The sequence below is a fragment of the Streptomyces sp. RPT161 genome, from assembly GCF_027533845.1.
Taxonomy (GTDB): Bacteria; Actinomycetota; Actinomycetes; order Streptomycetales; family Streptomycetaceae; genus Streptantibioticus_A; species Streptantibioticus_A silvisoli_A.
On record NZ_JAPZVN010000014.1, the window covers coordinates 1 to 57,671 of the forward strand.

38 protein-coding genes, 1 other RNA gene and 2 pseudogenes are annotated in these 57,671 nt (G+C 71.0%); 27 read left to right on the forward strand and 14 right to left on the reverse strand.

What is annotated here, in order from left to right:
• Positions 1–84: 84 nt before the first annotated feature.
• Positions 85–431 (reverse strand): annotated as a pseudogene (locus O5O46_RS35645) (hypothetical protein); the annotation flags it as partial.
• A 72-nt stretch (positions 432–503) separates the two neighbouring features.
• Positions 504–1,808, reverse strand: a complete 1,305-nt coding sequence (locus O5O46_RS24150) for a hypothetical protein (protein ID WP_269857658.1) — start codon at positions 1,806–1,808, stop codon at positions 504–506.
• A 157-nt stretch (positions 1,809–1,965) separates the two neighbouring features.
• On the opposite strand from O5O46_RS24150, the gene mtnA reads away from it, so the two are divergent.
• The 7 genes from mtnA (at position 1,966) to O5O46_RS24185 (ending at position 10,899) form a co-directional block, all read left to right on the forward strand.
• Entirely contained in the window at positions 1,966–3,102 is a 1,137-nt protein-coding gene (mtnA, locus tag O5O46_RS24155) for an S-methyl-5-thioribose-1-phosphate isomerase (RefSeq protein WP_269857659.1), read from the forward strand.
• Between the two features lie 98 nt (positions 3,103–3,200).
• The gene (gene mtrA, locus O5O46_RS24160; RefSeq protein WP_255932903.1) at positions 3,201–3,878 is read left to right on the forward strand and encodes a two-component system response regulator MtrA; all 678 of its coding nucleotides are present in this window, start codon (positions 3,201–3,203) and stop codon (positions 3,876–3,878) included.
• Positions 3,879–3,885: 7 nt separating this feature from the next.
• The gene (gene mtrB, locus O5O46_RS24165; RefSeq protein WP_269857660.1) at positions 3,886–5,970 is read left to right on the forward strand and encodes an MtrAB system histidine kinase MtrB; all 2,085 of its coding nucleotides are present in this window, start codon (positions 3,886–3,888) and stop codon (positions 5,968–5,970) included.
• Positions 5,971–6,005: 35 nt separating this feature from the next.
• Positions 6,006–7,847, forward strand: a complete 1,842-nt coding sequence (locus O5O46_RS24170; protein WP_269857661.1) for an LpqB family beta-propeller domain-containing protein — start codon at positions 6,006–6,008, stop codon at positions 7,845–7,847.
• A 201-nt stretch (positions 7,848–8,048) separates the two neighbouring features.
• Entirely contained in the window at positions 8,049–8,876 is an 828-nt protein-coding gene (locus tag O5O46_RS24175; RefSeq protein ID WP_269857662.1) for a ComF family protein, read from the forward strand.
• 435 nt (positions 8,877–9,311) lie between these two features.
• Positions 9,312–9,989 (forward strand): ribosome hibernation-promoting factor, HPF/YfiA family, encoded by a 678-nt coding sequence (gene hpf, locus O5O46_RS24180; RefSeq protein WP_269857663.1) that lies wholly within the window; start codon positions 9,312–9,314, stop codon positions 9,987–9,989.
• Positions 9,990–10,170: 181 nt separating this feature from the next.
• Positions 10,171–10,899 (forward strand): response regulator, encoded by a 729-nt coding sequence (locus tag O5O46_RS24185; protein ID WP_269857664.1) that lies wholly within the window; start codon positions 10,171–10,173, stop codon positions 10,897–10,899.
• A gap of 19 nt (positions 10,900–10,918) precedes the next feature.
• Here the strand turns inward: O5O46_RS24185 and O5O46_RS24190 are convergent, their stop codons facing one another.
• The gene (locus tag O5O46_RS24190; RefSeq protein ID WP_269857665.1) at positions 10,919–12,181 is read right to left on the reverse strand and encodes a winged helix-turn-helix domain-containing protein; all 1,263 of its coding nucleotides are present in this window, start codon (positions 12,179–12,181) and stop codon (positions 10,919–10,921) included.
• Positions 12,182–12,227: 46 nt separating this feature from the next.
• A complete protein-coding gene (locus O5O46_RS24195; RefSeq protein ID WP_269857666.1) occupies positions 12,228–12,818 on the reverse strand; it encodes a GNAT family N-acetyltransferase in 591 nt (196 codons plus the stop codon).
• Between the two features lie 226 nt (positions 12,819–13,044).
• On the opposite strand from O5O46_RS24195, the gene secA reads away from it, so the two are divergent.
• Positions 13,045–15,828, forward strand: a complete 2,784-nt coding sequence (gene secA / locus O5O46_RS24200; protein ID WP_269857667.1) for a preprotein translocase subunit SecA — start codon at positions 13,045–13,047, stop codon at positions 15,826–15,828.
• 50 nt (positions 15,829–15,878) lie between these two features.
• Here secA and O5O46_RS24205 read toward each other — a convergent pair whose 3' ends face one another.
• Entirely contained in the window at positions 15,879–16,400 is a 522-nt protein-coding gene (locus O5O46_RS24205) for an Rv3235 family protein (protein ID WP_269857668.1), read from the reverse strand.
• A gap of 318 nt (positions 16,401–16,718) precedes the next feature.
• Here O5O46_RS24205 and O5O46_RS24210 point away from each other — a divergent pair, with 318 nt between their 5' ends.
• The 3 genes from O5O46_RS24210 to O5O46_RS24220 all read left to right on the forward strand — a co-directional run bounded on the left by O5O46_RS24210 (position 16,719) and on the right by O5O46_RS24220 (position 23,274).
• A complete protein-coding gene (locus O5O46_RS24210; RefSeq protein WP_269857669.1) occupies positions 16,719–17,225 on the forward strand; it encodes a DUF6912 family protein in 507 nt (168 codons plus the stop codon).
• Positions 17,226–17,267: 42 nt separating this feature from the next.
• Positions 17,268–17,921 (forward strand): HAD family hydrolase, encoded by a 654-nt coding sequence (locus O5O46_RS24215; protein WP_269857670.1) that lies wholly within the window; start codon positions 17,268–17,270, stop codon positions 17,919–17,921.
• A 397-nt stretch (positions 17,922–18,318) separates the two neighbouring features.
• Positions 18,319–23,274: an NAD-glutamate dehydrogenase gene (locus tag O5O46_RS24220; protein WP_269857671.1), complete on the forward strand. Its 4,956-nt coding sequence runs from the start codon at positions 18,319–18,321 to the stop codon at positions 23,272–23,274.
• Between the two features lie 134 nt (positions 23,275–23,408).
• Here O5O46_RS24220 and O5O46_RS24225 read toward each other — a convergent pair whose 3' ends face one another.
• Positions 23,409–24,950, reverse strand: coding sequence for a hypothetical protein (locus tag O5O46_RS24225; RefSeq protein WP_269857672.1), 1,542 nt, complete (start codon positions 24,948–24,950; stop codon positions 23,409–23,411).
• Between the two features lie 297 nt (positions 24,951–25,247).
• Here O5O46_RS24225 and O5O46_RS24230 point away from each other — a divergent pair.
• Positions 25,248–26,273: pseudogene (locus O5O46_RS24230) on the forward strand (acyltransferase family protein); the annotation flags it as partial.
• A 16-nt stretch (positions 26,274–26,289) separates the two neighbouring features.
• Here the strand turns inward: O5O46_RS24230 and O5O46_RS24235 are convergent.
• The 5 genes from O5O46_RS24235 to O5O46_RS24255 all read right to left on the reverse strand — a co-directional run bounded on the left by O5O46_RS24235 (position 26,290) and on the right by O5O46_RS24255 (position 35,781).
• On the reverse strand, positions 26,290–28,689 hold the full coding sequence (locus O5O46_RS24235; RefSeq protein WP_269857673.1) for a bifunctional glycosyltransferase/CDP-glycerol:glycerophosphate glycerophosphotransferase: 2,400 nt from the start codon (positions 28,687–28,689) through the stop codon (positions 26,290–26,292).
• 115 nt (positions 28,690–28,804) lie between these two features.
• On the reverse strand, positions 28,805–29,680 hold the full coding sequence (locus O5O46_RS24240; RefSeq protein ID WP_269857674.1) for a carbohydrate ABC transporter permease: 876 nt from the start codon (positions 29,678–29,680) through the stop codon (positions 28,805–28,807).
• Positions 29,677–31,032 carry a carbohydrate ABC transporter permease gene (locus O5O46_RS24245; protein ID WP_269857675.1) on the reverse strand — a complete coding sequence of 452 codons (1,356 nt, stop codon included), beginning with the start codon at positions 31,030–31,032 and terminating at the stop codon, positions 29,677–29,679. Before O5O46_RS24245 ends, O5O46_RS24240 begins: the two co-directional genes overlap by 4 nt.
• A gap of 6 nt (positions 31,033–31,038) precedes the next feature.
• Positions 31,039–32,409, reverse strand: coding sequence for an ABC transporter substrate-binding protein (locus O5O46_RS24250; RefSeq protein WP_269857676.1), 1,371 nt, complete (start codon positions 32,407–32,409; stop codon positions 31,039–31,041).
• A gap of 132 nt (positions 32,410–32,541) precedes the next feature.
• Positions 32,542–35,781 carry an FtsK/SpoIIIE domain-containing protein gene (locus tag O5O46_RS24255; RefSeq protein ID WP_269857677.1) on the reverse strand — a complete coding sequence of 1,080 codons (3,240 nt, stop codon included), beginning with the start codon at positions 35,779–35,781 and terminating at the stop codon, positions 32,542–32,544.
• Positions 35,782–36,238: 457 nt separating this feature from the next.
• On the opposite strand from O5O46_RS24255, the gene O5O46_RS24260 reads away from it, so the two are divergent.
• The 4 genes from O5O46_RS24260 (at position 36,239) to O5O46_RS24275 (ending at position 42,951) form a co-directional block, all read left to right on the forward strand.
• On the forward strand, positions 36,239–37,903 hold the full coding sequence (locus O5O46_RS24260; protein ID WP_269857678.1) for a serine/threonine-protein kinase: 1,665 nt from the start codon (positions 36,239–36,241) through the stop codon (positions 37,901–37,903).
• Between the two features lie 239 nt (positions 37,904–38,142).
• Positions 38,143–40,302, forward strand: a complete 2,160-nt coding sequence (locus O5O46_RS35650; protein WP_443072611.1) for a protein kinase domain-containing protein — start codon at positions 38,143–38,145, stop codon at positions 40,300–40,302.
• 244 nt (positions 40,303–40,546) lie between these two features.
• Positions 40,547–41,653 carry a peptide chain release factor 2 gene (gene prfB, locus O5O46_RS24270; protein ID WP_269857679.1) on the forward strand — a complete coding sequence of 369 codons (1,107 nt, stop codon included), beginning with the start codon at positions 40,547–40,549 and terminating at the stop codon, positions 41,651–41,653.
• Between the two features lie 287 nt (positions 41,654–41,940).
• Positions 41,941–42,951, forward strand: coding sequence for a hypothetical protein (locus tag O5O46_RS24275; protein WP_269857680.1), 1,011 nt, complete (start codon positions 41,941–41,943; stop codon positions 42,949–42,951).
• Positions 42,952–43,061: 110 nt separating this feature from the next.
• On the opposite strand, the gene O5O46_RS24280 is transcribed toward O5O46_RS24275, so the two are convergent.
• A complete protein-coding gene (locus tag O5O46_RS24280) occupies positions 43,062–43,250 on the reverse strand; it encodes a hypothetical protein (protein WP_255926751.1) in 189 nt (62 codons plus the stop codon).
• A gap of 313 nt (positions 43,251–43,563) precedes the next feature.
• Between O5O46_RS24280 and ftsE the strand changes: the two genes are divergently transcribed.
• The 8 genes from ftsE (at position 43,564) to O5O46_RS24320 (ending at position 52,519) form a co-directional block, all read left to right on the forward strand.
• Positions 43,564–44,253, forward strand: coding sequence for a cell division ATP-binding protein FtsE (ftsE, locus tag O5O46_RS24285; RefSeq protein ID WP_269857681.1), 690 nt, complete (start codon positions 43,564–43,566; stop codon positions 44,251–44,253).
• Between the two features lie 36 nt (positions 44,254–44,289).
• Positions 44,290–45,207 carry a permease-like cell division protein FtsX gene (ftsX, locus tag O5O46_RS24290; protein WP_269857682.1) on the forward strand — a complete coding sequence of 306 codons (918 nt, stop codon included), beginning with the start codon at positions 44,290–44,292 and terminating at the stop codon, positions 45,205–45,207.
• 91 nt (positions 45,208–45,298) lie between these two features.
• The gene (locus O5O46_RS24295) at positions 45,299–46,492 is read left to right on the forward strand and encodes a S41 family peptidase (RefSeq protein WP_269857683.1); all 1,194 of its coding nucleotides are present in this window, start codon (positions 45,299–45,301) and stop codon (positions 46,490–46,492) included.
• 18 nt (positions 46,493–46,510) lie between these two features.
• Positions 46,511–46,990 (forward strand): SsrA-binding protein SmpB, encoded by a 480-nt coding sequence (gene smpB, locus O5O46_RS24300; protein ID WP_269857684.1) that lies wholly within the window; start codon positions 46,511–46,513, stop codon positions 46,988–46,990.
• An 80-nt stretch (positions 46,991–47,070) separates the two neighbouring features.
• Positions 47,071–47,451: a transfer-messenger RNA gene (ssrA, locus tag O5O46_RS24305) on the forward strand.
• Positions 47,452–47,792: 341 nt separating this feature from the next.
• On the forward strand, positions 47,793–50,117 hold the full coding sequence (locus tag O5O46_RS24310; protein ID WP_269857786.1) for a HelD family protein: 2,325 nt from the start codon (positions 47,793–47,795) through the stop codon (positions 50,115–50,117).
• Positions 50,118–50,493: 376 nt separating this feature from the next.
• A complete protein-coding gene (locus O5O46_RS24315) occupies positions 50,494–51,936 on the forward strand; it encodes an NAD-dependent malic enzyme (protein ID WP_269857685.1) in 1,443 nt (480 codons plus the stop codon).
• Between the two features lie 301 nt (positions 51,937–52,237).
• Positions 52,238–52,519: an HU family DNA-binding protein gene (locus O5O46_RS24320; protein WP_255926739.1), complete on the forward strand. Its 282-nt coding sequence runs from the start codon at positions 52,238–52,240 to the stop codon at positions 52,517–52,519.
• A gap of 222 nt (positions 52,520–52,741) precedes the next feature.
• On the opposite strand, the gene murA is transcribed toward O5O46_RS24320, so the two are convergent.
• Positions 52,742–54,076 carry a UDP-N-acetylglucosamine 1-carboxyvinyltransferase gene (gene murA / locus O5O46_RS24325; RefSeq protein ID WP_269857686.1) on the reverse strand — a complete coding sequence of 445 codons (1,335 nt, stop codon included), beginning with the start codon at positions 54,074–54,076 and terminating at the stop codon, positions 52,742–52,744.
• Positions 54,077–54,448: 372 nt separating this feature from the next.
• Between murA and O5O46_RS24330 the strand changes: the two genes are divergently transcribed.
• Both O5O46_RS24330 and O5O46_RS24335 read left to right on the forward strand, forming a co-directional pair.
• Positions 54,449–55,027, forward strand: a complete 579-nt coding sequence (locus tag O5O46_RS24330) for a YqgE/AlgH family protein (protein WP_391858366.1) — start codon at positions 54,449–54,451, stop codon at positions 55,025–55,027.
• 36 nt (positions 55,028–55,063) lie between these two features.
• Positions 55,064–55,345, forward strand: a complete 282-nt coding sequence (locus O5O46_RS24335; RefSeq protein ID WP_269857688.1) for a DUF3039 domain-containing protein — start codon at positions 55,064–55,066, stop codon at positions 55,343–55,345.
• Between the two features lie 83 nt (positions 55,346–55,428).
• Here the strand turns inward: O5O46_RS24335 and O5O46_RS24340 are convergent, their stop codons facing one another.
• Positions 55,429–55,626: a hypothetical protein gene (locus O5O46_RS24340; protein ID WP_269857689.1), complete on the reverse strand. Its 198-nt coding sequence runs from the start codon at positions 55,624–55,626 to the stop codon at positions 55,429–55,431.
• 133 nt (positions 55,627–55,759) lie between these two features.
• On the opposite strand from O5O46_RS24340, the gene O5O46_RS24345 reads away from it, so the two are divergent.
• A complete protein-coding gene (locus tag O5O46_RS24345) occupies positions 55,760–57,460 on the forward strand; it encodes a beta-N-acetylhexosaminidase (protein ID WP_269857690.1) in 1,701 nt (566 codons plus the stop codon).
• The last annotated feature ends 211 nt before the right edge of the window (positions 57,461–57,671 follow it).

A 57,671-nucleotide genomic window follows, 5' to 3' on the forward strand; every position in this document is an offset into this window, starting at 1 on the left:
TATTGAATGGCTGTGGCCCCTGGATCCAGATCCAGGGGCCACAGCCATTTTTTGTATGCCCGCACGAAAAGAGCTGCCAGTCCAGCGGAGTTCTCCGCGGCCTGGACATAGAGGGCCTGGTAGACCGTCTCGTGGGTCACGTGCATCTCTGGCCGGTCGGGTAGGGCTGGCCGCAGGCCTGGCAGATCTACCGGGACGTACGCCTTCTCACGCAGCCGGTCGGCCATGTGGATGCGCTCGCCTCGCGCAGGTACCTGGAGGCCGGTGGGTCGGACGAGGACGGCCCGGTATCGGTGGTTGATACCGACGAGCCGGGCCGCCTCGTCCTAGCTGAGTCCTTGATCCACGAGCCGGAAGCATTGCTTCCGCTCGCGGACCAGTCTCCTTGGCCCCTGGGCCTGTCCCCGGTTCTCCCTGATCTCGAAGTCCATCGCACCCCTTGAACTGGGGTGCTGCGTCGACCACTAGAACCTAAGAGTCAGGACGTGGGCCCTCTTTCTGTCTCACTCCCGCGAGGCGGAAGCCGCGTACCCCTCGACACCGGCGGCACGAGCCAGTTCGACGTCGAGGCCTTCACGGCGAATGCGCTGGTCCATGTAGAGCAGCGCGGTCATCCCGGCGCTGAGCGGAAAGGTGAGCGTGGTGCCCACGACGCCGCCGACGGCGATGATGATGAGGAAAGACCAGCTGATGTGTGAACCGGCTGCGAAGAAGCCGGCCATGTTGTCGCTGCCGACGATCTGGGCGATCACCGTGAACGGGATCGACACGATCGAGGTGACCACGAAAGCCAGGACCACGGCGAGGAGTTGCACGCCGAAGACCCGCCACCATGAGCCCCGTACCAGCTTGTAGGAGCGGGAGAGCGAGGCGAACACTCCCTGCTTCTCCAGCATCAGGGCCGGAGACGACAGGCTCAGGCTGATGGTCAGCCAGACAGCGATGCCGCCGCCCACCACGGCGCCGAGTAGCGCCAGGCCCACACCCGCGCTCTCCGGTCCGAAGACCGCCAGGAGAATGCCGGGCGTGATGGCCACGCCGACTATCGCGAGGCCGATGGCCGGAATCAGCAATGTCAGCCCCAGCATGCGGACCAGCCGTGGCCGGGAGTCACGCCAGGCGTCGCCTGCAGTGACCGGTCGGCCCAGTACGGAACGGCTGACGATCATGGTGAGCATGGCTGTGGCGATGATCTGCCCGAGCATGCTGATGAGCGACGTCAGACCGGTTCCGGCCACCGAGTCTCCGAACGCCTTCAGCACGTCGCTGACGCTCGCGCTGGTGCCGTCGCGAAGTTTGTCCAGGCTCGGGTTGCTGGTGAAGAAGGAGCCGTTGACCGCGGTCGAGACCGCCTGCGTCACCACGGCGACGCCGAGCGAGATGCCGAGCACGGTGCGCCAGTGGGCGCGCATTGTGCCGATGGCGCCTTCGAGGATCTCCCCGACGGCCAGCGGACGTAGCGGAATCACACCTGGCCTGGGTGCCGGTGGCATCTGCTGCCAGTACGGCCCCGGCGCACCGCCCCAACCCGGTGTGCCCCACTGCGGCCCGGGGCCTGGCGGAGGCGGTGGGACGGAGCCGCCCGGTCCCGCCGGTGGCCGCGGCGGCGTACCGGACGCGTCCCAACTGGCGGGCGGCGGCTGGTTTTTGGACCACTGCGGGGGCACGGCGTCCTGAGGCGCGGGCTGCTCCGCTCCGGCGTCCGGCGCGCTGTGTTCGTCCCGGTCCGCCGGGTCGCCTTGCCCGGACGGTCCGGAAGAGCCGGCGGGGCCGGATCCGGGCGAAGCCCAGCCCGGAGAGTTGTTCATCGGTGCTCCTTTTGTTACTGCGCGTCAGGACCTGTCGGGTCGACCCCCATCGGGCCCGCGGCCATCGTGCCATGGGCGGCGCGCACACGGTCCCGTCGTGAGGGGTGCCCTGTACGGGGCATTCAAAAGCGCCCCCCGGTCAGGGCAGACTGGACAGATGGGTGATCAGTCCGTGGTATCTCTGGCCAACGACTCACAGTCCGGTTCTCCGGTCCCCATCCCAACGCTGCGTTGGGAGGAGCCGCCCGAAGGGCCCGTGCTCATACTTCTCGACCAGACCCGACTCCCCGTGGAGGAAATCGAGCTGGTCTGCACCGACGTACAGGCGCTGGTGGACGCCATCCGCACCCTTGCGGTGCGCGGTGCGCCGGTGCTCGGGCTGGCGGGGGCGTACGGGATCGCCCTCGCCGCCGCTCGCGGCTTCGACGTCGCCGAGGCCGAGCGGCAACTGGCGTCCGCCCGGCCGACCGCCGTCAACCTCGGCTACGGGGTGCGCCGCGCGGCGGCCGCGTACCGCAGTGCACTCGACACCACGGCGGACCCGCAGCGGGCCGCCCGGGCGACGCTCGCCGAGGCCCGCGCGCTGCACGCGGAGGACGCGGCGGCCAGCGAGCGCATGGCGAGCCATGGTCTGGCACTGCTGAAGAAGCTGGTGCCCGGCGGGGGTCTGCGGATCCTGACCCACTGCAACACCGGTGCCCTGGTCTCCGGGGGCGCTGGTACCGCGTTCGCCGTGGCGCACGCCGCACACCGAGAGGGCCTGCTGCGCCGCCTGTGGGTGGACGAGACCAGGCCGCTGCTCCAGGGCGCCCGGCTGACCGCCTACGAGGCGGCGCGCGCCGACATGACGTACACGCTGCTCGCCGACAACGCGGCGGGCTCGCTGTTCGCGGACGGCGCCGTCGACGCGGTACTGATCGGCGCGGACCGGATCGCCGCCGACGGCTCGGTGGCGAACAAGGTCGGCAGCTATCCGCTCGCCGTGCTCGCCCACCACCACAACGTGCCGTTCGTGGTGGTGGCCCCGACCACCACGGTGGACCTGGCCACCGCGGACGGCGCGTCGATCGAGGTCGAGCAGCGCCCAGGCCACGAGGTCACGGAGATCGCCCACCCGATCGCCGAGGCCGGGTCCGGGATCGTCCTGGCACCGCTGGGCACCCAGGCGTACAACCCCGCGTTCGACATCACTCCCGCACCGTTGGTGACCGCACTGGTCACGGAGAACGGCGTCGCCTCTCCCGTAACAGCGGCCACGCTGGCCGCTCTAGCACCGTCTGATACGCGTCAATGAGGGGATCGGAGGGGCATCTTCAGCGCCGAGGCAGGTTCGAAACGTGAGGTGAGTCACCTGACTCCATAGGTCAGATGCGAAAATGGGATGATGTCGATATGAAGGGACGCGTCCTTGTCGTCGACGACGACACCGCACTGGCAGAGATGCTCGGCATCGTGCTGCGTGGAGAAGGTTTCGAGCCGTCGTTCGTATCGGACGGCGACAAGGCCCTCGCCGCCTTCCGCGACACCAAGCCGGACCTGGTGCTCCTCGACCTGATGCTGCCAGGCCGGGACGGCATCGACGTATGCCGCCAGATCCGGGCCGAGTCCGGCGTACCCATTGTGATGCTCACTGCCAAGAGCGACACCGTGGACGTCGTGGTCGGCCTGGAATCCGGCGCCGACGACTATGTGATCAAGCCGTTCAAGCCCAAGGAACTGGTCGCACGGGTACGGGCCCGGCTGCGCCGGGCCGAGGAGCCGACTCCGGAGCAGCTCGCCATCGGCGACCTGGTGATCGACGTGGCCGGGCACTCCGTCAAGCGCGACGGGCAGGCCATCGCGCTCACCCCGCTGGAGTTCGACCTGCTCGTCGCGCTCGCGCGCAAGCCCTGGCAGGTCTTCACCCGCGAGGTGCTGCTCGAACAGGTCTGGGGGTACCGGCACGCCGCCGACACCCGGCTGGTGAACGTACACGTTCAGCGGCTGCGGTCGAAGGTGGAGAAGGACCCGGAGCGCCCGGAGATCGTGGTGACCGTGCGCGGCGTCGGCTACAAGGCCGGGCCGGGCTGACATCGGGATGCCCGCGGGCAACGGCATCGAGGCGACGGGATCCGGGCAGGGCGCGGAGGCCGGGCCCTCGCATGCCGTGAACCAGGACCAGCAGCCGCCTGGCCATGAACGCGAGCGGCTGGAAAGCCGCCACGCCGACCCGCTGCGCGGGCTGCTGCCCGTACTGCGGTCGGCGCTGCGCTGGGCGCGGCGCCCGCTGCTTCCCGCGGCACGCCTGTACCGGCGCAACATCCAGGTAAGGGTGGTCGCCACCACCCTGCTGATGTCCCTCGCCGTCGTGCTGGTGCTGGGCATCGTCGTCATCGGGCAGGTCCGCAACGGGCTGCTGGAAGCCAAGACCGCCACCGCCCAGGGCCAGGCACTGGGCGGCTTCAACGTCGCCCAGTCGCTCGCCGCCAACTCCGGAGCCCCCGGCGACCCCACCGGCACCACCAGCAACGGCACGCCGGCCGCGGGCCGCGGCCAGGTCGACCCCGGCACCTGGCTCACCAACCTCGTCCAGCAGCTCGCCAGCGGTGGCCAGGGCGTCTACTACGTGGTCGCGCTCAGCTCCGACGCCGACCAGCAGCCCTACCTCGTGGACAGCCCCAGCACCCGCGGACCGCGCGCCTCCGGCGACGTACTGCCCGAGGACAGCGTCCCCGCAGACCTGCGCAACGCCGTCGCCCAGGAGTCCGGGGCGCACCAGAAGGAAACCCTCATCAAACGCGAGGGTGACGCGGACGGCCAGCCGGGTCTGGTCATCGGCAAGCGACTCAACGACGCCAACGGCAAGGCGTACGAGCTGTACTACCTCTTCCCGTTCACCCAGGAGGAGAAGACCCTCAGCCTCGTCGAGACCACCCTGGCGACCGCCGGTGTCTTCGTCGTCGGCCTGCTCGGCGCCATCGCCTGGCTGGTGGTGCGCCAGGTCGTCACCCCGGTCCGGATGGCCGCGGGCATCTCCGAGCGGCTCGCGGCCGGATTCCTCCAGGAACGGATGAAGGTCAGCGGCGAGGACGACATCGCACGGCTCGGCGAATCGTTCAACAAGATGGCGCACACCCTCCAGACCAAGATCCAGCAGCTGGAGGAACTGTCCCGGATGCAGCGCCGGTTCGTCTCCGACGTCTCCCATGAACTGCGCACCCCGCTGACCACGGTCCGGATGGCCGCCGACGTCATCCACGACGGCCGAGAGGACTTCGACCCGGTCACCGCACGCTCCGCCGAACTCCTCCAGAGCCAGCTGGAACGTTTCGAGTCGCTGCTGTCCGACCTGCTGGAGATCAGCCGCTTCGACGCGGGCGCCGCCGCCCTCGACGCCGAGCCCATCGACCTGCGCGAGGTCGTACGGCGCGTGGTCGACGCGGCGGAACCCCTCGCCGAACGCAAGGGCAGCCGCGTCGTGGTGCGAGGTGCCGAACAGCCGATCGTCGCCGAGGCCGACGCCCGCCGCATCGAACGCGTGCTGCGCAACCTCGTGGTCAACGCCGTCGAGCACGGCGAAGGCCGCGACGTGATCGTCCGGCTCGCCTCCGCGGGCGGCGCCGTCGCCATCGCCGTACGGGACTACGGCGTCGGCCTCAAACCCGGCGAGGCCACCCGCGTCTTCAACCGCTTCTGGCGCGCCGACCCGGCCCGGGCCAGGACCACCGGCGGCACCGGCCTCGGCCTGTCCATCGCCGTCGAGGACGCCCGACTGCACGGCGGCTGGCTCCAGGCCTGGGGCGAACCCGGCGGCGGATCCCAGTTCCGGCTCACCCTGCCGCGCACCGCGGGCGAGTCCCTGCGCGGCTCACCGATCCCGCTGGAACCCGAGGACTCACGCCGCCAGCGCGCCGCCGCCAACCCCTCGAAGGCGCTTCGCGACGCGCACACCAGCGCAGCCGTGCCCGCCGCGAGGTCACCACTGCCCGCCGTACCCGCGCACCCAGCCCGCCCGCCCGCCGCCGACCCGGCCGCACTACCCGGCAGCGGGGCGAGGGTCGTCGGCCCCCGGACCACCGAGAGCGCACCGGCCGCACCGCCCACGGAACGCCCCGAACCGGCCAACACCACGGGCACCACAGCTGCGCCGGACGCCGTACGGAAGCAGGACGCGGACCGCTGACCGGCCCACAGGGCCCAAGGGGAGGACACACCGGCATGTCGCAGCCCGACCGCCGCCGCACGCCCGACGAGCGGGGCACGCCCATCAAATGGGGCGTCACGTCCGGCGCACTGATGTGCTGCGCCCTCCTGCTCACCGGCTGCGCCACCATGCCGGACACCAGCGACGTGACCAAGGTCGGCAACGAGCAGCGGGCCGACTCCGACCCGCAGGTGCGGGTGTTCGGCGTACAGCCGCAGAAGAACGAGCAGCCGATGCAGATCGTGCGCGGCTTCCTGGAGGCGACCACCAGCGACGAGGCCGACTACCAGACCGCGAAGAAGTACCTGACCGGTCAGGCCGTCCAGTGGGATCCGTTCGCGCAGATCACCGTGCTGTCCGGCGGCCCCCAACTCGACCAGGAGCGCGCCAGCGAGGCACGCGAGGACATCGGCACCACGATCACGCTCACCGGCGGGCAGGTCGCCACGGTCGACCGCAAGCACTCGTACTCGCCCGCCACGTCCGCCTACCGGACCAGCTACCACCTGGTCAAGGTCGCCGGAGAGTGGCGGATCGACAGCCTGCCGGACGGGCTGGTGCTCAGCGAGTCGGACTTCCAGCGCATCTACCGTTCAGTCAACTTGTACTACTTCGCGCAGTTGGGGCCGGAGGAGTCGCAAATCCCGCTGGCGAAGGACGTGTTGGTGGCCGACCCGGTGTATGTGCGGCGGCGGATAGACCCGGTCACCTCGACCGTGCAGGCCCTGCTGGCCGGTCCCAGCAACTGGCTGCAGCCGGTGGTCACTTCGGCGTTCCCGGCCGGGGCGTGGCTCAAGAGCCAGAAGGTCAGCCTCGACGACTCCGGCAAACTGCGGGTCCAACTCGGCGGCCCGGTGGCGCGTGCCGGACAGGGCCGGTGCCAGCGGATGGCGGCACAACTGCTGCACACCGTCCAGGAGCAGTCGTCCACACAGGTCACCTCCATCGACGTGGTGGGACCTGACGGCGCCACCCTCTGCTCGTTGGGGCATGACCAGGCGCAGGCGTACGCGCCCGCGCGCGTGGTGGGCAACGGCGCGCAGCAGTACTACGTGGACACCGACCACCGCATGGTCGCCGTCGCCGGAAACGCCGAGACCGCCCACCCGGTACCCGGCCCGTTCGGGGAGGCGTCGGCGCACCTGCAGTCCGTCGCCGTGACCCGCGACGGGCAGACCGCCGCAGGCGTCAGGGCCGACGGACGATCGCTGTACGTGGCCCCGCTGTCCTCCGGCGGCACCGCGCGTGAGGCGCTGACCAGTGAGGCCCGCGACCCGTCGCAGGGACTGTCCGCGCCCAGCTGGGACGGCCTGGGCAACCTGTGGGTCGCCGACCGCGACCCGCAGCACCAGCGGCTGCTGATGTGGCGCGACGGCAAGACCACCGAGGTGTCGGTGCCCAATCTCGCGGACGGCCAGATCAAGTCGCTGCGCGTCGCGGCCGACGGGGTACGGATCGCCCTGCTGATCCAGCAGGGCGGGCGCACCACGCTCCAACTGGGCCGCATCGAGCGCTCCGGAACCGCGCAGCAACCGCAGATCTCGGTGACCGAACTGCGCGCCGTGGCGCCGCAGTTGGACGATGTCGAGGCGGCCTCCTGGGCGGGCGAGAGCCGCCTGGTGGTGGTCGGCAAGCAGTCCCGCGGTGTGCAGCAGTTGCAGTACGTGGACACCGACGGCTCCGCCGCGTACACCCCGACCCTGCCGGGCATCAGCAAGGTCTCCGCGGTCGCCGCCTTCGAGGACCAGCAGCGGCCGCTGCTGGTCGCCTCCGACGAAGGCATGTACCAACTGCCGATCGACGGTGACTGGCAGCAGGTGTCCCCGGACGGGACCGCACCGGTCTACCCGGGCTGACGCCCCGGGAGCATCGGCGCAGGGCCGTCCGTGCGGGGGCTCGTCGGGCGACTGGCGGACTTCGGGACCGCCTTGCGAGGGAATACGCCCGCCCTGGGCCTCCCCGAGCCCCCTGGGGCCTCCAGCCCCGTCTACGAGCTGTCCACAGCCCGGTTATCCACAGGGGTGGCCCCACCCCCGCCCCACCGGCACAGTAATCCCATGCGGTCGTGGTGTCGGGAACTCGCCGATCTTGTACTACCCGTCGACTGCGCGGGCTGCGGCCGGGTTCGCAGCGCCCTGTGCGACGGCTGCCGGGAGAAGCTGTGCGACGCGGGCACGGTCCGGCGGGTCTGGCCGGACCCCGTGCCGCCGGGACTGCCCGCGGTCTACGCCGCGGGCGCGTACGAGGACCAGGTGCGCGCGGTGCTCCTCGCGCACAAGGAGCGCGGCGCACTGCGCCTCGCCGAGCCACTCGGCGAGGCCCTGGCGGAGTCGGTGCGCGCGGCGATGCGGGGGGTGGGGGGAGGGGAGGGGGAGGGGGAGGCCCCCCACACCCCCCTGCTCCTGGTCCCCGTCCCCTCCGCTCGGCGGGCCACCGCGGCGCGGGGGCATGATCCGGCGCGGCGGGTGGCGTTGCGGGCGGCGCGAGAGTTGCGTCGCGGCGGGGTGTCGGCGCGGGTGCTGGCGGTGCTGCGGCAGCGGCGGCTGGTCGCCGATCAGGCGGGTCTTTCGGCGGCGGAGCGTCTGGAGAACCTGGCGGGTGCGCTGGAGGCGGTTTCCGGCAGTGGACGACTGCTGCGGGTCGGTCCTGTCGTGGTGGTGGACGACGTGATGACCACGGGCGCGTCGCTGGTGGAGGCGGCGCGTGCGGTGCGGGAGGCGGGCGGTCGGGTGTGTGCCGCCGCGGTGGTGGCCGCGACGCCGCGTGCGTTCGGGCTGGTGGGAGCGGTGCCGTCGGTGCGGCGGGTGAGCCCGCCGGAGGACTCGGCCGGCGGGCGCCGCTCGCGGGGGCGCGCCGGTGACCGGGGGCGCCGTCGGGAGCGGTGATTACGCCTGGTCACAAGGGAATTGGAACCGACTGTGCCGGTGAGTCGTTGCTCGTAGTACGAGAGCGGATGCACCCGAACGGAGGTATAGCCCCACAGGGGGTGCCGACCTCGGCTTCCGAGGGCTATGTTCGGTTGTGAGGAGTGTCAGATGCTATGTCGCTGATCGCCGGGCTTGAAGGGAGTTGCGGCATTCGGTGTGCATGGCATCAGTCGTACTCCGCACAGCCGGGCAGCAGCATTTCCACCGAATGGATGGGGTGTTGATCTTCCCCTCGGGGGAGGAGGAGGTGAAAGCCGCGACCTCGCTGCTCCGGAGGCGTCTGGGGCTGGTGGGGTGGCAGTGATCGCAGTGCCGGATGGGACTGGTGCCCGCCGGCCTTAGCGCAAGGGATGTGCCCCGCGCGCGCGGGGCTGTCCGGGAACGGAGTTCTGCGTGGACATCGTCGTCAAGGGCCGTAAGACCGAAGTGCCCGAGCGGTTTCGCAAGCACGTGGCCGAGAAGCTGAAGCTGGAGAAGATCCAGAAGCTGGACGGCAAAGCGATCAGCCTGGATGTCGAAGTCTCCAAGGAGCACAACCCGCGGCTTGCCGACCGTTCCGACCGGGTGGAGATCACGCTGCACTCCCGGGGCCCGGTGATCCGGGCCGAAGCGGCGGCGAGTGATCCGTACGCGGCGCTGGACGCGGCGACCAGCAAGTTGGAAGCGCAGCTGCGCAAGCTTGCCGACAAGCGGCACATGGCCCGTCGTGGCGGCCGTGCCGCGGTCAGTGTCGCCGAGTACACCGCGCCCCTGGCCACGCTCAGTGCGGAGGCGGGCGCGGAAGGCGCCGTCGGCGGCGTTCCCACCACCAAGGCGGGGCCGCTGGATGTCCAGGGTGAAGGCCCGCTGGTCGTCCGCGAGAAGACCCACGCCGCATCCCCGATGACGCTCGACCAGGCGCTCTACGCGATGGAGCTGGTCGGACACGACTTCTACCTGTTCGTCGACTCCGAACGGCACCAACCGAGCGTGGTCTATCGGCGCCACGGCTATGACTACGGCGTCATCTACCTCAAGGAGGACCCCCAGGCAGAGCCTCCTACCGGCGCGGGTGGAGCGCTGCGTCGGTGATCGGAGCCGGTGGCGCCCCTGGCGAGTCCGGGGGCGCCGCTGTGTCCGTGGTTAACCGCGCGCCGTTGTACGGCGTGAAATCATGGTGGGAGTGCCAACCGGCCTGAGCTGGGGGATGGTTGGCCCGCCATCGCCGTGCAGTGCAGTTGCCTTGGGGCACTGGCCTGAGGGGGAGGAACCGATGCCGGACAGCTTCGAGTCGGCGGCCGTCGAAGGGGACGACGGCCGGGGCAGGGGCGAGCGGCGCAGCGAGCCCATCAGGGTGCTGGTCGTGGACGATCACGCCCTGTTCCGGCGCGGTCTGGAGATCGTGCTGGCGCAGGAGGAGGACATCCAGGTCGTCGGTGAGGCCGGGGACGGGGCGGAGGCCGTTGAGAAGGCGGCCGATCTGCTGCCCGACATCGTGTTGATGGATGTGCGGATGCCGCGGCGTGGCGGTATCGAGGCGTGTACGTCCATCAAGGAGGTGGCCCCCAGCGCGAAGATCATCATGCTGACGATCAGCGATGAGGAGGCCGACCTGTACGAGGCGATCAAGGCGGGGGCCACGGGGTATCTGCTCAAGGAGATCTCCACGGACGAGGTGTCGACGGCGATCCGCGCCGTTGCCGATGGCCAGTCGCAGATCAGCCCGTCGATGGCGGCCAAGCTGCTCACCGAGTTCAAGTCGATGATCCAGCGCACCGACGAGCGCCGATTCGTGCCCGCTCCTCGGCTTACGGATCGCGAGTTGGAGGTGCTGAAGCTGGTCGCCACGGGGATGAACAACCGTGATATCGCCAAGGAGTTGTTCATCAGCGAGAACACCGTCAAGAACCATGTGCGCAACATCCTGGAGAAGTTGCAGTTGCACTCCCGGATGGAGGCGGTGGTCTACGCGATGCGAGAGAAGATTCTGGAGATCAGGTAGCCCGCACGGGGCTTGCCCCTCACGCCAGTTGCCTCATCAGCTCGGCGGCCAGCTTGTGGTCGTCCATGCGCTCCACCCGTATCGTGTCGCAGCCCACCCACTCCGCCGCCTCCTGTAGCGCCTTCGCCATGGGGGTCACGGCCTTGGGGCTGCTCACCGAGATCTGACGGGCCACGAGGGTGCGTCCCTCGCGTGCCGGGTCTACCCGGCCGACGAGTTTGCCGCCTGCCAGCAGTGGCATCGCGAAGTAGCCGTGTATGCGCTGGGGTTTGGGCACATACGCTTCCAGGCGGTGGGTGAAGTCGAAGATCCGCTGGGTGCGGGCGCGGTCCCAGATGAGGGAGTCGAACGGGGACAGCAAGGTGGTGCGGTGCCTGCCGCGCGGCTCGGTCGACAGTGCCGCGGGGTCGGCCCATGCCTCTGCGGTGCCGCCCCGTGCGGCGGCCTTGCGGCCGGTGGCCCACCCTTCGACCTCGACGGGCACCAGGCCGGTGTCCTCGATCACCGCGTCGACCTGGTCGGCCTTGAGTCGGTGGTAGTCGGCCAGGTCGGCGCGGGTCGCCACGCCCAGTGCGGCGCCTGCCTGTGCGACCAGTCGGCGTAGGCATTCGGTGTCGGCCAGGTCGTCGTGCAGCAGGTCGCCGGGGACGGCGCGTTCGGCGAGGTCGTAGACCCGTTTCCAGCCGCGTCGCTGGGTGCACACCACCTCGCCGGTGTCCAGCAGCCATTCCACGGCGATCTTCGTCTCGGACCAGTCCCACCACGGTCCGCCGTTCTTGGCGCCGCCCAGTTCGGTGGAGGTCAGTGGTCCGTCGGCCTTCAGCCGGTCGAGCACCGCGGCGCAGGACCGCTCGGCGTCGTCCAGCACGTGCCAGCGGTGGCCCTTCGCGCGGCGGGCTCGGCGGCGGAAGGCGAAGTTCGGCCATTCCTCGATGGGCAGCACGCATGCCGCGTGTGACCAGTACTCGAAGGCCGCCGCGCCGGTGGCCTCGGGCGAGCGGCGGGGCGCCGGGACGTCGGCGCCCCAGTACGCCGATTCCACCGCGGTGCGTCCGACGCCGCCGAGCCGGGCGTAGGGGACGAGTTCGTGGGAGCGGGCCAGTACCGAGATCGTGTCCAACTGGACGGCGCCGAGCCGCCGCAGCGTTCCGCGTACTCCGCCTCGCCGGTCCGGTGCGCCGAGCAGCCCTTGGGCGCGCAGTGCTATCCGGCGGGCCTCGTCCGCGCGGAGCGTGGCCTCGGGGCGCCGGGTGGCGGGCGTGGTGCGCGGCGGATTCGTCATGTGGATCAGCGTAGGGGGCACCACTGACAACGCCGGGGGCGTGCGGTCAGGGACGCGGGTGGGGCAGGTACGGGGTGGCGGTCTCCAGTGACCAGTCGGAGGGCAGCAGCGCGCCGATCCACGCGTCGCGCCGGACGCCCTGGTGGACGATGCGGGCGCGCAGGGTGCCCTCCATCCGGAAGCCGGTCTTGAGGGCGACCGCCCGCGATCCGGCGTTGCCGACTTCGGCGTACCACTCCATGCGCTGCACGCCGAGTGCGGTGAAGGCCCACTGGCACGTGGCGCGTGCCGCCTCGACGGTGTAGCCGTGGCCGCGCTGTTCCCTGGCGGTCCAGTAGCCGAGTTCCGCCTGCCGCTCCTCGGTGTGCAGCAGCGCCAGCCGTACCAGGCCGACCGTGCCGACGAGCCGGCCGTCCGCCTTGGTGAACACGCCGAAGGGGTACTGGGTGTCGGTTCGCCACCCGTCCGGGGAGATCCGCTCGACGAACGTCTGTGCGTGTTCGGGCGTGTACGGGGAGGGTACGGAGGTCCAGCGCTGGATGTCCGGGTCCTGACAGGCGGTGTACACGGCCTCGGTGTCGCGCGGCTCCAGGGGGCGCAGGAGCAGGCGTTCGGTGGTCAGGGTGACGGGTTCCATCGGAGGAGTATTTCCGGTCGCTTACCCCTTTGGACAGGTAATTTCCGTCACTGACCGGAGTGACAGCGCGCGGGTCCGACGGCGGACCTCCCGACGGGCTGGTGTCCTCGCTTACGATGGCCGGTGCAGCGGAGGCTGTAGACAGCTGTATACAGCCAAGCGAAACACCCGCTGTGCCCAGTGCGAGAGAAACGTGCCAGGCCCGACCGGCAAGGAGCCAGCCTACGTGTCCGTCTTCGGCAAGATCCTGCGCGCAGGCGAGGGAAAGATCCTGCGCAAGCTGACCCGCATCGCGGACCAGGTCAATTCCATCGAAGAGGACTTCGTCAACCTCACGGATGCCGAGCTGCGGGCCCTCACCGACGAGTACAAGCAGCGGTACGCGGACGGCGAGAGCCTGGACGACCTGCTTCCTGAGGCGTTCGCCACGGTGCGCGAGGCCGCCAAGCGGGTGCTCGGACAGCGCCACTACGACGTCCAGCTGATGGGTGGCGCCGCGCTGCACCTCGGGTATGTGGCCGAGATGCGTACCGGTGAGGGCAAGACGCTGGTCGGCACGCTGCCCGCGTATCTGAACGCGATCTCCGGCAAGGGCGTCCACCTGATCACGGTCAACGACTATCTGGCTGAGCGTGACTCGGAGTGGATGGGCCGGGTGCACCGCTTCCTCGGCCTTGAGGTGGGCTGCATCCTGGCCAACATGACTCCGGCGGAGCGCCGTGAGCAGTACGCGTGCGACATCACGTACGGCACCAACAACGAGTTCGGTTTCGACTACCTGCGCGACAACATGGCGTGGTCGCAGGAAGAGTTGGTGCAGCGCGGCCACAACTTCGCGATCGTGGACGAGGTCGACTCGATCCTGATCGACGAGGCCCGTACCCCGCTGATCATCTCGGGTCCGGCGGACCAGGCCACCAAGTGGTACAGCGACTTCGCCAAGTTGGTGCAGCGGCTGAAGCTGGACCGCGACTACGAGATCGACGAGAAGAAGCGCACCGTCGGTGTCCTGGAGGAGGGAGTCACCCGGGTCGAGGACTGGCTGGGCATCGACAACCTCTACGAGTCGGTCAACACGCCGCTGGTCGGCTTCCTGAACAACGCCATCAAGGCCAAGGAGCTGTACAAGCGCGACAAGGACTACGTCGTCATCGACGGCGAGGTCATGATCGTCGACGAGCACACCGGCCGTATCCTCGCGGGCCGCCGCTACAACGAGGGCATGCACCAGGCGATCGAGGCGAAGGAGGGGGTGGAGATCCAGAACGAGAACCAGACGCTGGCCACCATCACCCTGCAGAACTTCTTCCGCCTCTACGACAAGCTGTGCGGCATGACCGGTACGGCGATGACAGAGGCCGCCGAGTTCTACCAGATCTACAAGCTCGGCGTGGTGCCGATCCCCACCCACCGTCCGGTGCAGCGGATGGACAAGTCGGACCTGATCTACCGCACCGAGGAGTCGAAGTTCCGGGCGGTCGTGGACGACATCGCCGAGAAGCACGAGAAGGGCCAGCCGGTCCTGGTCGGCACCACCTCGGTGGAGAAGTCGGAGTACCTGTCGCAGCAGTTGGCCAAGCGCGGCGTGCCGCACGAGGTGCTCAACGCCAAGCAGCACGACCGGGAGGCGACGATCGTCGCGCAGGCCGGTCGCAAGGGCGCGGTCACGGTGGCCACCAACATGGCGGGCCGTGGTACCGACATCAAGCTCGGCGGCAACCCCGACGACCTGGCCGAGGCGGACCTGCGACAGCGCGGTCTGGACCCGGTGGAGCACGTCGAGGAGTGGGCGGCGGCGCTGCCCGAGGCGCTGGAGCGCGCGGAGGCCGTGGTCAAGGCCGAGTTCGAGGAGGTCAAGGAACTCGGCGGGCTGTATGTGCTGGGCACCGAGCGGCATGAGTCGCGCCGTATCGACAACCAGTTGCGCGGTCGTTCCGGCCGTCAGGGCGACCCCGGCGAGTCCCGGTTCTACCTGTCGCTGGGTGACGATCTGATGCGCCTGTTCAAGGCGCAGATGGTCGAGCGCGTGATGGCGATGGCGAACGTGCCGGACGACGTGCCGATCGAGAACAAGATGGTGACCCGGGCGATCGCGTCCGCTCAGTCGCAGGTGGAGCAGCAGAACTTCGAGATCCGCAAGAACGTCCTGAAGTACGACGAGGTGCTCAACCGGCAGCGTGAGGTGATCTACGGCGAGCGCCGCCGGGTCCTGGAGGGCGAGGATCTGCGGGAGCAGGTCATGCACTTCATGGACGACACCATCGAGGACTACATCAAGGCGGAGACGTCCGAGGGCTTCGCGGAGGAGTGGGACCTCGAGAAGCTGTGGGGCGCGTTCGCGCAGCTGTACCCGATCACGGTCACCATCGACGAGCTGGACGAGGCGGCGGGCGACCGTGCGGGCGTCACCGCGGACTTCATCTCCGAGATGATCGTGGAGGACATCCACAAGCAGTACGAGGCGCGGGAGAAGGAGCTCGGCTCGGACATCATGCGCGAGCTGGAGCGCCGCGTGGTGCTGTCGGTGCTGGACCGCAAGTGGCGTGAGCACCTGTACGAGATGGACTACCTCCAGGAGGGCATCGGGCTGCGTGCCATGGCGCAGCGCGACCCGCTGGTGGAGTACCAGCGTGAGGGCTTCGACATGTTCAACGCCATGATGGACGGCATCAAGGAGGAGTCCGTCGGCTACCTGTTCAACCTGGAGGTCCAGGTCGAGCAGCAGGTCGAGGAGGTTCCGGTGCCGGTCGACGCGCTGCCTGCGCTGGAGAAGGAGGACGTGGTTCCGGCGGGCGCGGTGCGTCCGGAGATCCGCGCCAAGGGCCTGGAGGCTCCGCAGCGCCCGGACCGGCTGCACTTCTCCGCACCGAAGGTGGACGGTGAGGGCGGCATCGTCGAGGGTGATTTCAGCACCGGCGGTGAGGGCGCTCCGGTCGTGTCGGAGACGGACGGCATGACCCGTGCCGAGCGGCGCAAGGCGCAGAAGGGCGGCCGTCGCCGCAAGAAGTAGCGAGGGCGTGTACAGGGCCGGGTTCCCGACGGAGGCCCGGCCCTCGTGCGTCACCATGCCGGTGCCGCGCATTCGAGGGCGGTGCAGCGCCAGCGGCGGTCGGTGCCGAGTTCCAGCCGGAACGCCAGTGCCCGCAGGGTGTCCCCGAAGCGGACCCGGGCGAACGCCTCGCGTACCCCGGGTGCGGGCGCGCGGTAGCCGCAGCCGTGGACTCGGGGGGCGGGGTGGCCTTTGGGCGGGCGCAGTGCGCCCTGGGAGGCGAGCTGCCACAGCCGTTCGTAGGCGGCCTCGCCGGATGTGTGGCCGAGCATCCAGGCGGCCGGGCGGCGGCCGCTGAGGACTTCCACCAGCCGGTCGGCGAACCACCAGTGCGGTTGCGCCTGCCGTGCCGTGTCGGCGCTGGTGTGGTGGCCGGGGCGGTGCGGCCGTGGTCCGGGGGAGCCCGGGCCTGGTGGGCCGGGGCGCCGGTTGTCGCGGCGGGCGGGCGGCGCGGTGACCGTCGGTGGCCGTCGGGCGGTGGTGCGGGCCGGGCGGCGGGCGTCCGCTGCCGGGTCGAAGGTGCTGGTGGTCATCGCTGGGTTCCCCTGCTCTGCCTGGCGCAAGGTCGCCGGGCGGTTGCTGTCCGTGGTCGAGGAGACTTCTAGCGAGCGCGCGGCGACGGCGACAAGGACCGGCGGACCGGCGGGGAGGCGGCCGCGGAATTCACCTATCAGGGTGATGGGCGCGTGCTGGCGCGCCGGATCCGGCGCTTCCGGGGGCGGCGGGGCGACCGGCCGGGCCGGGACGCACCCCACGAAGGGGGACGCCCTGCCCGCACGGGTGACCGGCCGTGCGGGGCGCGACCGTATGCTGAGACCGTTCCTCATCGGTACGGCCACGGAGCGGCAGCGATGCGCGTCTACATCCCCACGACCCTGCCCGGACTCGCCGAGGCCCACAAGGCGGGCGAGCTGGGTCCGGCACCGCTGGACGCGTACGCGGTCACGCCCGCGCTGCGTGAGTGGTACGTCTCGGACGACATCGAGGAACTGGAGTACGCGGCCCTTTCCCGGGCGGCGCAGGCCAGCCTGCGGCTGCTGGCCGGGGATGCCGCCGCGGCGCGCCGCCGCGTCGTGGTCGCGGTCGACGTGGCGGACGGCGCGGTGACCGCCGACCCGGACCGCGGACTGGACCCGGCCGCGCTGGGCGTGGTGCGCCTGGCGGCGCCGGTGCCGCTGTCCAAGGCGGCCGCGGTGCACGTGGACGCCGAGGACGCCGAGCCGGACGTGGCGGCGGCCGCCGATGCGCTGGGCGCGGCTGACGCGGGCGACGACGACGCGCGGTTCGTGGTGGACGGCGCCGAGGACCACGAGCTGCTCTGGTACGCCACGCAGGAGATCCCGGCGCTGATCGGCTGAGCCCCGGCCCGATTGTCAGATCCCACCGGTACCGTCTTGAGCATGACGGCTCACCTGGTCTGGGACTGGAACGGGACCCTGCTCGACGACGTCGACGCGGTGGTCGAGGCGACGAACGCCTCGTTCGTCGAGATAGGCCTGCCGTCGATAACCCGCGAGCGGTACCGGGAGTTGTACTGCGTGCCGGTGCCGCGGTTCTACGAGCGGCTGACCGGGCGGCTGCCGACGGAGGACGAGTGGCTGGTGATGGACGCGATATTCCACCGCCACTACTGGGCGCTGGCCGGCGGCTGTGGTCTGGCCGCCGGGGCCGTGGAACTGCTGGCGGCGGGCCGGGAGGCGGGGCGCACCCAGTCGCTGTGCTCGCTGGCGCCGCACGACCGGCTGGTGCCGCTGGTGCGCGAGCACGGCATCGAGTCGCACTTCGTCCGGGTGGACGGCCGGGTGGGCCGGTCCGGTGAGGGCAAGGCGGAGCATCTGATACGCCACCTCGCGGCGCTCGACGGGGTCGAGCCGCGGCACACGGTGGTCATCGGTGACGCGGTGGACGACGCCGCGGCGGCGTCCGCGGCGGGCGTGCGGGCCGTGCTCTACACCGGGGGATCCCATGCCAGGGCCAGCCTGGAGGCGGCGGGTGTACCGGTGGTGGACAGCCTGGCGGAGGCGGTGGCGGAGGCGCAGCGTCTCGTCGGCTAGGGCGCGGCGTCCGGTCGGCCAGGGGAGGCTGCGTTCGGCGGAACCGGCGGGGTGGTGGCGCGCTTCGGCGGGTGGCCATGGCGACGTGGCCATAGTGTCGACATCGACCTGTGTCTTTATACATAAAAGGTCGCTGACAGCTTCCCCGCGCGGAGAGATAGCCTTAGCTCCGTGATCAGCGCGATAGCCATCGGGGGCGACGGTGCCCCCGCGCGTCCGGGGCGGCACCACGCCCGGGTCGCCGCTGACCGTTACATCCGGGTCAAATCCTGGGACAACCGCCCGGACATCCCTCACCTAGGCATAACGTCGTTCCCGAACGGCAATCCCGCGCCGGGGCGACCAGCCATCACACCTATTGACGTCACGCAACGGCGCGCGACAGGAGTCAGAGGACATGCAAACCAAGCTGGACGAAGCCAAGGCCGAGCTGCTCGACCGGGCGGCACGGGTAGCTGAGAACAGCCCGGCGGGGGGAGAACCTGGACCGGGCCTCGATACGACCGAGGCCGTCCAGACATTCCTCCAGCGTTACTACCTGCACACCGCCGCCGAGGACCTCGTGGACCGCGACCCGGTCGACGTGTACGGCGCCGCGATGTCGCACTACCGCCTCGCGGAGGTCCGCCCCCAGGGCACCGCCAACGTGCGCGTGCACACCCCCTCCGTGGAGGAGAACGGCTGGACCTGTAGCCACACCGTCGTCGAGGTGGTCACCGACGACATGCCGTTCCTCGTCGACTCTGTCACCAACGAGCTGTCCCGCCAGGACCGGGCGATCCACGTGGTGATCCACCCGCAGGTCGTCGTCCGCCGCGATGTCACCGGCAAGCTGCTGGAGATCATCGGCACCGGCAACCTCGTCGAGGCCGCCAGTGCCCGGCTGCCCGGCGCGGAGCTGCCGCACGACGCCTGCGTGGAGTCCTGGATCCACGTCGAGATCGACCGCGAGACAGACCGCGAGGACCTCCACCAGATCACCTCTGACCTGCGCCGTGTGCTGTCCGACGTCCGCGAGTCCGTCGAGGACTGGACGAAGATGCGGGACGCCGCGCTGCGCGTCTCCGACGAACTGGCCGCCACCCCGCCGCCGCTGCCCGAGCTGGAGGTCAGCGAGGCCCGTGAGCTGCTGCGCTGGCTCGCCGACGACCACTTCACCTTCCTCGGGTACCGCGAGTACCGGCTGGCCACCGAGCCCGGCCCGGACGGTACGCAGGAGGACGTGCTGACCGCGGTGCCCGGCACCGGTCTGGGCGTCCTGCGCTCCGACCCGCAGCACCGGGTCAGCGAGGACGGCGGCCCGGCCTCGCCGTCCTTCAACCGGCTCCCGGCGGACGCCCGTGCCAAGGCGCGCGAGCCCAAGCTGCTGATCCTGACCAAGGCCAACAGCCGCGCCACCGTTCACCGTCCCTCGTACCTCGACTACGTCGGTGTGAAGACGTTCGACGCCGACGGCAACGTGACCGGTGAGCGTCGCTTCCTCGGCCTGTTCTCCTCGGCGGCCTACACCGAGTCGGTCTCCCGCATCCCGGTGATCCGCCGCAAGGTGCAGGAAGTGCTCTCCGGGGCGGGCTTCACCCCCGACAGCCACGACGGCCGCGACCTGGTGCAGATCCTGGAGACGTACCCGCGCGACGAGCTGTTCCAAACCAGCGCGGACGAGCTGCGTCCGATCGTCACCAGCGTGCTGTACCTGCAGGAGCGCCGCAGGCTGCGGCTGTTCCTGCGCAAGGACGAGTACGGCCGCTACTACTCGGCGCTGGTCTACCTGCCGCGGGACCGCTACACCACCGCGGTCCGGTTGCGGCTGACCGACATCCTGAAGGAAGAACTCCAGGGCCGCACCGTCGACTTCACCGCCTGGAACACCGAATCGGTGCTCTCCCGGCTGCACTTCGTCATCCGGGTCGCCCCGGGCACCCAGCTGCCCGAGCTGACCGACGCCGAGGTCGACCGCATCGAGGCCCGGCTGGTGGAGGCCGCCCGCTCCTGGGAGGACGGCTTCAACGAGGCGCTGGCCGCCGAGTGCGGCGAGGAGCGGGCCGCCGAGCTGTCCCGCCGCTACGCGCACGGCTTCCCCGAGGGCTACAAGGCCGACTTCACCCCGCGTACCGCCGTCGCCGACCTGCAGCACCTCGAACAGCTCAAGCCCGAGGGCGACTTCACGCTGTCGCTGTACGAGCCGGTGGGCGCCACCCGCGGCGAGCGCCGCTTCAAGATCTACCGCACCGGCGCGCCGGTGTCGCTGTCGGCCGTGCTGCCGGTGCTCCAGCGGCTCGGTGTCGAGGTGGTCGACGAGCGCCCGTACGAGCTGAAGCGCTCGGACCACACCAGGGCGTGGGTGTACGACTTCGGCTTGCGCCTGGACCGCTCGGTCGGTGACATCGGCGATGACGCCCGTGAGCGGTTCCAGGAAGCGTTCGCCGCGGTGTGGACCGACCAGGCGGAGAACGACGGCTTCAACGCCCTTGTGCTGCGCGCCGGTTTGACCTGGCGGCAGGCGATGGTGCTGCGCGCCTACGCCAAGTACCTGCGGCAGGCGGGCGCCCCGTTCAGCCAGGACTACATGGAGGAGACCCTCCGCACCAACGTCCACACCACCCGGCTGCTGGTCAACCTCTTCCAGGCCAGGATGTCCCCGGAGCACCAGCGCGCGGGCTCCGAGCTGATCGACGGGCTGCTGGAGGAGCTGGACGGCGCGCTGGACCAGGTCGCCTCGCTGGACGAGGACCGGATCCTGCGGTCCTTCCTCACCCTGATCAAGGCGACGCTGCGCACCAACTACTTCCAGCACGACGCGGACGGCAAGCCGCACCCGTACCTGTCGATGAAGTTCGACCCGCAGGCGATCCCGGACCTGCCGGCGCCGCGCCCGGCGTACGAGATCTGGGTGTACTCGCCGCGGGTCGAGGGCGTGCACCTGCGGTTCGGCAAGGTGGCGCGCGGTGGTCTGCGCTGGTCGGACCGGCGTGAGGACTTCCGCACCGAGGTGCTGGGCCTGGTCAAGGCGCAGATGGTGAAGAACACCGTGATCGTGCCGGTGGGCGCCAAGGGCGGCTTCGTCGGCAAGCGGCTGCCGGACCCGGCGGTCGACCGGGACGCGTGGTTGGCCGAGGGCATCGCCTCGTACAAGACGTTCATCTCCGGTCTGCTGGACATCACCGACAACCTGGTCGGCGGCGAGGTCGTGCCGCCGCACGACGTGGTCCGGCACGACGAGGACGACACGTACCTGGTGGTCGCCGCGGACAAGGGAACCGCGACGTTCTCCGACATCGCCAACGAGGTCGCGATCTCCTACGGCTTCTGGCTCGGCGACGCGTTCGCCTCCGGCGGGTCGGTGGGCTACGACCACAAGAAGATGGGCATCACCGCCCGCGGCGCCTGGGAGTCGGTCAAGCGGCACTTCCGCGAGATGGGCCACAACACCCAGGAAGAGGACTTCACCGTCGTCGGTGTCGGTGACATGTCCGGTGACGTGTTCGGCAACGGCATGCTGCTGTCCGAGCACATCCGGCTGGTCGCCGCCTTCGACCACCGGCACATCTTCATCGACCCGGACCCGGAGGCCGCCAGCTCGTACGCCGAGCGGCGCCGCCTGTTCGAGCTGCCGCGCAGCAGCTGGGCCGACTACGACAGCAAGCTGATCTCGGCGGGCGGCGGGGTGTTCCCGCGCAGCGCCAAGTCGATCGCCATCACCCCGCAGATCCGCAAGGCGCTGGGGCTGGCGGGCAACGTCGCCAAGCTGACTCCGGCCGAGCTGATGAAGGCGATCCTGCAGGCGCCGGTCGACCTGCTGTGGAACGGCGGCATCGGCACGTACGTCAAGGCCTCCACGGAGTCGCACGCCGACGTCGGCGACAAGGCCAACGACGCGATCCGGGTGGACGGCTCGGACCTGCGGGTCAAGGTGGTCGGCGAGGGCGGCAACCTCGGTCTGACCCAGCTGGGCCGTATCGAGTTCGCCCGCAACGGCGGCCGGATCAACACCGACGCGATCGACAACAGCGCCGGTGTGGACGCCTCCGACCACGAGGTGAACATCAAGATCCTGCTCAACGCGGTCGTCTCGGACGGCGACATGACCGTCAAGCAGCGCAACCAGCTGCTGGCGGAGATGACCGACGAGGTCGGCGCGCTGGTGCTGCGCAACAACTACGCGCAGAACGTGGCGCTGGCCAACAGCATGGCGCAGGCGGCGAGCCTGCTGCCCGCGCAGCAGCGGTACATCCGCCGCCTGGTGCGGGAGGGCAAGCTGGACCGGGCCCTGGAGTTCCTGCCCACCGACCGGCAGATCCGTGAGCGGCTCAGCGCCGGTCAGGGGCTGACGGATCCGGAGACCTGCGTTCTGCTGGCCTACGCGAAGATCACCACGGCGGCGGAGCTGATCGCCACCACGCTGCCGGACGACCCGTACCTGCGGGGGCTGCTCCACGCGTACTTCCCCAAGGCGCTGCGGGAGCGGTTCCCCGAGCAGGTCGACGGGCACGCGCTGCACCGCGAGATCATCACCACGCTGCTGGTCAACGACACGATCAACACCGCCGGTACGACCTTCCTGCACCGCATGAAGGAGGAGACCGGCGCCTCGACCGAGGAGATCGTCCGGGCGCACACCGCGGCCCGCACGATCTTCGACATGGCGCGGATCTGGGACGAGGTGGAGTCCCTGGACAACGTGGTGGCCGCGGATGTGCTCACCCGCGTCCGGCTGCACTCGCGACGCCTGGTCGAGCGCGGCACCCGCTGGCTGCTCAACAACCGGCCGCAGCCGCTGGAGATCGCCGAGACCATCGAGTTCTTCAGCGAGGGCGTGGCCACGGTGTGGGGTCAGCTGCCGAAGCTGCTGCGCGGCGCGGACCTGGAGTGGTACCAGGGCATCCACGACGAGCTGACCGGTGCCGGGGTGCCGGAGGAGCTGGCGACGCGGGTGGCGGGCTTCTCATCGGTCTTCCCCGCGCTGGACATCGTCGCGGTGGCGGACCGGGTGCAGAAGGATCCGCTGGATGTCGCCGAGGTCTACTACGACCTCGCCGACCGGCTGCGGATCACCCAACTGCTGGACCGCATCATCGAGTTGCCGCGCGCCGACCGGTGGCAGTCGATGGCCCGGGCCGCGATCCGCGAGGACCTGTTCGCCGCCCACGCGGCACTGACCCAGGACGTGCTGTCGGCGGGCAACGGCTCGGCGACGCCGGAGCAGCGGTTCGCCGCCTGGGAGCAGAGGAACACGGCCCTGCTGGGCCGGGCCCGCACCACCCTGGAGGAGATCCAGAGCTCGGACTCGTTCGACCTGGCGAACCTATCGGTGGCCATGCGGACCATGCGTACGCTGCTGCGCACGCACAGCTGAGCCGAAAGGGGCGCGGGGCTCTGCCCCGCGCCCGCTTTGGGGCCGCGCGTTGCGGCCCCGGCGCCTGCGGACCGCTCTTGGGGCCCGCGCCTCCGGCCTGAGCCTCCGCCGGGGTGTGCCCCAACTCCCGGGGTTCAGCGGGGCGTTGGGGTCAGCCGTACCAGTCGTTCGCCTGTCTGCGGGCTTGTCGCGACCAGCTTGCCGCCTGCGGGGAGGGGCTGGCCGTGGTCCAGCAGGGCCCAGGCGGCGTGGTAGCGGGTGGCCACCAGGTGCTGGACGGCTGGGGTGGCGTGGGGGGAGAAGTAGACGCGTACGTCGTGGCTGCGGCGGTTGCGGACGGCCACGGGCAGGGATGGGTCGGGCCAGGCGCCGGAGACCAGGAAGATCCCGTAGGCGGGCAGGACGTGGGTCGCGCGGTAGTCGTCGCTGAGGACGACATCGCCGACGGGGATGTGGTCGCTCGCCCAGCGGTAGCTGGGCCAGGTGGCCAGGTGCTGCAGATGGGGGATCTGCACGATGGAGCCGGTCTGCACCGCCAGCCCGATCGCCGCCGCCCCGGCCGCGACCGCCGCCATCACCCTGCGGGCCAGGCCCCACGGGCGGGCCCGCACCAGCTCCACGGCCAGGGCGAACTGCGGGGGAGCGAGCAGCAGCCCGAAGATCCGCCCGTAGGTGTAGCGACCGCTGAACCAGCCGTACGCCGCGATGGCGATGTCCGCCAGCCACAGCAACGGCAGCGGGTCCAGACGGTGCCGCCGGAAGCGCAGCCACAACGCGGGTACCCCGACCAGGCTCAGCCCGTACCAGGTGATCAGCCGCCGCCCGTACAGCTGTTTGTGGAACTTGTCGACGGTGGTGTCCCCGGCGAGCGCGAAGACGTCGTAGTACGGCCAGGCGACGGCCAGGACGACGGCCACCGCGACGGTGAGCGCCCAGCGGGCGGCGACCGTGCGGTCCCAGTTCCGCTGCCAGCCGACGACGATCGCGGCGATCCCGGCCGCCGCGCCGATGGACGTGATCGGGTGGATCAGCAGGATCAGCCCCATGCACACCCCGATCACGGCATGCGTCAGCAGCCCCGCTCGGGCGCGTGCGGCCCGCGCGGTCAGCGCCCAGGTGTGCAGGGTCAGCGCGATCGCGAAGGTCGAGGGGAACGTCACGTTCCGGGTGAGCGCGCCCGGGTTGAGGAAGCCGCTCCATGCCGCCGGCCGGATCCCCCACAGCAGCATCAGTGCGGCGAGCGCCAGCACCGGAACCCAGCGGTTCCTGCTCAGTGTGCGGGAGAACGCGGCGACACCGGCCAGGAAGAAGGCCAGGTTGACCGGCGCCCATCCCTTGAGGACCTGCCAGCCCGCCAGCCCGGTCACCTTGGCGATCAGGCCGAGCAGGACGATCAGCGGCGAGTAGTACGGGCTGTTGTCGCCGGAGACGTCGACCAGCGGGTTCGCCGGGTGCAGCGGATCGGCCTTGATCCGGTCGATCGCCGAGGCGTGCTGGCCGAAGTCGGAGATGATGTTGTTCCGCCAGGCCAGGACGGTGATCAGGACCAGGAAGGCCGTGGCGGCCAGGGCGTAGGGGCTTGGCCGCCAGCGCGCCAGCCGGGCGGCACCGCCCGCGCGCGGCTCCCGCCGCCTGGCGCCCGTACTGCCGCCGTCCGTTGTCAACACACCCGCCATGAACCCTCCCGCACGTCCTCGGGGCGCGTCGCGGCGCCCACCGACAATGACCGCGCGCGGGTTACGGGCAGGAGGCGAACGGGCCGCCGCCAGCCAACGGCAGGTGGTCGGTTTCACGGTCGGCCGGGTTTCCGTCGGCGCCCGGACCGGGCCGGGTGTCCGCGCGGCCCGAGAGGGAGGGATTCCCCCAGGTTTCGGCGCGTCGTCCGCCGGTCACTCAATAGGGCGGATTGACGGATGCGCCGGTTTCGAGAGCCCGTCCGTTACCTCCGAATGGCCTGATTAGTCGTATGAGTCATGTCACCCGTAGGGGTTATCCGGGCCCGCCCCCTTGCGAACTGGGGTGGGGTGCTCACTAGCGTCTTCACAGTGACCACAGCCGACACTTTGCAGAAGAACGGATCAGCCTCCGGGGCACCGGAGGTGGACTCCCCGGCGCGGCCCGCCACGGCGGCCGGAACAAGGCCGAAGCGTGACCCCTTCTTCGACAACGCGAAGTTCCTGCTGGTGGTCCTGGTCGTCATCGGTCACAACTGGTATCCGCTGATCAGCCACACACGGGCGGTCAAGGCCGCGTACCTGGTGGTCTACTCCTTCCACATGCCCGCGTTCATCCTGCTGAGCGGGTACTTCTCGCGGAGCTTCGAGGCGCGCCCCGACCAGGTGCGCAAACTGATCAAGACGGTCCTGGTGCCGTACCTGATCTTCGAGACGTTCTATCTGGCGGTGGTCGCCGAGGCGGACGGTCATCCGTTCAAGATGGATCTGACCTACCCCAGTTACCTGTGCTGGTTCCTGATCGCGCTGTTCGTTTGGCGGTTGACCACGCCGGTGTGGCGGGCGATGCCGCAGCCGCTGCTGGTGTCGGTGCTGGTCTCGGTGGTCGCCGGGTTGACGAACGTCAGTACCGATCTGGCGCTTTCCCGCGTGCTGCAGTTCCTGCCGTGGTTCGTGGCGGGCCTGTTGATGAAGCCGGAGCACTTCCGCTGGCTGCGACGCCGCGCGGTACGGCTGTGGGCCGCCGCGGCGCTGGTCATCGCCCTGCCGGTGGCGTACATCCTGGCGCCCACCGCCAACGCGGACTGGCTGTCCATGGAGTACGGCGCCACCGATCTGCACGTCGGCGCAGTGGAGTACGTGGCCATCAGGGCCGCGCTGTTCGCCGTGGGCGCGGTGCTGGTCGGCGCGGCGCTGGCGCTGGTGCCCGCCCGTCACCTGTGGCTGACCGCCCTGGGCACGGTGACCATGTACCCGTACCTGCTGCACGGGCTGATCGTGAAGTCCGCGCAGGCGAACGGGTTGTACGACCTGGTGGCCAACTCCGGGCCGCCCGCGGTCATCACGTTGACGGTCGGGGCGGTCGCGCTGGCGCTGCTGCTGACCACGCCGCCGGTGCGCAAGATCGCGCGCTGGGCAGTGGAGCCGTCGTTCCGCCGTCCGCGCCAGGTGTTCGGCCGCTGAGGCCGATCGGCCTGTTGCCCCCAGCGGAGCGCTCAGCGCTCCGCTGACCGCCGTTCGCGCACGCGCCGGGCGGCGGGGCCGGGGTGCGGTCCGAAAGCGGCAGCACCGGCGGTACGCCGTCCGCCTGCCGCTCCCCCAGGAACACCCGCCGGACCACCCGCTCCGCGGCGTGACCGTCGTCGTAGCGGCAGAAGCGGGCCCGGAACGCGGCGCGCAGCTCGGCGGCGCGCGGGCCGCACCAGGCGCCGCTGGTGAACGCCTCGATCAACGCTTCCTCGTCCTCGGCGACGATGCCCGGCGGCTCGGCGGTGATGTCGAAGTACGTGCCACGGGCCGCCCGGTAGGCCGCCCAGTCCCCGGCGTGGACGACGATCGGCCGGTCCAGGTTGGCGTAGTCGAACATGACGGACGAGTAGTCGGTGAGCAACCCGTCCGCGGCCAGGCAGAGTTCCTCGACCGAGGGGTGCCCGGAGACGTCGATGACGGTGGCCGCGTCGTCTGCCGGGGCCGTTGTCAGTGGCTGCTGGTAGAAGTAGTGGGAGCGGACCAGCAGGACGAACCGCGGCCCGAGGGCGCGGGCCAGGCGTCCGAGATCCAGTAGGGGGACCTGGCCGCGGCGGTAGTCGCGGTGGGTGGGGGCGTACAGAAGGGCGGTGGTGCCGGTGGTGATACCGAGGCGGTCGCGGATCCGCAGCACATCCTCGGCGCTGGCGCGGTACAGGGCGTCGTTGCGCGGATAGCCGTACTCCAGGGTGGTGTAGGACGCGGGGTAGGCGCGCTCCCACACCAAGGTGGAGTGGCGGTTGGCGGACAGCACGTAGTCCCAGCGGTCCGCGTGGGTCATCAGCCGCTCGAAGTCGGTGCCCGCCCCCGCGGCGGGATAGTCCCGCAGGTCCAGGCCCATGTGCTTGAGCGGTGTGCCGTGGTGGGTCTGTACATGGATCTGACCGGGCCGTTTGACCAGCCGGTGCGTGAAGTTGACGTTGTTGACCAGGTACTTGGCCCGGGCCAGCGCCGTCCAGTAGGCGGCGGAGCCGGGGTGCAGCCGTCGTACGCCCTCAGGCAGGGTGTGCGCGAACTCGGGGGTGGTGATCCATGCGGTACGGATGTGCGGGGCCAGTTGGCGGACGGCGGCCTCGATGGCGGCGGGGTTGCATGAGTAGCCGCGGTTCCAGTAGGCGGCGAACACCGCCAGGTCGGGGTCGATACGGCGGTGCGCCTGGAGGCGGTAGTGCGCCAGGAGCAGCCCCGCCCGCAGCTTCCGGTACGCCGCCCGGGCCGCGTCGCGCGCCGCCCGGCCCAACTGGTCGACGCGCCACAGCAGTCGGTAGGTCCGTCCGGCGCCGAGTCTGGTCAGCAGGTAGCGCACCGCGCCGCGCCGGGACGCCGCCGGGTGCCGTTGGGCCGGGCGGTGGCGGTGGTACTGCGCACGGCAGCGGCGGAAGTACTCGGCGCGGGCCGAACGCGGCAGCCTGCCGGGCGTGTTGTAGACCGTGCCCAGGTGGTCCAGCATCCGCTCGAACAGGACCGGTCGCCACCGTGCCAGTTCGGGGCGCTCGTCGAGGAAGGCGAAGACCCGGTCGTACTGGTCGAAGATGTCGAAGTGGCGGCGGCTGGTGGTGGACAGGATGTTGCCGCGCCGGCGCTGCCGGTAGTGCAGGCAGACCTGGTCGAGCACCGCGATCGACTCGGCGGCCAGCAGTGTGGGGTACGTCCAGGGGGTGTCCTCGTAGAAGCCGGCGGGGAACGTCAGGCCCAGCCGGGCGATGTACTCGCGGCGGTACGCCTTGTTGCAGGCGATCATCAACAGCCGCAGCAGTTCGGGGCGGTCGTCGAGGGTGAACACCGGGGGGCCCGACTGGCCGAGGTGGTGCGACAGGGCGTTGCGCCGCGCCTCGCCGGTCCAGTACGTGCGGTCGTAGTCGTAGACCAGCACATCGGGGTCACCGGTGTGCCGGAGCCGGTCGGCGATGGCGCGCAGGGCGCCGGGCGCGAAGGTGTCGTCGCCGTCGAGGAACAACAGGTAGTCGCCGCTGGCACGGGCCATCCCGGCGTTGCGGGCCGGGCCGAGGCCGCGGTTGCGCGGCAGGTGCACGGGGACCACCCGGCGGTCGCGGGCCGCGAAGTCGTCGATGATCTCGCCGGAGCCGTCCGGCGAGTGGTCGTCGACGGCGATGACCTCGAAGTCCGGGTACTCCTGGGCGAGCACGGACTCCAGGCACTCGGACAGGTACGCCTGGACCTGGTAGGCGGGAACGATGACGCTGAAGCGGGTCACGGCACATCCCTTCCAGGAAGGAAACTGCTCAGGTCCCTGCCCGGTTACGGCCCCCGCCGCACTCGGCGGGGCCGCCCGGATCCGGACCGCCCCGCCAACGGGCCACGCCTGGCGGCTACTTGACGGCACCCGCCATGACGCCGGAGACGAACTGGCGCTGGAAGGCGAAGAACACCACCAGCGGAATGACCATGGAGACGAACGCGCCGGGGGCGAGGACGTCGATGTTGTTGCCGAACTGCCGCACCTGCTGCTGCAACGCCACGGTGATCGGCGCCGAGTCGCTGTTGGCGAAGATCAGCGCCACCAGCATGTCGTTCCACACCCACAGGAACTGGAAGATGCCGAGCGAGGCGATGGCCGGGCCGCCCAGCGGCAGCACCACGGTGCTGAAGATCCGTAGCTCGCCCGCTCCGTCCAGCCGGGCCGCCTCCAGCAGCTCGCGGGGGATCTCCGCGAAGAAGTTCCGCAGCAGGAAGATCGCGAAGGGCAGGCCGAAGGCGGTGTGGAACAGCACCACACCGGTGATCGAGCCGAAGATCCCGATGTCGCCGAAGAGCCTGGCCACCGGGATCAGCGCGATCTGCACCGGCACCACCAGCAGTCCGACCACGGCCAGGAACCACCAGTCGCGCCCCCGGAAGTCCAGCCAGGCGAACGCGTATCCGGCGAGCGCGCCGATCACCACCACCAGCACGGTGGCCGGGACGGTGATGTAGAGCGTGTTCAGCAGCGAGTGGGTGATGGCGGAATTGCCCAGCAGCGTACGGAAGTTGGTGAGGGTCAGCTGTGAGGGGGCGGTGAGGACCCGCCACCAGCCGGAGGTGGCGATGTCGGCGTTGCCGCGCAACGAGGACAGCAGCAGCCCGACCGTCGGCATCAGCCAGAACAGCGCGATCACGATCAGCGCGACTCGCAGCAGGCCGCCGCCCGCCCGGCTGGCCAGCCGGGCCGCCAGGGCCGGTGTGCGCCGTACCGGGGCGGTGGTCACCGGCGTCGCTCCCTTCTGATCCGGCGGATGTTGAAGACCATCACGGGCAGTACGAGGAGCAGCAGCAGGACGGATATGGCGCTGCCCACGCCCTGGTCGTCGCCGCCGCCGAAGGAGGTCAGATACAGCTTCAGGGCCAGCACCATCGCGTTGTTCTGGGTGGCGCCCGGGGCGATGATGTAGACCAGATCGAAGATCTTCAGGACGTTGATCATCAGCGTGACCAGCACCACGGCCAGTACCGGTGCCAGCAGCGGCACGGTGATCCTGCGGAACACCTGCCACTCGTTGGCGCCGTCCACCCGCGCGGCCTCCAGCAGTTCCCGTGGCACACCGGCGAGCCCGGCCGCGATCAGCACCATCGCGAAGCCCGCCCACATCCACACATAGGCGCCGATGATCGACGGGGTCACCAGCGTCGGGCCGAGCCAGTCGACGCCGCCGTACTTCGCCGCGAAGTTCGAGGCGGGCAGCCGCAGTCGGGCGCCCGCCGCGGCGGCGGGCAGCGTGAACGTGCCATCGGCCGCGGTCCTGGCGGACGCCACCACGCGCCCGCCCCTGACCGCCTGCACGGTGACGCCCTTCAGGGCCTTCTCACCGGGGTCGATGACGCCGGGCCGGCCGCCACCGCCCGGATGGAAGTCCAGCCACACCGTGCCGGTGATGCCGCCGCCGTGCGGCGGTGCTGCCTGCTCGGCGCCGGGCGGCAGCTTCGTCTCCGGGATGCCGACCAGCGGCAGCAGCGCCGGGGTTCCGGGCCGCGCCGTGGACCGGGTGGTGTACGAGCCGCCCCCACTCGGCACCAGATCGGCGCCGGGGCGCGGCCGGGCGCCCGGGTACACCGAGCTGGGCGAGAACACGTCGTGGACCCCGGCGACCACCGCGTTGGCCACGCCCTGGCTCGGGTCCTGCTCGTAGACCAGCCGGAAGATGATCCCCGCCGCCAGCATGGAGATCGCCATCGGCATGAAGACCACCAGCTTGAACGCCGTTCCCCAGCGCACCCGTTCGGTGAGCACGGCGAAGATCAGCCCCAGCGCGGTGGTGATCGACGGGGCGACCACCACCCAGACCGCGTTGTTCTTGATCGCCGTCAGGGTCCCGGGGTCGGAGAAGACCGTGCCGTAGTTCCGCATCCCCACGAAGCCGGAGCCGCCCGCGTCGTAGAGGCTGCGCACGATCGAGTAGCCGATCGGATAGACCACCAGCGCGCCGAGCAGCACCAGCGTGGGCAGCAGGAACAACACCGCCACCCAGGGCCGGGACCGTACAAGTCCCCTGCGGGCGCGGGGCGTTGCGGCCGACGGCGTGCCGGGACCGGCCGCGCCGGGTGCGGCCATCGAGGCGGACATCGCCGGTCAGCCGTTCCCGTACGCCTTGGCGGCATCGGCCTCCAGCGCCTTCTGCGCGCCCGCCACGTCGCTGGGATTGGCGAGGAAGTCCTGGAGGTCCTTCCACTCGCCCTCGCCCTTGGTGCCGCCGAAGGCCGCCGGGGCCTGGTCCGACATATCGAAGCGGAAGTCGTTCCCGGCATCGATCAGTGCCTTGGCGATACCCCGTGTCACATCGTCCGGATACACCGACGGGTCGAGGGACTTGTCGGGGGAGAGGAAGCCGCCCTGCTGCGCCCAGATCTTCGCCGCGTCCGGTGTCGCCAGGAAGGTCAGCAGTGCCTGAGCGCCCTTGGTGTCCTTCAGGGCCACCGCGATGTCCGCGCCGACGGTCACCGGCGGCTTGCCGTCGCCGACCGCGGGGAACGGGAAGACCTCGGCGTCGGTGCCGATCTTCGCCTTGGTGTCGGACTCGATGAACCCGGCGACGAAATCCCCCTCGTACACCATCGCCGCCCCGGGCGGGTTGCCGGTGAATGTCTGGGTGACCGACTTGGGGAAATCTGTTTGGAGCGCGCCCTTATGTCCGCCCGCGAGCAGCTGGTCCTTACCGAAAAGCTGGCCGAGAGTGGTCAGCGCGTCCTTCACCGACGGGTCGGTCCACTTGATCTTGTGCTGCGTGAGCTCGTCGTACTTCTGTGGGCCCGCCTGGCTCAGATAGACGTTCTCGAACCAGTCGGTCAGCGGCCAGCCGTCCGCACCGCCCACCGAGACCGGAGGGATGCCCGAATCGGATATCGTCTGGGCGGTCTTGAGGAAATCCGCCCAGGTCTTCGGCACGCTGACGCCCGCCGACTGGAAGGCGGCCGTGTTGAACCAGATCAGCGACTTGTTGGCGGCCTTGAACGGCACGCCGTACTGCTTGCCGTTGTACGCGCCCAACTTCTGCCAGCCCTGGACGTAGTTGGCGTCCAACTGGGCCCGCACATCGGCGTTGACCGGCTTGATCCAGCCCCTCTGCGCGAACTGGTCCAGCACACCGGGTTGAGCGAGCAGCGCGACGTCCGGCGGCTGGCCGCCCTCGATCTTCGTGCCGAGGAAGGTGGACTCACTGTCCCCGGTCGGTGTGAAGGTGACCGACGCGCCGGTGCGCTTCTCGAACTCGGCGAGCACCTTCTCCATGTTCTGCTGTTCCGGGCCCGTCCACACCGCGGCCAACTCCAGGTGCTGACCGTGCAGATCCGGCAGCTTCACGGAGGACTGGCTTCCGCCGGTGCCCGGTGACTGGCCGCCGTTGTCGCTCTTGCCGCCACCGCCGCCGCAGCCTGCGGCGCCGAGTGCGAGCGCGGCCACCGCCGTGATGGCGAGCGCGGCATGAGCCGTGCGCGAGGTACGCATCTGCCCCTCCCCCTGCCTGCCGGAACCGTGCGACAGTCGTACGCCCGCCGCTCAGCCCCCGCAAGGCCGCCTGCGCGGCCAAGGGGGCGATCGTGACCGTGTTGTAAGGCAATTGACGGGGAGTCGGGCGCGTCAGACGAGCAGAACCGGTGCGTCGGCCCCCGACGACTCCGCGGCCCGTTGCAGCGCGCTGGCGAGCAGCGCCAAATCCGTCGGCCCGTTGCCCAGTTCACGTACCGGCCGCCGGGTCGGCGGATCCCCCATCCGCTCCCATTCCACCGGTACGACGGTGGGCCGCAGCGTGGCGGTGCGCGGGATCCGTCCACTGACCCGGCCCGCCTGGAACGGCGTCACCGCCCCGTCCGGCCTGCGCAGGTACCCGCGTCCCGGCTGCTGTTCGGCCAGCGCGGCGGGTTCCTCCACATGCACCAGCAGGGCCGCGGACTCCGGGTCCTCGGTGCGCAGCGCGATCCTCAGCCGGGCGCGGTCGTCCGCCTCGGTGCCCGCCGTACGCTCCGGTCGTCCGGTCGCCACCACCAGGTGAACGCCCAGCGGGGCCCCGGCCCGGGCCAGCGACTCCACCGCCCGCACCACCGAGCCCGCCGCCGGGCGGCCCGGGCTGCCGAGCGCGGGGGCGGTGAGCGCGTCGAAGTCGTCCACCACGACGACCAGTCGGGGCAGTTCCGCCGCGGCCTTGCTGCGCAGTTTCACCGCGCCCTCGGCGGAGGGCTGCTGCGCGCCGGTGTCGGTGCGCGGCGCCGCCAACCGCTCGGCGAACCGGTGCGTTGCGTGCCAGGAGTCGAAGGACTCGCCGTCCAGCAACTCCTCGCGGCGCTTCAGCTCGGCCGTCAACGCCTGGGCGAACTCCCGCATACGGGAGGGGTCGGAGGCGGCCAGATACGTCGAGACATGCGGCAGGTCAGTACAGACCCGCAGGCCCTCGCCGCGCTCTGGCGCACCGTCGACCAGTACCAGCGCCAACTGGTCCGGCCGGGCGGCGGCCGCCAGCGCCGCCGCCACCGAGCGCAGCAGCTCGGTCTTGCCCGCGCCCGGTGCGCCGCCGACCAGCAGGTGCGGGCCCTCGGCGGCCAGGTCCACGGCGACCGTGCCCTCCGGCCCGACCCCCAACGCGGCCCGGGGCGCGGTGGGTTCGTCAGTCCAGCGCGCGGAGATCTTCGACGGGGTCGCCAGCGCGAGGTCCAACTGGTCCAGCAGCCGGGCGGTTTCCGGCAGCGCGCTACGCGCCCGGCGCCCCATGCCGTCCGCCTCCCGCAGCGGCGCCAGCGCCCGCCCGAACCGCTCGGCCCAGGCGTCCGACACCGCGTCCACCACCGCGTGCGACGGGCCGTCCGGGGTGAGCGCCAGGGTCGTCGCAACATCGCCCTCCAACCGGGCGAGCGCACCGCAGCGGGCCGCCAGCCGGTCCGCCGACTCGGCCAGGCAGACCAGATGGATCCCGGCGGCCGGGCCCGCCTGCGCCAGCCGCGCCACCGACTCGCGCAGCGCGGTGGAACCGGGGTCTCCGTCCACCACCACGACCGTGTACGGGCCGGAGCGTCCTGCCGCCAACGCGGCCACCGCCTCCGGCTCCGCCGAGGGCCAGCCGGTGCCCAGCGGCCCCTCGTCCAGCCTTCGGGCCAGCTCGCCGGTGCGCGCCTGGGCCTGCTCGCGGTCGAAGGCGAGCAGCAGCCGGCAGTCCTGGCCGTGCGCCGGACGCAGATGCGGCAGCCAGTTCAGCCAGGACCACTCGTCGGCCCGCTGGTCCGCGCCACGTGAGCGGTCCGCGCTGATCAGCACCAGTTCCAGGGTGGCGGGGGAGTGCAGTGCGCACAGCTGTGCCACCACCGAGCGGGCCAGGCCGCTCAGCCGCGGCCGGGGGCCGACGATCCCCAGCGAGCCCGCGCCGCGCAGGCCGACGGTGACCGGCACCGAGGGCAGCGGGCCGTCGTCGGTCGGCAGATCGGTGCTGCCCAGCCGGACCGCCAGCGCGTCGGGGTGGTCGCAGCCGCGCTCCCACAGCCGTGGTCCCGGGCCCAGCGCGGTCACCAGTACGGCGGCCGGGTCGGGCGCCCGCTCCCGTAGCGCGGCGGCCTCGGCGGCCAGCCGGTCCTGCCCGGTACGGGCGCGGTCACCGCGTCCGGCGGCGCGGCCCGAGGCGAGCCGCCGGGCCAGGGCGCCTATGGCGCCGGACAGCCCGCCGCGCGCGGCCGTGGCCTCGCCGAGCACACCGCCGCGCCCGGCCAGCGTCACCGCGTCCCGCGCGACGGCCGCCAGCCGATCGCGGGTGGCGGCACGGGAAGTGTGGGCGTCCGCCTCGGGCGCGGTGAGATCGGTTTCGGGTGCTTCCGCCGGGCCGGGTGCGGGGGTTGCGCCGGTTCCGGCGCTGTCCGGGCCGGGGGCGTCCGCCGCCGCCCCGGGAGGCCGGGTGGGGCGGGCGACGGGGCTGGTGCCGGTGGCGTGGGTGGTGCGGGCTTCGGGGGCGGCGGCACGTGGCTGGTTCACGCCGGTTTCCGGGGAGCCGGTTCGGGCGTCCTCGTCGGCACCGCGCGCCGCCGTGCGTTCCGCGCCGAACTCACTTGTACGCGAGGGCGGTTGACCGGCGCCGGCCGGGCCGCCCGAGGCTGTCGGGTCCGCGCCCTGGCCGGTTCCATGACCGGAACCGGAGCCGCCCGACGGCCCGCGGGGCGCGGGTACCCGCGCGTAGGACCCCGTTCCGTACCCCGTGGGGGACGGCAGGACGACCTGGAGGTGCCCCTCGTTGTCGGGCACGACGACGAGGCCCGCGGGCGGGCCGTCGGCCGGATCCAGCCGGAGCGTGGACTCGCCGATCCGCAGCAGCGCGCCGGGCGGCAGCGGTACCGGGCGGTCGTCCACCGGGCGGCCGTCGACCCGGGTGCCGTTGGTGGAGCCCAGGTCGGCGACCGTGATCTGGCCGCCGGGGTCGACCGTCACCACACAGTGCAGCCGGGAGACGTCCGGATCGTCGATCGGTACGTCGGCCTCCAGCGATCTGCCGATCCGCACCTGGCCGCCGTGCAGCAGGTGCACCCCGCCCGCGTCGGGACCGCCGACCACCTGGAGGCGGGCGGCGGCTTCCGGATCGTCGTGCTCCGGCTCGGCCGCGGTGTGCACCGACAGCACCGCGCCGTCCACCAGAGGCGGTATGCCCAGCCGCGCGGTCTGCGGATCGAGTCGTTCCGCTCCCGCGTACAGCGCCACCGCGGAGCCGGACGAGCGCACCGGCTGCCCGGATCCGACACTGGCCGCGAGTGCGCCCGCCACCGTGCCGAGCGCCGTGTCCGCCGGAGCGGTCACGAGCACGTCACAGGCACGGCCGCTGCGCGGCCCCAGGACGGTCAGCCGGATCTGCATCGTCGTCCGCGTCCCTTCTCACCCGAGAAGCCCGGCAGGGGCGCCGTCCCCCACCGCGTCGTACGGGAGGCATCCTCCCACCTGCCACTGACACTCCGCCCCCGGCGGCCCGTATAACGATCTTGAACGGTCGGCGACCGGTGCGTTTCGGACGTATTTCGATCACCGCCGGGATCGAAAACTTCGTTCCGTGGTGAACGCGGATGCGGGCCCGGACGTTCACACAGGAGTGCCCGGCTGCCGGGCAACCGATCGCCGGTCCGTCGCGTCCTAGCCAGAAGCCCCATGTCACGGCCGTCACGCCGTCGGTCCCACAGAGCGCGGACCGGTACGGCGGCTCGGCATTACAGTGGGCGAACGGGCCATCGACGCCACGGCGCGCAACCCCCGGCGAGGGCGGGGGCGACCGGCGGGCGGGTCCGGCAAGGGATGTCGACCACGACTGGGAGCGCATGACGTGCGGCCGGTAGGCAGCAAGTACCTGCTAGAGGAGCCGCTCGGGCGGGGTGCCACGGGCACGGTCTGGCGTGGCCGGGTGCGCGAGGCGGCCGACCCCGTGGAGGGCACCGCGTCGCAGGCCGGGGAGGCCGTGGCGATCAAGGTGCTCAAGGAGGAGCTGGCCGGCGATCCGGACGTGGTGATGCGCTTCCTGCGGGAGCGCTCGGTCCTGCTGCGGCTGACCCATCCGAACATCGTGCGCACCCGTGACCTGGTGGTCGAGGGTGAGCTGCTGGCCCTGGTGATGGACCTGGTCAACGGTCCTGACCTGCACCGCTATGTGCGGGAGAACGGGCCGTTCAGCCCGATGGGCGCCGCGCTGCTCACCGCGGGCATCGCCGACGCGCTCGCGGCCAGCCACGCCGACGGTGTGGTGCACCGCGACCTGAAGCCCGCCAACGTCCTGCTGGCCAGCAGTGCGGACGGCTCCCAGATGCATCCGATGCTCACCGACTTCGGCATCGCGCGGCTCGCCGACTCCCCGGGCGTCACCCGCACGCATGAATTCGTCGGTACGCCCGCCTATGTGGCGCCGGAGTCCGCCGAGGGCAAGCCGCAGACCTCCGCGGTGGACATCTACGGCGCGGGCATCCTGATGTACGAGCTGGTCACCGGGCATCCGCCGTTCCGTGGCGAGAGCGCGCTCGAAGTGCTGCACCAGCACCTGAGCGAGGAGCCGCGTCGCCCCTCGACCGTGCCCGAGCCGCTGTGGACGGTGATCGAGCACTGTCTGCGGAAGAACCCGGACGAGCGCCCCAGCGCCGAGAACCTGGCCCGAGCGCTGCGCGTCGTCGGCCACGGCATCGGCGTGCACGCCACCCCGGCCGCGGCCGAGGCCGCGCTGGGGGTCGCCGCCCTGCTCGCCCCGGACCCGGCACCTGCTCAGGTGCCCGGCACGGGAGTGGGCACCGGTGCCGGGCGGGGACCGGCGGGCGCCGCCGATCCGACGCAGGTGCTGCCCACCGGCGCCGCCGCGCCGTACGGCCAGTACGGGCAGCCGCAGTACGACCCCAACGGCGCGACCAGCGTGCTGCCGCACTCCGCGCCCACCATGGGCGGCGACGGCACCCGGGTGATGCCGCCGCTGCCGGACGCCACCCCGGCGGCCCAGGCGCAGCAGTCCCAACAGCCGCAGGGGCCGCACCCCTGGGAGTCCCAGCTCAACGCCGCCCGCAGCCGCAACGAGCAGACCGAGCTGCAGTACCTCGACCCCAGCCAGGACCCGCTGCGCCGCCGCCCGCGCCGCCAGCCCGCCGCCGCGCCGCAGCAGCCCTACCAGCAGCCGCAGCCCCGCTACCAGCAGCCCCAGCCGCAGCCGCGCTACGAGCCGCAGCCTCAGCGCTACGAGCCGCAGCGCCGCCCGGAGCGCGAACCGGCGCCGCGCCGCGAGCCGCGCCAGCGCACCCCGATGCGGATCCCGGGCCTGGGCTGCCTCAAGGGCTGCCTGTTCATGATCTTCATCCTGGTGGTGATCGCCGTACTGGTGTGGAACTTCACGCCGGTGCCCGACTGGGTCGCCAAGGGGCAGAGCTGGTACGACGCCACGTCCGGCTGGATCAGCTCCGCCTGGCACTGGGTCTCCGCCCTCGGCCGCAGCTCGAACCGGATGATCGGCAACGGCTGACGGGCAACGGGCGGTTGACGAGGCGGGTCCTGTGGAGTGATCCAGGGGCCCGCCTGGCGCCAACTCTGGAGATTTGTCGACTTCCTGAGGGTGATTTCCCCCGCAGAAGCCGCACTCGCCACCATCCGATGCCCCCAACGCGCCGTCAGCCGCGTAGCTTTGTCGGCAACGCGTGTCGCCGGGGCCGCCCAACGGGCCGTCGGACGGCGACAGGTGACGTCGGATGAGTCGGAGCAGCCTTGGCACGGAAGATCGGCAGCCGGTACACCGCCCAGCAGGTGCTCGGGCGGGGTTCCGCCGGAACGGTATGGCTGGGTGAGGGGCCCGAAGGTCCGGTCGCCATCAAGCTGTTGCGCGAGGACCTCGCCTCCGACCAGGACCTGGTCGGCCGGTTCGTCCAGGAGCGCACCGCACTGCTCTCCCTCGACCACCCGCGCATCGTCGGCATCCGCGACCTGGTGGTCGACGGCTCGGACCTGGCGCTGGTGATGGACCTGGTGCGCGGCTCCGACCTGCGCTCCCGGCTGGAGCGCGAGCGCCGCCTGGCGCCCGAGGCCGCGGTCGCCATCGCCGCGGACGTCGCCGACGCCCTGGCCGCCGCCCACGCCGCGGGCGTCGTCCACCGCGACGTCAAGCCGGAGAACGTGCTGCTGGACGCCGCCGCGCCGACCGGCCCCGGCGGCGCCCCGCCCGCGCTGCTCACCGACTTCGGCATCGCCCGCCTGGTGGACTCCCCGCGCCGCACCCGGGCCACCCGCATCATCGGCACCCCCGACTACCTCGCCCCGGAGATCATCGAGGGCCTGCCGCCGCGCGCCAGCGTCGACATCTACGCGCTGGCCACCGTGCTCTACGAACTCCTCGCCGGGTTCACCCCCTTCGGCGGTGGCCACCCCGGCGCCGTACTGCGCCGCCATGTCACCGAGACCGTCAGCCCGATCCCCGGTGCCCCCGAGGCGCTGTGGCAGGTCCTGGCGCAGTGCCTGGCCAAGGCGCCGGCCTCCCGGCTGACCGCGGGCGAGCTCGGGGAGCGGCTGCGCGCCCTGCTGCCCGAACTGGCCGGGCTGCCGCCGCTGGAGGTGACGGCACCGGCCGGGGCCGCCGACACCGACGAGACGGCCCGTACGGACCGGCAGGAGGGCGCCGGGCCCGAGCCGCGGGCCGCCGCCCCGCGCGCCCGCCGCGGCGCGGTACCGCTGGTCAGGGGAGCCGCCCCGGACTCCAGTCGGGACACCCACACCAGCATCAAGCTGCCCACCGCCGACGAGCTGGCCGCCTACCGCGACTCCGGCGGCCACCGCGGGCCGCACCGGCACCGGGCGGTGTCCGACGCGGTGCGCAGGCGGCGGCTGAAGCTGGCCGCCGCCGCGACGGCGGCCGTGGTCGCGGCGGGCATCGGCGGCTGGGCGGTCGCCTCCGGCGGCGGCGACAAGTCCAACTCGCGCGAGGACCACCATCCCGGTGACACCCCGCACAGCGGCACCCCGACCGCCCCCACCGCGGGCGCCGCCTCCCCGCAGGGCCACACCGGTGCGCCCGCCGCGCTGCCGCACTGGTCCGGTTTCCAGGACGCACCCCGGTCCGGTGTGCCACTGGTCGGCGGGCCGCGGGCGATCGTGCTCTCCGGCATCACGTACGTCTTCGCCCGCGGCACCGACCAGAACGTCTGGTACCTCACCCGGGACGCGGCCACCGGCCAGTACGGCGCCTGGCAGCGGCTCAGCGGCATACACACCGCCGACGACCCCGCAGTCGTGACCGCCCGCCCCGGCCAGCTCGACCTGTTCGCGCTCGGCACCGACCACCTGCTGTACCGCAGGACGCTGGCGGGCGGGGTGTGGAACCAGTGGTACATGGTCGACGAGCGCACCACCTTCGACGCCGCTCCCGCCGCCGCCTCCTCCGAGCCCGGCCGTATCGACCTGGTCGGCCGCACCGGCGGCGACCTGGTCACCGCCTCCCTGGTCGGCGACCGCTGGAACGCCTGGGCGGTGGTGCCCACGGCGGGCCGCATCACCGCCGCCCCCGGCCTGGTCTCCCGCGCCCCCGGCACCCTGGACGCCTTCGTCGTGCGGCAGTCCGACGGCGCCGTGCTGCGCCTCCCGTACGCCCACGGGGCCTGGCGGCCGCTCCAGGTCGTCGGCGGGCTGGACGCCACCGGCCGCCCCGAGCCGGTCTACGCCGGGGGCCGCGAGTACGTGCTGGCCCCCTCCGGCGGCGGCCTGGCCCAGGCCGTCAGCCCGCAGGACGGCGCCGACTGGACGGTGGCCGACGTGGCCCAGGACCCCGGCGCCGGCGGCTCCGGCGCGGCCGTGGCGGCCAGCGGCCGCGGTCTGGAGGCCTGGGTCCGCACCAACGGCGGCACCCTCTCCCGCGCGGTCGGCTCCGCACAGCAGTAGCCCCCGAGGCGGCCGTCCCAAGATCCTTCCCTCCGCGCCCTCGCGCGTGACCTTCCGCCCCCGCCCGTGGGATGGGCACCGCTTCAACCGGGGCCGCGCCTTCCGCTGACGGCCCCGCCGAAGATCCTCACCGGCCCTGGGAACGCCCTCCCGCAGGGAGTCCCCGCGGGCCGCGCCGTACGGTCCGTACCGGGCTCATCGCACCAGAGGCATGGACCGCGCGGCGCACCGGTACGCTGGTGGCGTGGCAATCGTCGACGTATCCGAAGAGTTGAAGTCCCTCTCCTCCACCATGGAGTCCATCGAGGCCGTTCTGGACCTCGACAAGCTGAGGGCCGACATCGCCGTGCTTGAGGACCAGGCCGCGGCGCCGTCGCTCTGGGACGACCCCGACAACGCGCAGAAGGTCACCAGTCGGCTCTCCTACCTCCAGGGCGTGCTGCGCAAGACCGAAGCGCTGCGCGGGCGGATCGACGACCTCGCCGTGCTCTTCGAACTCGCCGAGGCGGAGGACGACGCGGACGCCCGCGCCGAGGCCGAGGCCGAGCTGACCTCGGTTCGCCAGGCGGTGGACGAGATGGAGGTCCGCACGCTGCTGTCCGGCGAGTACGACGCCCGTGAGGCGCTGGTGAACATCCGCGCCGAGGCGGGCGGTGTCGACGCCGCCGACTTCGCCGAGCAGCTCCAGCGGATGTATCTGCGCTGGGCCGAGCGGCACGGCTACTCCACCGAGGTGCTGGACACCTCGTACGCCGAAGAGGCGGGCATCAAGTCGACCACGTTCGCCGTCAAGAGCCCGTACGCCTACGGCACGCTGTCGGTGGAGCAGGGTACGCACCGGCTGGTGCGCATCTCGCCGTTCGACAACCAGGGCCGCCGCCAGACCTCCTTCGCGGGCGTCGAGGTGCTCCCGGTGGTCGAGCAGAGCGACCACGTGGAGATCGACGAGTCCGAGCTGCGCGTCGACGTCTACCGCTCCTCCGGCCCCGGCGGCCAGGGCGTCAACACCACCGACTCCGCGGTGCGCATCACCCACCTGCCCACCGGCATCGTGGTCTCCTGCCAGAACGAGCGCTCGCAGATCCAGAACCGCGCCTCGGCGATGAACGTCCTCCAGGCCAAGCTGCTGGAGCGGCGCCGCCAGGAGGAGCAGGCGAAGATGGACGCGCTCAAGGGCGACGGCGGCAACTCGTGGGGCAACCAGATGCGTTCGTACGTCCTGCACCCGTACCAGATGGTCAAGGACCTGCGCACCGAGCACGAGGTGGGCAACCCGCAGTCGGTGCTGGACGGTGAGATCGACGGCTTCCTGGAGGCCGGCATCCGCTGGCGCAAGCAGCAGGAGAAGTAGCCCCCGGCGCCGGGTGGTTGGCGCTTTTTATCACAGCCTTATACCTAACTGCCCGGCAAAACAACGTCAATTGGGTCATACATGCTTGGTATGCGCTTGACGCTGCTGTGAAATGTGGGAAAGCTGGCGCGCGGCATGCGTATGACGGGGTACCAGCGGGCGGGGGCGGGCAAGCAGTGGTACTGCGGTGCGCGGCCCCCGGGGAATCGCGGCCCTGGGCATAGCTGCTCCACATTCTTCGCATTCTCCGGTTCCGGAGATAGGCAGCTACTGGGGGTAGTTGGCAGATGACCAATCGTAAAACTCGCGTGCGCCTGGCGCGCATAGCCGCTGGCGCGGTGTTCGCGGCCGGTGCCTCGCTGACTGCCGTGGGTACCGCCCAGGCCATGAGCCCGGGCGCCAACGACAGCGCGGTCCCGCAGACCGCGAAGTCGGCCCAGGACGGCACCGTGCTCGGTGTCACCGGCGGCAACACGGTCCTCGGTGTCACGGGCGGTGACTCCTCCAACGGCGGCGACTCCTCGTCCAACGGCGGCGACTCGTCCAACGGGGGCGACAGCGGCAGCGTGGTGGGCGTGACCACCGGCGGCGGTTCGGTGGTCGGCGTGACCACCGGCGGTGACAACTCCGGTACCACCACGACGGGCGGTGACTCGTCGGGCACCACTGGTTCCACGGGCGACACCGGCAGCACGTCCTCCACGGGCGGCGACACGTCCGGGACCACCGGCTCCACGGGGACCACTGGCTCGACCGGCACCACCGGCACCACTGGTTCCACCGGCACCACTGGTTCCACGGGTACGACCGGTTCCACTGGTACGACCGGTTCCACGGGGACTACCGGTTCGACCGGTACCACGGGCTCCACCGGCACAACCGGCTCCACCGGCTCCACCGGCACCACCGGCTCGACCGGTACCACGGGCTCCACTGGTACCACGGGCTCCACCGGCTCCACGGGCACCACCGGCTCGACCGGTACCACCGGAAGCACCGGTTCGACCGGAAGCACCGGCTCTACGGGTTCGACCGGGTCGACGGGCACCACCGGCTCCGGTGACAACGGTGGCACCTGCACGCTGTCCCAGGACAGCGTGAACTGCGGTGGCAACAACAACACCGGCACCGACAACAACAACACCCAGCAGGTCGCTCAGGGCAAGGCGAAGCAGCAGCTCGCCGAGACCGGTTCGTCCGACACGACGTTCCTGCTGGTCGGCGCCGCCACGATGATCGCCGGTGGTATCGCCTTCCGGCTGATGCCGCGCATGGTCAACCGCCGCAACGCGGCCTGACGCCACCCAGGCGAATGTGCGGGGGTGACCACGCACACGTGAGGGGCCTGGGGCGTACGGATTCCGTAGCCCCAGGCCCCTCGTTACTCCAGCGTGTGGCGTACCGCCCGTTACGCGGCCTGGCGTATCACCAGCGCCACCGCGATCAGCGCGATGAGCAGCGCCATCAGCGTGGCCGGGGTCAGCGCGCCGAACGGGCTCTCCTGGTGCAGCCGCTCCCGGTTGGCCCGGCAGACGGCGCAGCGCCCCTCAGAGACCGGTCCAGCGCAGTTGGCGCACACCAGTCGGTCGCATGTCATGCGATGTCCTCCTCACCCTTTTCAACGCCATCGGGCGTCGACGGGTTCCCGGGTGGTGGTCCCGGTTGTTCTCCGGCGCCTCGTGCACTGCTATTCCTCCACTGTGCCAGTTCCCGCACGATTCGGCGCGCCCCGTACCACCGTGCACTCCAGCGGGTGCGTCCGATGCACGCTTTGTCCGTGTATCGCTGGTGAGGAAGCCCCCAAACCACCGACGGCGCCTGCGCGGTCGCGCGCGCTTCGCGTAAGGTCGGCGCACCGGGAGAGCCGCGCTACCGGCTGTCCGTCCCCCTAGGCCGACCCTGGTGCAGCTGTGATCCGATTCGACAATGTCAGCAAGACCTACCCGAAGCAGAACCGCCCGGCCCTCCGCGATGTGTCGCTGGAGATCGAGAAGGGCGAGTTCGTCTTCCTGGTGGGTTCCTCCGGCTCCGGGAAGTCCACCTTCCTGCGGTTGATGCTCCGCGAGGAGCGCACCGACACCGGCGCCGTCCACGTACTCGGCAAGGACCTGGGCCGGTTGTCCAACTGGAAGCTGCCGCATCTGCGGCGCCAAGTGGGCACGATCTTCCAGGACTTCCGGTTGCTGCCCAACAAGACCGTGGCGCAGAACGTGGCGTTCGCGCTGGAGGTCATCGGCAAGCCGCGCGGCACCATCCGCAAGACCGTCCCCGAGGTGCTCGACCTGGTCGGCCTGGCGGGCAAGGACGACCGGATGCCGGGCGAGCTGTCCGGCGGTGAGCAGCAGCGGGTGGCGATCGCCCGGGCGTTCGTCAACCGGCCGCTGCTGCTGATCGCCGACGAGCCGACCGGCAACCTCGACCCGCAGACCTCGGTGGGCATCATGAAGCTGCTGGACCGGATCAACCGGACGGGCACCACGGTCGTGATGGCCACCCACGACCAGCAGATCGTCGACCAGATGCGCAAGCGCGTCATCGAGTTGGAGAAGGGGCGACTGGTCCGCGACCAGTCGCGCGGTGTCTACGGCTACCAGCACTAGCCCCGTTCCGCAGCCGCAGCCACCAGAAAGGTCACCATGCGCGCCCAGTTCGTCCTGTCGGAGATCGGCGTCGGTCTCCGGCGCAACCTCACCATGACATTCGCGGTGATCGTCTCCGTCGCCCTCTCCCTCGCCCTGGCGGGAGGCTCCTGGCTCGCCCGCGAGCAGGTGAGCCACATGAAGGGCTACTGGTACGACAAGGTCCAGGTGTCGATCTTCCTGTGCAACAAGACCGATGGAACGGACACCGCCAACTGCTCGAAGGGCGCGGTCACTCCGGAGCAGATGGCCCAGATCAAGTCCGACCTGAGCAAGTTGCCGGTGGTCGACAAGATCTACACGGAGTCGCCGCAGGAGGCGTACCAGCACTACAAGCAGCAGTTCGCCGGACAGGCGGGCATCGACCTGCTGACGCCGGACCAGATGCAGTGGTCGTTCCGGGTCAAGCTCAAGGACCCGCAGCAGTACAACGTGATCTCCAGCGCCTTCGACGGCCGCCCCGGCGTCCAATCGGTGCAGGATCAAAGGAAGTTGCTGGACAACCTGTTCGGCCTGCTCAACGGCATGACGTATGTCGCCCTGGCGGTACTGGCGTTCATGCTCACCGTCGCCATGCTGCTGATCGTCAACACGGTGCGCGTCTCGGCGTTCAGCCGCCGCCGGGAGACCGGCATCATGCGGCTGGTCGGCGCGTCCAGCTTCTACATCCAGATGCCGTTCATCATGGAGGCGGCGCTGGCCGGGCTGATCGGCGGCGGCCTCGCCTGCGGAATGCTGCTGGCCGGGCGGTACTTCCTGATCGACGGCGGGCTGAAGCTCCAGTCCAAGATCCAGCTGATCCAGTTCCTGGGCTGGGGCGACGTCATCAGGGTGCTGCCGTTGGTGTTGGTGGTCGGCGTGCTGATGCCCTCCCTTGCGGCTTTCTTCACGCTACGCAAGTACCTGAAGGTGTGACAGGCATGTACGGGCCGCCCACCAGCCGGGCTTCCGTACGCCCCGGTGTTCTCCATGCCGGGGCGTACAGCCCTGCCCTACACTCCCGACCATGTCCGGCCCCACGATGTTCGTGAGGCCCCAGCGGATCCGCCGCGGGGCGACCCTGACGCTTGTCTTCGGTGCGGTGCTGGCGACCGGCGCGGCCACCGGAGCCTTCAGCCAGCCCGAAGCGAATCCGATACCGCGGCACACCGCACCTGTCCGGGCGGCCACCGCCCAGTTGGGCACCACCGACATCGCGCGGGCCATCGACGACGGCAAGGTCGGCCCGCGGGCCGCCGCCGAACTCGTCAGCCGCAGCGGCGACCGCTGGTCGTCGTTCTACACCGCGCAGGAGTACGAGGGCTTCCAGCAGGAGTTGGACGGCCGGTACGTGGGCGTAGGACTGTGGGTGCGGCGTGACACCGACGGCCGCATAGCGGTCTCCCGTGTCCAGTCCGCCAGCCCGGCGGAGCGCGCGGGGCTGCGCGTCGGCGACTGGCTGCGCACCATCGACGGCCGGGGGGTGACCGGCGGCGCGGTGACCGACGTGGTGGCCCGGCTGCGCGGCGTCGACCCCGCCGACCCGGACGACGCGCCCGCCCCGCGCCCCGGCAGCGAGGTCCGGCTGGGCCTTGACCGGGACGGAGACGACTGGACGGTCACCGTGCGCCGCGCGGAGCTGACCACCGAACCGGTGACCGTGACCCAACCCTGGGCCGGTGTCACCGAGATCGGCATCGACTCCTTCGTGCACGGCGTCGCCGACCAGGTGCGCGCCGCCCTCGCGCACGGCGACCACCACCAGGGCGTCCTGCTGGACCTGCGCGGCAACTCCGGCGGCTTGGTCACCGAGGCGGTCGACGTGGCCTCCGCCTTCCTCGACGGGGGCCTGGTGGCCACCTACGACGTGCACGGCGAGCAGCACTCGCTGTACGCCAGCGGTTCCGGTGACACCGCGACGCCGCTGGTCGTCCTGGTCGACGGCGGCACGATGAGCGCCGCGGAGCTGCTCACCGGCGCGCTGCAGGACCGCGGGCGGGCGGTGGTGGTCGGCTGCCGCACCTTCGGCAAGGGGTCGGTGCAGATGCCCAGCACGCTGCCGGACGGCTCGGTGGCCGAACTGACCGTCGGCCACTACCGCACTCCGACCGGACGCGCGGTCGACGGGCAGGGCATCACCCCCGATCTGACCGTCCGCGGTCGGCAGAGCGCCCAGACCGAGGCGAGGACGGTATTCAGTGGCCTCGGGGCCCGGTCGTAGTGGGAGAATGACCTGGCTATGGCTAAAGAGACGGGTCGCAAGCTGATCGCGCAGAACAAGAAGGCGCGGCACGACTACCACATCCTGGACACCTACGAGGCGGGCCTGGTGCTGACCGGCACCGAGGTCAAGTCGCTGCGCCAGGGGCGGGCTTCACTGGTGGACGGCTTCGCACAGCTCGACGGTGGCGAGGCGTGGCTGCACAACGTGCACATCCCCGAGTACAGCCAGGGGACGTGGACGAACCACTCCGCGCGTCGCAAGCGCAAGCTGCTGCTGCACCGGGCGGAGATCGACAAGCTGGTCGGCAAGACCCAGGAGACGGGTCACACGCTTGTCCCGTTGCAGCTGTACTTCAAGGACGGCCGGGCCAAGGTCGAGATCGCGCTCGCCAAGGGCAAGAAGGACTACGACAAGCGGCAGACGCTGCGCGAGAAGCAGGACCGGCGCGAGGCGGAGCGGGCGATCTCGGCGGCCCGCCGCCGCCAGCGGCACTGAGCCGGGTCCGGGCCGGAATAGGCTGGCACCGGCATCCGTTGATCCAGTATGATGGCGCCAGCTCATTGAGAAGTGAACATGGGGATGATCGGTTTCGACTGCGGTTGTTGAGGCAGGGGAAGCGAGCCGAGGAACGCGGTAATGATCTCGTAAACCATCTACCGCAAAAAAATAATCGCCAACACCAAGCGCGATTCCTTCGCCCTCGCTGCCTGATCTAACAGACAGCGACTTTGCGAAGTGTCAGCCCGGGGCTGTTCCCGACCCGGATCCTGGCATCAGCTAGGGAACTCAACCACTGGGCCCGGCCACGGGGCCTAGTGGGAAAGCAAACAGTGGCTGGGCCCGTCGGCAGCTTGTCTGCGTGACTGCCGGGGCCGAGAAAAGCACAGCAGACTGCGCTCGGAGAAGCCCTGGTTCTGCACCGTAGGACGCGGGTTCGATTCCCGCCATCTCCACTTGAGCGAGGGCGAAGTGTGTTCGCGGAAAGCGCGAACCGCTTCGCCCTCGTTGCTTTTGCGCGGCTTCGCCGCGCGTGGCGCGGGCTTTGCCACCCGCACCCCCTTGCGGGCTCACCGGCCGAGTAGCGCTGGCCGCTGCCGGGGTTACCGCCCCCTTTTCGGTGGCCCCTTGGACGGACACCCAGAACGGTTCACCCGTGAGAAAACGCCCGTACTCATATACGGTGACAGGCTGCTCCTCAAGGAGTGGGCTCCCGCGGAGTGACACCACTCCCGCACGGAGTGTGAAGGAAGCAAGGCAAGAAGGGGGTCCGTGCGTGAGCGCGCAGGACGCGCAGGACGTGGCCGAGGACGCGGGCCACATCGCGCAGGAGGCGGCCGGGCTCGCGGTCGTCGACCGCGAGCTGGCGGCTGAGCAGCGCCATCTCGACCGCGTCTACCGCCGCCTGGAAGAGAAGATCCACGAGGCGGAGTTCCTGGTGGACGACGCGGAGAAGCGCGGCCAGGTCGGTACCCCGGGCGCGCTGGCCGAACGCGACGCGCAGGTGTTCCAGGCGGGGATGCACCTCAACCGGCTCAACTCCGAGTTCGAGGACTTCCTCTTCGGCCGCATCGACCTGCTGCGCGGCAGGGACGGCAGGCGCGGCCCGGACGGCGCGTTCACCGCGACCGAGGTCGCCGAGGACGCGGTGCGCCCGGACAACACCGCCGACATCGCGGAGACCCTGCACATCGGCCGGATAGGGGTGCTAGACGCCGACTACTCGCCGCTGGTCATCGACTGGCGGGCGCCCGCCGCCGCGCCGTTCTACCGCTCCACCCCCAAGGACCCCGGCCGGGTGGTGCGCCGCCGGGTGATCCGCAGCAAGGGCCGCCGGGTGCTCGGCGTCGAGGACGACCTGATGCGCCCGGAGCTGGCCACCACGCTGGCGGGCGAGGAACTGGCCATCGTCGGCGACGGCGCGCTGATGGCCTCCCTCGGCCGGGCCCGCAGCCACACGATGCGCGACATCGTGGCGAGCATCCAGGCCGAGCAGGACATGGTGATCCGCGCGCCCGCCCCGGGCGTCACCGAGGTCACCGGCGGTCCCGGTACCGGCAAGACCGCGGTGGCGCTGCACCGGGCCGCCTACCTGCTCTACCAGGACCGGCGCCGGTACTCCGGCGGCATCCTGGTGGTCAGCCCGACACCGCTGCTGGTCTCGTACACCGAGGGCGTGCTGCCCTCGCTCGGCGAGGAGGGCCAGGTCGCGATCCGCGCGGTCGGCTCGCTGGTCGAGGGCGCCGAGGCGACCACCTACGACAGCCCGGCGGTGGCCCGGATCAAGGGTTCGTCCCGCATGCTCCCGGTGCTGCGCAAGGCCGCCAGGGGCGCGCTGGACCTCGGCGGCGCGGCGCCCACCTCGCTGCGGGTGGTGGCGTTCGGCCGCAGGCTGGAGCTGGACGAGCGGGAGCTGGCCGACATCCGCCGCAGCGTACTCGCCGGTACCGCGCCGCTGAACCTGATGCGACCGCGCGCCCGCCGGCTGTTGCTGGACGCGCTGTGGGCGAAGTCCGGGCGCGGCACGCATCTGGCGGACCCGGAGCTGATCGCCGAGGCCCGCGAGGGGTTCGACGAGGACGTGGCGACCGAGGACGACTTCCTCGTGTTCCTCGAAGCCTGGTGGCCGGTGCTCACCCCGCGCCGGGTGCTGGCGGTCATGGCCGACGAGAAGCGGCTGGGCCGGTGGGCGCGCCGCACGCTGAACCCGCGTGAGGTCCGGCAGCTGGCCCGCTCGCTGGCCCGTGTGGACGAGCGGGGCCACGGGCCGCTGAGCGTGCACGACGTGGCGCTGCTGGACGAACTGCGGGTGCTGCTGGGCGCCGCGCCGCGCCCGGTCAGGCCGCGCGAGGTGGACCCGCTGGACGAGCTGACCGGTCTGGACGAGGTGACCACCTACGCCGACCGCACCTACGCCGCCCGCCGCACCCGTGCCGAGCGGCTGGAGCAGGAGCGCACCGAGTACGCGCACGTCATCGTGGACGAGGCGCAGGACCTGACGCCGATGCAGTGGCGGATGGTCGCCCGCCGGGGCACCAGCGCCACCTGGACCGTGGTCGGCGACCCGGCGCAGAGCTCGTGGAGCGACCCGGACGAGGCGGCGCGCGCCCGTGACGAGGCGCTGGGTGCCCGGGTCCGCCGCCGCTTCACGCTGACCGTCAACTACCGCAACCCGGCGGAGATCGCGGAGCTGGCGGCGAAGGTGCTGCGGTTGGCGATGCCGGGCATGGAGTCGCCCACCGCGGTGCGCTCGACCGGGGTGGTGCCGCGATTCGCCCTCGCCGAGGGGGAGTTGGGGCAGACCGTACGGGCCGAGGCTCGGCGGCTGCTGGCCGAGGTCGAGGGCACGGTCGGTGTGGTGGTGGCGATGGGCCGCCGGGCGGAGGCGCGGCAGTGGCTGGCCGGGCTCGGGGACCGCGTGGTGCCGCTGGGCAGTCTGGAGGCCAAGGGCCTGGAGTACGACGCCACGGTGGTGGTCTCGCCCGCCGAGATCGCCGACGAGTCCCCGGCCGGGCTGCGGGTGCTGTACGTGGCGCTGACCCGGGCGACCCAGCAGCTCACCGTGATCGCCGGGGAGCGGGACCAGCCCGACGAGGCCGGTGTGCCCGATCTGCTGCGGGACTGAGCACGGTACGGCGAAGGGCGCCCCTCGATCGAGGGGCGCCCTTCGCGTCAAGCCTGTGACACCGACCCGCCATGCTCGCCTCGCGGCAAGAGGTCGCTCGTAGCGACAATGGTTGGGCCCGGGGGCTTGGATCGAGCCGGTGCCGTAACCAGACTAACAAACGTTGCGGGTTGGCCATTCCTGTTGCGGGAATTGGCCGTCGGAGGCGGCCCGGACGGCGTACGGCGGCCTTTGACCGCCCGCTGGTGTCTCGCATAGCGGAATTACTTTTCCGTGATGTGGGGCTGGTTACCGCCTACCCGTCAGTAGGTGCGACCATCGAGTGTCGCGTGCCCGACCCATGGACACGACACGGAAAATGCGGAGGAAAGTCGGCATGGCAACGGCGCCGAGCGTCTCTTACTCGATCACGGTCCGTCTGGAGGTCCCCGCGAGCGGGACCGCGGTCAGTCAGCTCACCACCGCGGTGGAGTCGTCCGGCGGGTCCGTCACCGGCCTCGACGTCACCGCCTCCGGACACGAGAAACTCCGTATCGACGTGACCATCGCGGCCACCTCGACCGCGCACGCCGACCAGATAGTCGACAAGCTGCGCGGCATCGAGGGTCTGGCCATCGGCAAGGTCTCCGACCGTACCTTCCTGATGCACCTCGGCGGCAAGATCGAGATGGCGTCCAAGCACCCCATCCGCAACCGTGACGACCTGTCGATGGTCTACACCCCGGGCGTCGCCCGGGTCTGCATGGCGATCGCCAACAACCCTGACGACGCACGCCGGTTGACCATCAAGCGCAACAGCGTCGCGGTCGTCACCGACGGCTCCGCGGTGCTCGGCCTGGGCAACATCGGCCCCAAGGCCGCGCTGCCGGTGATGGAGGGCAAGGCGGCCCTCTTCAAGCGCTTCGCGGGCATCGACGCCTGGCCGATCTGCCTGGACACCCAGGACACCGACGCCATCGTGGAGATCGTCAAGGCCATCGCCCCCGGCTTCGCGGGCATCAACCTGGAGGACATCTCCGCTCCCCGCTGCTTCGAGATCGAGGCACGGCTGCGTGAGGCGCTGGACATCCCGGTCTTCCACGATGACCAGCACGGCACCGCGATCGTCGTGCTCGCCGCGCTGACCAACGCGCTGCGGGTGGTCGGCAAGAAGATCGAGGACATACGCGTCGTCATGTCCGGTGCGGGCGCGGCCGGCACCGCGATCCTCAAGCTGCTGCTCGCGGCGGGTGTCAAGCACGCCGTCGTGGCCGACATCCACGGCGTGGTGCACAGCGGCCGCAGCGACCTGGTGGACGCCGACCCCGAGTCGCCGCTGCGCTGGATCGCCGACAACACCAACCCGGAGAACGTGACCGGCACGCTCAGGGAGGCGGTGCGCGGCGCCGACGTGTTCATCGGCGTCTCCGCCCCCAACGTGCTGGACGGCGCGGACGTGGCCGCCATGGCCGACGGCGCGATCGTCTTCGCCCTGGCCAACCCCGACCCCGAGGTCGACCCGGCGGTGGCCCGGGAGACCGCCGCGGTGGTCGCCACCGGCCGCAGTGACTTCCCGAACCAGATCAACAACGTGCTGGTCTTCCCGGGCGTCTTCCGCGGCCTGCTGGACGCGCAGTCGCGTACTGTGAACACCGAGATGATGCTGGCCGCCGCCCGGGCCCTGGCGGAGGTCGTCGGCGACGACCAGATCAACGCCAACTACATCATTCCGAGCGTCTTCAACGACAAGGTGGCCAGCGCCGTCGCGGAGGCGGTCCGCGAGGCCGCCAAGGCGCAGGGTGTGGCCGCCCCGCACTCGATGCCGAACGACGTCCGGTAGGCGAGCCCGCGCGTCGCTGCCGGTCGCGGCTGTGCAGCCCCTAAAGTTGCCGCAGCCGCGGCCGGAGAATCCCTGCGCTGCGCTGTCAGCAGCGGACGGAGCGTCACCAAGCCACCACGGTGGCGCTTTTCGTGTGACTCTCGCGGGCGCCGGATTGGCTTTCCCGCCGCAGGTACGGGCAGGATGCGTACCCGGGCGAGAGGTTCTTGCGGCAGCCCCGGACCATTGGTGTCCGAGTGGCTTGGCAGCATCGGCTTCAAACTCACGCCTTAATGGCAAGAAAAACACGGGAGTACGAATTATGAACCGCAGTGAGCTGGTGGCCGCAGTGGCTGACCGCGCCGAGGTGACCCGCAAGGATGCCGACGCCGTGCTGGCCGCTTTCGCCGAGACCGTCGGCGAGGTCGTCGCCAAGGGCGACGAGAAGGTCACCATCCCTGGCTTCCTGACCTTCGAGCGCACCCACCGTGCCGCTCGCACCGCGCGCAACCCGCAGACCGGCGACCCCATCGAGATCCCGGCCGGGTACACCGTCAAGGTCGCCGCGGGCTCCAAGCTCAAGGAAGCCGCGAAGGGCAAGTAACACTCGCCCTCTACCTTGACGGGCTAAGCCCGTCCCCCAGGGCGGCCACCTCCGGGTGGCCGCCCTTACGCATGGGTGAGTCGTTGTCTCCCGCGGCGAGCCCCAGGCTCTGGGGGCGCCCTCAGCCCCGGGGCGCCCCGAAGGACTGCGGGTGCTTCCCCAGGCCGTCTACAGGGGAAGGCGCCCCGCCTGCGGGCGCGGCCCGCCGCGGGGCGGCGCAGGTCAGACCGTGACGGCCGTCGGGAGTTCGACGTGCGCGCCCAGGGCCCGGAGCTTGTCCATGAAGTTCTCGTAGCCGCGGTTGATCAGGTCGATGCCGTGCACCCGCGACGTCCCCTCCGCCGCCAGCGCGGCGATGAGGTAGGAGAAGCCGCCCCGCAGATCAGGAATGACCAGATCCGCACCCTGCAGCTTCGTCGGCCCGGACACCACCGCGGAGTGCAGGAAGTTGCGCTGTCCGAAGCGGCACGGCGTACCGCCCAGGCACTCCCGGTACAGCTGGATGTGCGCGCCCATCTGGTTCAGCGCCGAGGTGAAACCGAGGCGCGACTCGTACACCGTCTCGTGCACGATCGACAGCCCCGACGCCTGCGTCAGCGCCACCACCAGCGGCTGCTGCCAGTCGGTCTGGAAACCGGGGTGCACGTCCGTCTCCAGCGCGATGGCGTTCAGCGCGCCGCCGGGGTGCCAGAACCGGATGCCCTCGTCGTCGATCTCGAACGCGCCGCCGACCTTGCGGTAGACGTTGAGGAACGTCATCATCTCGCGCTGGCTGGCGCCGCGTACGTACACGTCGCCCTTGGTCGCCAGCGCCGCGCTGGCCCAGGACGCCGACTCCAGGCGGTCCGGCAGCGCCCGGTGGTTGTAGCCGCCGAGCGTGTCCACACCGGTGATCCGGATCGTCCGGTCGGTGTCCATGGAGATGATCGCGCCCATCTTCTGCAGTACGCAGATCAGGTCCTCGATCTCCGGCTCCACGGCCGCGTTCGACAGCTCGGTCACGCCCTCCGCGAGGACGGCCGTCAGCAGCACCTGCTCGGTCGCGCCGACCGACGGGTACGGCAGCTGGATCCTGGTGCCGCGCAGGCGGTGCGGCGCCTCCAGGTACAGGCCCTCGGGCCGCTTGTCGATGGTCGCGCCGAACTGCCGCAGCACCTCGAAGTGGAAGTCGATCGGCCGCCCGCCGATGTCGCAGCCGCCCAAGCCCGGGATGAAGGCGTGGCCCAGGCGGTGCAGCAGCGGCCCGCAGAACAGGATCGGGATGCGCGAGGAGCCCGCGTGCGCGTCGATGTCCGCGACGTTCGCGCTCTCCACGTGCGAGGGGTCGAGCACCAGCTCACCCGGCCCCTCGCCGGGGCCGACGGTGACGCCGTGCAGCTGCAGCAGCCCGCGCACCACCCTTACGTCTCGAATGTCCGGAACATTGCGCAGGCGGCTCGGCCCACTGCCGAGCAGGGCGGCCACCATGGCCTTGGGTACGAGGTTCTTCGCACCGCGCACACGGATCTCGCCCTCAAGCGGGGTGCCGCCGTGGACAAGCAGGATGTCGTCGGTCATGGGGCTCGCGTTCCTGGAGACGTGGCAGGACGGGGGAGAGGCGATACGCCTGACGTCCGCACGGGGTCCGTACGTACGTCGGTCCGCGCCCTACACGCAGCAACTCCCGACCGGTAGTCGGGGCGCGGCACCGGAAGAAATGGTAATGCGCTCAGCGACCGCCCCCGTCAAGCCGGTGCACGGCTCGGCCCCCTTGTCACGGAGGTGCAGCACATTGCTCACCACGTTGTCACGCACCGCCGGGAGCACGAACCGGAATCGGCCACCCGGGCGCACCGCGACACCCGGCGGCGGGTACGCGGAGGTTTCCTGCGCCGAGTGATCCCGGTGAGAACTGCCCACACCGGGCCCGGATGCGGGATCATGTTGGTCATGACGGAGGTGTCCTCGCTCACCGGTCGGCTCCTCGTGGCGACCCCGGCCCTGGCGGACCCGAACTTCGACCGGGCGGTGGTTCTCCTCCTCGACCACGACGAGGAGGGGACGCTCGGCGTCGTCCTCAACCGGCCGACCCCGGTGGGCGTCGGTGATGTGCTGGAGGCGTGGGCGCAGCTGGCGGGCGTCCCGCAGGTGGTGTTCCAGGGCGGCCCCGTCTCGCTGGACTCGGCGCTCGGCCTGGCGGTGGTGCCCGGCGAGGCGCGGGAGGACGGAGAGGGCGAGCCGCTGGGCTGGCGGCGGGTGCACGGCGCGATCGGCCTGGTCGACCTGGAGGCGCCGCCGGAGCTGCTCGCCGCCGAGCTGGGCTCGTTGCGGATCTTCGCCGGGTACTCCGGCTGGGGGCCCGGCCAGCTGGAGGACGAGCTGGTGGAGGGCGCGTGGTACGTGGTCGAGTCCGAGCCGGGAGACGTCTCCTCGCCCGACCCCGAGCGGTTGTGGCGCTCCGTGCTGCGCCGTCAACGCAACGAGTTGGCGATGGTGGCCACCTACCCGGACGATCCGTCGCTCAATTAGGCCGGTCGGCGGGTCGGTCAATTAGGCTAGTTCGACATGAGCACTCTTGAGCCCGAGCGCGGGGCGGGTACCGGAACCCTTGTCGAGCCGACGCCCCAGGTGTCGCACGGCGATGGCGACCACGAGCGCTTCGCCCACTACGTACAGAAGGACAAGATCATGGAGAGCGCGCTCTCCGGATCGCCGGTGGTCGCGCTCTGCGGCAAGGTCTGGGTTCCCGGACGCGACCCCAAGAAGTACCCGGTCTGCCCGATGTGCAAGGAGATCTTCGAGTCGATGGAGATCGGCGGCGGAGACAAGGACAAGGGCGGCAAGTAGCGGCCCCTACGGCCCCCAACTGACGCAGACGGCCGCCGTCCCGCCCGCCGGGCCGGCGGTCGCGTCCTGACCCGGCACCTGGCCTAGTCGACCGCCGCGTCCCGGAGCATGGACTGCGCGTAGCGCGCGGCCTCGGACAGCGCGCGGCACAACTCGCAGTGCAGCACGGGCGCCTGCTCGCCGGTGAGCCCGGTCATGGTGAGCCGTACTCCCGTGGCGAAGCAGCGGAAGCAGGTGTCGTTGCGGAGGCGGAAGAGGTCGATGCGGCGATCTTTTCGCATCGCACCGCCGCCGCGTGCCGCGTACCGCCCGCGCGGGTGACGCACGGGTGAACCACTGGACTTCGCGGCCAGGAGATGAGATGTCCCGTCGCCGACTTCAGCTCACCGCCGCGGTCGTCCAGACTGGTCGGTCATGGATCTCATCCCGGCACCCACCCGACTGCTCGCGGCGCCCGACGACACTCCCTTCACGCTGGACGACTCCACGTTGATCGACGCCGCCCCCGGCACCGAGGGCACGGCGCGCTGGCTGCGGGCCACGTTGGGCGCGGCGGCCGGGCTGACCCTGGCGCCCGGTACGGACGGGCCCGCCATCCGGCTGCGCACCGACGGCGCACTGGCCGCCGAGGGGTACCGTCTGGCGGTGCGAGCCGACGGGATCGGCATCACCGGCGGCGGGCCCGCCGGAGTCTTCTGGGGCGCCCAGACGCTGCGCCAACTCCTCGGGCCGCGCGCCTTCCGCCGGGCACCGCTCGACGGCACGGCGCTGCGGGTGCCGTGCGTCAGCGTCGAGGACGCGCCGCGCTTCGGCTGGCGCGGCTTCCTGCTCGACGTCGCACGGCACTTCATGCCCAAGGACGTGGTGCTGCGCTACGTCGACCTGCTCGCGGCGCACAAACTCAACGTGCTGCACCTGCACTTGACGGACGACCAGGGCTGGCGGATCGAGATCAGGCGCCATCCACGGCTGACCGAGGTCGGCGCGTGGCGTACCCGGACCAAGGTGGGTCTGCGGGAGTCGACGCTGTGGGACGAGCGGCCGCACGGCGGCTACTACACACAGGACGACATCCGGGAGATCGTCGCGTACGCGGCCGAGCGGCACATCACCGTCGTCCCCGAGATCGACGTCCCGGGGCACTCGCAGGCCGCCATCGCCGCCTACCCCGAGCTGGGCAACCAGGACGTCGTCGACACCGCCGCCCTTCCCGTGCTGACCAGTTGGGGCGTCAACCCCAACGTACTGGCCCCCACTGACAGCACGCTGCGGTTCTACGAGGACGTGTTGACGGAGGTGCTGGAGCTGTTCCCGTCCACGTTCGTGCACATCGGCGGGGACGAGTGCCCCAAGGACCAGTGGCGGCGGTCGAAGGCAGCGCAAGCGCGGATCGAGGAACTGGGCCTGGCCGACGAGGACGAGTTGCAGAGCTGGTTCATCCGGCACTTCGACCGCTGGCTGGCGGACCGCGGCCGCCGTCTCATCGGCTGGGACGAGATCCTCGAGGGCGGCGGCCGGGCCAAAGGGCGTGCCGCCGCCGAAAACGACGAGGAACGCCGGGAGGGGGCGCAAGCGCCCGCCGGGCAGGTGACGGAGCACGGACTCTCTCCCGGCGCGGCCGTCTCCTCCTGGCGCGGCTACGCGGGCGGGATCGCCGCCGCCCAGGCCGGACATGACGTCGTGATGTGCCCCGAGCAGCAGGTCTATCTGGACCACCGGCAGCACGGCGGCGACGACGAACCGGTGCCCATCGGCTACGTGCGAACCCTGGAGGACGTCTACCGGTTCGAGCCGGTACCGCCGCAACTCGACGGCGAGCAGGCCCGGCACGTCATCGGCACCCAGGCGAACCTGTGGACGGAGACCCTCGACTCGGTGCGCGCCGTGGACTACCTGGCCTTCCCGCGGCTTGCCGCCTTCGCCGAGGTGGCCTGGTCCCGGCTGCCCGCCCCCGAGCTGCGCGACTACGAGGACTTCACGGTCCGAATGGCGGCACACTACCGGCGACTTGACGCACTCGGCGTCGAATACCGGCCGCCCGCCGGGCCGCACCCCTGGCAGCGGCGCCCCGGCGTCATCGGACGCCCGATCGAAGGGGCGCCCCCAATCGTGTGAGCCGGGGCGCATCATCTCGCCGTCGCACGGGCGGTACTGGCACGGTGGGGCGGCAGGCGAAACCGCACAACGCGCCCGAAGTGCGCCAAAGCTCAAGTAAGGGAGAGGTGATGGTCATCGGGACCATCGGTCCTCACGCGGACAGAACCACCCTTCATGGACCCTCGGGTTGATCGGCCCGGAACATGTGCCAGAGTTGCCGTGACCGGGC

Excerpts from the sequence above, each read along its gene's own strand:
- O5O46_RS24185 (WP_269857664.1), top strand. The coding sequence starts at position 10,171 with ATGCCGGACAGCTTCGAGTCGGCGGCCGTCGAAGGGGACGACGGCCGG.
- O5O46_RS24215 (WP_269857670.1), top strand. The coding sequence starts at position 17,268 with ATGACGGCTCACCTGGTCTGGGACTGGAACGGGACCCTGCTCGACGAC.
- mtrA (WP_255932903.1), top strand. The coding sequence starts at position 3,201 with ATGAAGGGACGCGTCCTTGTCGTCGACGACGACACCGCACTGGCAGAG.
- mtrB (WP_269857660.1), top strand. The coding sequence starts at position 3,886 with ATGCCCGCGGGCAACGGCATCGAGGCGACGGGATCCGGGCAGGGCGCG.
- O5O46_RS24250 (WP_269857676.1), bottom strand. The coding sequence starts at position 32,409 with ATGCGTACCTCGCGCACGGCTCATGCCGCGCTCGCCATCACGGCGGTG.
- O5O46_RS24280 (WP_255926751.1), bottom strand. The coding sequence starts at position 43,250 with ATGACATGCGACCGACTGGTGTGCGCCAACTGCGCTGGACCGGTCTCT.
- ftsX (WP_269857682.1), top strand. The coding sequence starts at position 44,290 with ATGCGCGCCCAGTTCGTCCTGTCGGAGATCGGCGTCGGTCTCCGGCGC.
- O5O46_RS24190 (WP_269857665.1), bottom strand. The coding sequence starts at position 12,181 with ATGACGAATCCGCCGCGCACCACGCCCGCCACCCGGCGCCCCGAGGCC.
- O5O46_RS24225 (WP_269857672.1), bottom strand. The coding sequence starts at position 24,950 with ATGGCGGGTGTGTTGACAACGGACGGCGGCAGTACGGGCGCCAGGCGG.
- O5O46_RS24295 (WP_269857683.1), top strand. The coding sequence starts at position 45,299 with ATGTCCGGCCCCACGATGTTCGTGAGGCCCCAGCGGATCCGCCGCGGG.
- O5O46_RS24335 (WP_269857688.1), top strand. The coding sequence starts at position 55,064 with ATGAGCACTCTTGAGCCCGAGCGCGGGGCGGGTACCGGAACCCTTGTC.
- O5O46_RS24170 (WP_269857661.1), top strand. The coding sequence starts at position 6,006 with ATGTCGCAGCCCGACCGCCGCCGCACGCCCGACGAGCGGGGCACGCCC.
- O5O46_RS24205 (WP_269857668.1), bottom strand. The coding sequence starts at position 16,400 with ATGACCACCAGCACCTTCGACCCGGCAGCGGACGCCCGCCGCCCGGCC.
- O5O46_RS24195 (WP_269857666.1), bottom strand. The coding sequence starts at position 12,818 with ATGGAACCCGTCACCCTGACCACCGAACGCCTGCTCCTGCGCCCCCTG.
- O5O46_RS24255 (WP_269857677.1), bottom strand. The coding sequence starts at position 35,781 with ATGCAGATCCGGCTGACCGTCCTGGGGCCGCGCAGCGGCCGTGCCTGT.
- O5O46_RS24315 (WP_269857685.1), top strand. The coding sequence starts at position 50,494 with ATGGCAACGGCGCCGAGCGTCTCTTACTCGATCACGGTCCGTCTGGAG.
- O5O46_RS24345 (WP_269857690.1), top strand. The coding sequence starts at position 55,760 with ATGGATCTCATCCCGGCACCCACCCGACTGCTCGCGGCGCCCGACGAC.
- O5O46_RS24320 (WP_255926739.1), top strand. The coding sequence starts at position 52,238 with ATGAACCGCAGTGAGCTGGTGGCCGCAGTGGCTGACCGCGCCGAGGTG.
- O5O46_RS24330 (WP_391858366.1), top strand. The coding sequence starts at position 54,449 with ATGACGGAGGTGTCCTCGCTCACCGGTCGGCTCCTCGTGGCGACCCCG.
- O5O46_RS24175 (WP_269857662.1), top strand. The coding sequence starts at position 8,049 with ATGCGGTCGTGGTGTCGGGAACTCGCCGATCTTGTACTACCCGTCGAC.
- mtnA (WP_269857659.1), top strand. The coding sequence starts at position 1,966 with ATGGGTGATCAGTCCGTGGTATCTCTGGCCAACGACTCACAGTCCGGT.
- O5O46_RS24220 (WP_269857671.1), top strand. The coding sequence starts at position 18,319 with ATGCAAACCAAGCTGGACGAAGCCAAGGCCGAGCTGCTCGACCGGGCG.
- smpB (WP_269857684.1), top strand. The coding sequence starts at position 46,511 with ATGGCTAAAGAGACGGGTCGCAAGCTGATCGCGCAGAACAAGAAGGCG.
- O5O46_RS24340 (WP_269857689.1), bottom strand. The coding sequence starts at position 55,626 with ATGCGAAAAGATCGCCGCATCGACCTCTTCCGCCTCCGCAACGACACC.
- O5O46_RS24210 (WP_269857669.1), top strand. The coding sequence starts at position 16,719 with ATGCGCGTCTACATCCCCACGACCCTGCCCGGACTCGCCGAGGCCCAC.
- O5O46_RS24150 (WP_269857658.1), bottom strand. The coding sequence starts at position 1,808 with ATGAACAACTCTCCGGGCTGGGCTTCGCCCGGATCCGGCCCCGCCGGC.
- O5O46_RS24275 (WP_269857680.1), top strand. The coding sequence starts at position 41,941 with ATGACCAATCGTAAAACTCGCGTGCGCCTGGCGCGCATAGCCGCTGGC.
- murA (WP_269857686.1), bottom strand. The coding sequence starts at position 54,076 with ATGACCGACGACATCCTGCTTGTCCACGGCGGCACCCCGCTTGAGGGC.
- O5O46_RS24245 (WP_269857675.1), bottom strand. The coding sequence starts at position 31,032 with ATGTCCGCCTCGATGGCCGCACCCGGCGCGGCCGGTCCCGGCACGCCG.